The sequence below is a fragment of the Streptomyces gilvus genome, assembly GCF_022513565.1.
Classification (GTDB): Bacteria; Actinomycetota; Actinomycetes; order Streptomycetales; family Streptomycetaceae; genus Streptomyces; species Streptomyces gilvus.
The window spans coordinates 337,197-378,071 of sequence record NZ_JAKWBE010000004.1; the positions used below are offsets into that span (position 1 = coordinate 337,197).

The following is a 40,875-nucleotide window of genomic DNA, read 5'->3' on the forward strand; positions in this document are numbered from 1 at the left end:
AGGTAGCCGGTGTCGACGAGGGTGACCTCGTCTCCTTCGCTGAGGATCACCCAGTTGGTGTCGCTGCCGTGCACCAGGTGAATGCCGTCGGTGACCTGCCGTACGTCCGCCCGCATGACCGCCCCGCGTCCCGAGTCCCTGCCCGAAGGCCTCAGCAAAGCAGACCCCGCCCGACCGGAACCGTCGGGTCCGCGCCAAAGTACGGTACGAAGGGGACAGGCGGCCTCCGGCACCGTCCGCCGGAGGCCGCCCCCGCGTGCGCCGGAAGCGGCCGCCTCTCCGCCTCAGCGCACGCCGTGCGGACGGAACTGGATGCTGATCCGGGGTCCCGTGGCCCGGGTGGTCTTCGGTACGCAGTGCTCCCAGGTGCGCTGGCAGGAGCCGCCCATCACGATGAGGTCGCCGTGCCCGAGCGGCCGGCGCACCGACTCGCCCCCGTGCATCGGACGCAGCAGCAGGTCCCGGGGCGTGCCCACCGAGAGGATGGCGACCATCGTGTCCTCCCGCGCGCCGCGCCCGATCCGGTCGCCGTGCCAGGCCACGCTGTCCCGGCCGTCGCGGTAGTAGCACAGCCCGGCGGTGGTGAACGGCTCGCCCAGTTCGTCGCCGTAGTGCGCGTCGAGCGCGTCACGCGCCTCGTCCAGCACGGGGTGGGGCAGCGCGTCGTCCGCGCCGTAGAAGGCCAGCAGCCGCGGCACGTCCACCACGTGGTCGTACATCGTGCGGCGCTCCGCACGCCACGGCACCTCCCTGGCCAGCTGTTCGAACAGCTCATCGGCGCCGGCCAGCCACCCGGGCAGCACGTCGATCCAGGCGCCGAGGCCGAGCGGTGTCCGGCGGATCCCGTCGAGGGGGCCGAGACGGAGCTGGTCGGTCTGGTCGAAGAGGGAGCCCTGGAGGTGCGTGGTCATGGCACCAGCCTACTCCTCATTCGAATATCTGTTCCATTGGTTGCCGCGGCGGTTCTCGCCGGGTGGCCCGGCCGCTCGAGAGTCTGCCGCTGGAGCGTCTTTCGATACATCGGTGTATCGGATACATTCCTGTATCGAACGGAGGAGCGGCATGGTGACGGATCAGACGGCACCGCGCGTGACCAGGCGCCGGGTGCGGACGCGGGCCAACCTGCTGGACGCCGCGTTCGCCGTGTTCGCCGCCAAGGGCTTCGGGCGGGTCTCCATCGAGGAGGTCTGCGAGGCGGCCGGCTACAGCCGGGGAGCCTTCTACTCCAACTTCGACAGCCTGGACGAGCTGTTCTTCGCCCTCTACCGGCAGCGCGCCGACCTCATCGCCGAACAGGTCGCCGGCGCCCTGGCCCTGGACGGCCCCGACCTCGACGTGCCGGCGGCCGTGGACCGCGTCACCGAGGTGCTGCTGCTCGACCTGGACTGGCTGCTGGTGAAGACGGACTTCCTGGTGCACGCCGCCCGCGATCCCGACGTGGCCCAGAGCCTGCTGGAGCACCGGGCGCGACTGCGCGACGCGATCGCCGACCGGCTCCTGCGGGCCCGCGGACTGACCGAACTGCCCGCCGTGCTCGGCGACATCGACGGCGCCGCGCACGCCGTGGTCGCCGCCTACGACGGCGTCACCACCCAACTGCTGCTGGACAAGGACGTCGAGGGCGCCCGGATCTGGCTGAAGCAACTGCTCACCGCGCTGCTGACCGACGGCAGCGACCCCCAACGAGCCCACTGAGAAAGGGAACGGACGCCATGGACGCGGACGTCATCGTCGTCGGAGCGGGCCTCGCGGGCCTGGTCGCCGCGCACGAACTCACCAGCCGGGGCCGCAGGGTCGCCCTGGTGGACCAGGAGAACGCCGCCAACCTCGGCGGCCAGGCCTTCTGGTCCTTCGGCGGGCTCTTCCTCGTCGACACCCCGGAGCAGCGCCGCCTCGGCATCAAGGACTCCCTGGAACTGGCCTGGAACGACTGGCAGGGCAGCGCGCGGTTCGACCGCACGGACGACGAGGACTCCTGGGCGGTGCGCTGGGCACGCGCCTACGTCGAGTGGGCGGCGGGGGAGAAGCGGACCTGGCTGGAAGGGCACGGCATCAAGTTCCTGCCGACGGTCGGCTGGGCCGAGCGCGGCGACCTGCGCGCCGACGGACACGGCAACTCCGTGCCCCGCTTCCACGTCTCCTGGGGCACCGGCACCGGAGTCGTCGAACCCTTCGTCACCTACGCCAGGCAGGCCGCCCGCGACGGACTGCTGACCTTCCACCACCGCCACCGGGTCGACGAGCTGGTCATCGAGGACGGCACCGCGCGCGGGGTGCGCGGCACGGTCCTCGCCCCGGACGACGCCGCCCGCGGTGTCGCCTCCAACCGCGACCGCGTCGGAGACTTCGAGCTGACCGCCCGGGCCGTGGTGGTCACCACCGGCGGCATCGGCGCCAACCACGAGACCGTCCGCCGCTACTGGCCCGCGCGCCTGGGCACCCCGCCCGCCGAGATGGTCACCGGCGTGCCCGCCTACGTCGACGGCCGCATGCTCGACATCAGCGCCGAGGCCGGCGTGCGCCTGGTCAACCGCGACCGCATGTGGCACTACACCGAGGGTCTGCGCAACTGGGACCCGATCTGGCCCGGCCACGGCATCCGCATCCTGCCCGGCCCGTCCTCGATGTGGTTCGACGCCCTCGGCCGCCGTCTGCCCGACCCCTGTCTGCCGGGCTACGACACCCTCAACACGCTCAAGTACCTGCGCACCACCGAGGACATCGCGGGCCACGACCACTCCTGGTTCATCCTCACCCAGAAGATCATCGAGAAGGAGTTCGCCCTGTCGGGCTCCGAGCAGAACCCCGACATCACCGCCAAGGACAAGGCCGCGGTCCTGAAGAACCGTCTCGGCAAGGGCGCCCCCGGCCCGGTGGACGCCTTCCTGCGCAAGGGCGCCGACTTCGTGACCGCCCCCACCCTGGAGCAACTGGTGGCCAAGATGAACGAGTTGACGGACAAGCCGCTGCTCGACGCGGCCGAGCTGCGCCGCCAGATCGAGGCCCGGGACCTGCAGATCGCCAACCCCTACAGCAAGGACGCCCAGGTCCAGGGCATCCGCAACGCCCGCCGCTACATCGGCGACCGTCTCGGCCGCGTCGCCACCCCGCACCGCATCCTGGACCCCGCGGCGGGCCCCCTGATCGGCGTCAAACTGAACATCCTCACCCGCAAGACCCTCGGCGGCATCCAGACCGACCTCGACTCGCGCGCCCTCGGCCTGGACGGCACCCCCATCGAGGGCCTGTACGCGGCCGGTGAGGTCGCAGGCTTCGGCGGCGGCGGCGTCCACGGCTACAACGCCCTGGAGGGCACCTTCCTCGGCGGCTGCCTCTTCTCCGGGCGGGCCGCCGGGCGGGCGGCGGCCCAGCAGACCGCCTGAGTCAGGCGCCGAGGAGCCGCACCAGCACCGCGGCGTGGCTGTGCTCGGGGTCCTTCGACGCGGTCAGCAGGGTGACGGTCCCCTTGTGTGCCAACTGCCGTACGTGATCGAGGAGTTCGGCGGCCTCCGGAGCGTCCAGCTCCGCCTCGTAACGGTCGCTGAACTCCTCGTACGAGCCCTCGCCCGCGTGGTACCGGCGCCGCAGCTCGGTCGACGGCGTGAGGCCCTTGGGCCACTCGTCCACCTGCGCCGCGTCCTTGGACAGGCCGCGCGGCCACAGCCGGTCGACCAGGACACGGACGCCGTCGTCCGGCTCGGGCGGTTCGTAGACACGACGTACGCGAACGCTCACTTCGGGCCTCTCTGGCGGGGCGGGTGGTTTTGAGCGTAATGCCCGGCTCTCGGGTGACGCTGCGTGACTTGGCCAAAAGGAGGAGGTGTACCGGTGACCCGGCCCCCTAGCCTGGGGCGATTGATCACCGGCCACCCCCCAAGGAGCTCATGTGAGACTGTCCCGCCGACAGACCGCCGCCCGCACCGCCGTGCCCCTGACGGTCCCCGTCGCCCTCGCGGCCCTGCTCGCCGGCAGCGGAACCGCCGTCGCCGCCACCGGCGGAGCGCGCGGCGCAGGCGACCCCTACTTCCCGCTCGCCGGCAACGGCGGCTACCACGTCGAGCACTACGGCCTGACGCTCCGTTACAGCACCTCCACCCGCCACCTCGACGCCACCGCCGTCCTCACCGCCCGCGCCACCCAGGACCTGTCGCGCTTCGACCTCGACCTCAAGGGCCTGAAGGTCACCGGCGTCAGCGTCGGCCACACCAAGGCAGGTTTCCGCCGTGACGGACAGGAGCTCGTCGTCACCCCGCGCCGGGCCCTGCACAAGGGCGAGCAGTTCCGCGTCACCGTCACCTACCAGGGCACGCCCAAACCCGTCACCGACCCCGACGGCTCGGCCGACGGCTGGATCCCCACCGACGACGGCGCCTTCGTCGCCGGGGAGCCGCAGGGCGCCATGACCTGGTTCCCGGCGAACAACCACCCCAAGGACAAGTCGTCGTACGACATCACGATCACCGTCCCCCAGGGCCGTACCGCCGTCTCCAACGGCCGCCTGCTCTCCCGGCGCACCGCGCACGGACGGACCACCTTCCACTGGCGCCAGAGCGAGCCCATGGCCGCCTACCTCGCCACGGCGACCGTCGGCACGTTCAAGGTGGAGCAGTACACCACCCGGGACGGCATCCGCGTCTACAACGCCGTCGACCCGCGGGAGGCCTCCGCCGCCGCGCCCGTGCTGAAGAAGCTGCCGTCCGTACTGGAGTGGGAGAGCAAGGTCTTCGGGCCCTACCCGTTCCGCAACGCGGGGTCGATCGTCGACCACGCCGACGTCGGCTACGCGCTGGAGACCCAGTCGCGGCCCCTGTACGACTCGGCGCCCGACCTGAGCACCCTGGTCCACGAGAACGCCCACCAGTGGTTCGGTGACTCCGTCTCCCTCACCTCCTGGAAGGACATCTGGATCAACGAGGGCTTCGCGACCTACGCTGAGTGGCTCTACAGCGAGCAGCACGGCGGCGACAGCGCGCAGAAGACCTTCGACTCCCTCTACGCCCGCCCGGCGAGCGACGGCCTGTGGGCCTTCCCGCCCGGCAACCCCGGCAGCGGCAGGAACATCTTCGGCACCCCCGTCTACGCCCGCGGCGCCATGACCCTGCACGAACTGCGGGGGGCCGTCGGCGATCCGGTCTTCTTCCGCATCCTGCGCGCCTGGGCCGGCGAACACCGGGGCGGCCACGGCACGACCGCGCAGTTCGTGCGGCTGGCCGAACGGGAGTCCGGCAAGGACCTCCACTCCCTGTTCACCTCCTGGCTCTACACTCCGGGGAAGCCGAACAGCGCCTGAAAGCTGACGAGTTCCTCACATGTGTGCGTCACAGTCGATCCGTGATCATGAATAGACCCCGTGCCGCCCTGCTCGCCGCCTCCCTGCTCCTGACGGGATGCGGCGGCGGGGCAGTGGCGTCGCCGGGCCACCCCTCGGGTCCGGTGGCGGCCGGGCCGAGCGCGCCCGACATCAGCCCCCTGACCTCGCCCTCGCCCCAGATGTCCGTGGCGGCCGCCCCGCTGCGACTGCCCGGCCTGGGACCGAGGACGCTGGCCCGGATACCCGGCGACACCCGCCAGGCCGTCGTGGTGACCGGCAAGGGCGAGAACTCCCCGGACTCCACGGTGGTGTTGTACGAGCGGACGGCGACCGGCTGGCAGCCCGGCGCGAGCTGGCCCGCGCACAACGCCCTCAAGGGCTGGTCCGGCCACCACATGAGGGGTGATCTGCGCTCACCCGTCGGGGTGTTCGGTCTCACCGACGCCGGCGGGCTGCTGAAGGACCCCGGCAGCAGACTGCCGTACCACCGCTCCGGCGGGTTCGTCGCACCCGGTACGGGCTTCGAGGGCGAACCCCTCGCGGGGTCCTTCGACTACGTTGTCGCGATCAACTACAACCGCAGGCCCGGCACTTCGCCCCTGGACTGGACCCGCCCGCTCGGCTCCGACCGCGGCGGCGGCATATGGTTCCACGTCGACCACGGCGGCCCCACCCACGGCTGCGTCAGCATCTCCGCCGAGCACATGAAGGAACTGCTGCGCGCGCTCGACCCCGCCCTCCACCCCGTCGTCGTCATGGGCGACGCGGCGTCCCTGGCCCGCTGACCGCTTAGGATCCGCCGCGTGTGCGCACATGTACTGGTCGCCGAGGACGACGAGATGCAGGCCGAACTCATCCGCCGCTCGCTGCTGGCCGAGGGCCACACGGCCACCGTCGTCCACGACGGCGCGGCCGCCCTGGAGGCCGCCCGGAGACTCGCCCCCGACCTGGTCGTCCTCGACCTGATGCTGCCGGTCGTCGACGGCTTCGGGGTGTGCCGGGTGCTGCGCGGCGGGGACCAGGACATACCGGTCGTCATGCTGACCGCGCGTTCCGAGGAGGACGACGTGCTCCTCGGCCTCGAACTGGGCGCCGACGACTACATGACCAAGCCCTACAGCCCGCGCGAGCTGATGGCCCGCATCCGCACGGTGCTGCGGCGCAGCGGCCGGGCCGTCGGCGTACGGGAGGACCCCGTGGTGCGCGCGGCCGGGCTGTCGGTCGACCCGGAGCGGCACGAGGTGCGCTTGGACGGCGAGCCGGTGGAGTGCACGCCTGCCGAGTTCCAGATCCTGCTCGCCATGGCGGCCGAGCCCGAACGGGTCTTCACCCGGCGGCAGTTGCTGCAGTGCACCCGGGGCTTCGACCGAGCCTCCACCGAACGCGCCGTCGACGTCCACGTCATGAACCTGCGCAAGAAGATCGAGGCCGATCCGCGCCGCCCGGTGCGCCTGCTGACCGTGTTCGGCGTGGGCTACAAGCTCAGCGGCGGCCGTCCGTGAAGCGGCGCATACCGCTGCGCAAACGGCTCCTGGTCCGGCTGCTGTTCGCCTCGGCGCTCATCGCGGTGTGCTCGGTGGCCGCGACCACGTGGCTGGCGGTGGAGACCACCACCCGCGCGCTGCGCGAGGAACAGGGCCAGGACCTCGCCGACGACCTGCGCATCCTGGCCAGGCTCAGCGGATACGCGGCCACCCACCCCGACTGGAAGGGCGTTGAGCCCCTCGTCACCGACCTCGCCGAACGGACCGGGCGGCGCATCGCCCTGACCACCACCGACCGCACCCTCATCGCCGACTCGGCCCGCAAGGGCACCGCCCTGCCCCTCGGCGCGGCCGCCACCGTCGACCCCCTGCACACCGACACCTACACCCAGCCCGGCGCGCAGCTCAGCGGCGTCGACCCGCGCGCCGTGGGCCCCTACCGGATCACCGCGAACGAACGCTCCCGGCTGGACGCGATCGCCGAGAAACTGCGCACCTGCCACGCCCGGTACAGCGTCGACGTCAGGATCGAGCACACCCCCAGCGGCCGGCCGGTCCTGCTGGCGTCGGACGGCAGCGACGGCACCGACTCCCTCTCCGAGGAGTGCGGCTACGGCCTGAACGCCCCCGTCCCCACCGAGCGCACGGCGATCGACGCGCTGACCAGGGCCGCCCGCACCTGCTTGCAGCGGCACGACCAGAGACTCGAGGCACCGCTGTACCTCTACCTCAACCCCAGCGGAAGGAACCCCCAAAGCCGGTACATCGTCGCCAAGTACGCCAAGGAGGGCGACGAGCAGCCCCTGAAGACGGCACAGAGCTGCGCCGACTCCGCGCTGCGCGCCCAACTCGACCCGTACGTCGCCCCGGTGGCCGACCTGTATCTCGGCGGCGACGACACCACTCCGCCCCGCTTCGACATGTCCCCCGCCAACAAGGCGAAGATCATCGGGGTCGTCGGGCTGGTCCTCGCCGTGACGGTCGCGGTGACCGCGGTCGTCGCCACCCGGCTCGTACGGCCGCTGCGCGCGCTGACCGAGGCGGCCCAGCAGCCTCCGGAGCTGCACGTCCGGGTGCCGGTCACCACCCGGGACGAGACCGGCATCCTGGCGGAGGCCTTCAACGACCTGACCGAGCGCCGGGAACGCATCGAGGCCCAGCGCAAGGCGATGGTCAGCGACATCGCGCACGAACTGCGCAGTCCGCTCACCAACATCCGCGGCTGGCTGGAGGTCACCCGCGACGGCGTGGTCGACCCCGACCCGGCACTGCTCGGCTCCCTGCACGAGGAGGCGATGGTGCTGCAGCGCGTCATCGACGACCTGCAGGACCTCGCGGCCGCCGACGCGGGCACCCTGCGCCTGCATCCCGAGCCGGTCCGCGCCGACGACCTGCTCGACCAGGTCGCCGCCGCCCACCGCGTCGCCGCCGCCGGGGCCGGAGTCACCCTGCGCACCGAGACCGACGGCTCCCCCTGGCTCGACGCCGATCCCGTGCGGATGCGGCAGGCCCTGGGCAACCTCGTCTCCAACGCCCTGCGGCACACCCCGGCCGGCGGCACGGTCACCCTGGCGGCACACCGGAACGGCGACGAGGTCGTCTTCACCGTCAGCGACACCGGCACGGGCATCGCCCCGCAGGACCTGCCGCACGTCTTCGAGCGGTTCTGGCGCGCCGAGAAGTCCCGCAGCCGCCGCACCGGCGGCAGCGGCCTGGGTCTGCCGATCGTGCGCCACCTGGTCACCGCCCACCGCGGCACGATCACCGCGGCGAGCGAACCGGGCACCGGGGCCGTGTTTACGATCCGACTGCCGGGCAGCGGGGCGCCGCAGGAGTAGGGGGCCCGGTGCTGCGACGGGTCCTATGAATCCGCCGGGCGGGTAAACCCGTAGGCACGCTCGACCTTGGCCACGTGGAGGGCGAACGAGGCGTACCACTGCTCGCGTCCGTGCGCACGGGCCAGGGCGTGCTCCGCGTGCTCCCGCCAGGCGGCGATCGACTCCTCGTCCCGCCAGTACGACACCGTGATCCCCAGCCCGTTCGCACCGCGAGCGCCGTCGACGCCGAGGAATCCCGGCTGGTCGGCGGCCAGCTTCATCAGCCGCTCGTCCGTCTCCGCGTACCCGTTGTCCCCGGCGGTCCGCACGGCGGTGAACACCACGGCGTAGTAGGGCGGGGCGGGCAGCGACGCGGGCGCGACATGGGTCACGGCGTCCTCCCTTCGTGGTCCTCCGGTTCCGGGGAGCTCAGGAGTCTACGACGCCCACCTTCCCGGACCTTCTACGCGTGGCGCACCCAGCTGCGCGTCCACCGTCCTTGCGGATGCCGGGCGGTCCTACGCGCCACCCCGGCGGGCCGCCGCGCGGCGGCGGCGTTGCAGGGCCCGCCGCTCCATCTCCCCGGTTCCGCCCCACACGCCCAGGATCTCGCCGTGGTCCAGTGCCCATTCCAGGCACTCGTCCCGCACCGGGCAGCGAGCGCACACCGCCTTCGCCTGTTCGGTCTGCAACAACGCGGGGCCTGAGGTGCCGATCGGGAAGAAGAGGTCGGGATCCTCGTTGCGGCACGCGGCCTGGTCTCGCCAGTAGTCCATCAATAGTCACCTGCGATCGAAGTCGTACGTGCCCTCGCGAATGGCTTACTCGTTTTCGGGTGACCTGTCGATGCGTGAGCAAAACAAGGGGAATCGCGGAGAAACGGTGTTCATTGCTCGCGCATGCCCCACGGGGTGCCGTAGGCGGTGAGCAGATCGAGGAACGGGCGGGCCGGGAACGCCTCCGGACCGAGGACGCCGGAGCCCGACCAGGCGCCGCCGGCGAGGAGTTCGAGGGCGACGACCGGATTGACGGCGGTCTGCCACACCACCGCCTGGCTGCCGTACTCCTTCATGGACCACTGGTTGTCGACGACGTGGTAGAGGTACACCTCGCGCGGCGCGCCGTCCTTGGTGCCGCGGACCCAGGTGCCCGCGCAGGTCTTGCCGTGCATCAGCTCGCCGAGCGTGGCCGGGTCGGGCAGACACGCGGCGACGACGTCCCGGGGTGAGACCGCCACCGGCCCGGACGCGCTCGGCACGGTCACCGGGGCGGTGCTGTCCAGGCCGAGCAGGTGCAGCGTCCTGAGGGTGTCGATGAACTCGCGGCCCAGCCCGTACTTGAAGGTCACCCGGTGGGCGTCCACCCAGCGCGGCACGAGCAGCACCTCCTCGTGCTCCACGTTCACGCACTCGACCGGACCGATGCCCTCGGGAAAGTCGAACACCTCCGGCTCGCTGAACGGCTCGGTGGTGAACCAGCCGCGGTCGGCCTCGTAGACGACGGGCGGGTTGAGGCACTCCTCGATGGTGGTCCAGATGCTGAAGGAGGGCGCGAAGTCGTAGCCGTCCACGGTGAGGTTCGCGCCGTCCCGGATGCCGATCTCCTCGATCTCGTCGAAGAGTTCGTCGGCGGCGTACCGGGCGAAGACGTCCGACAGTCCCGGCTCCACGCCCATGCCGACCAGCGCCAGCGCGCCCGCCTTCTCCCACTCCTCGGCGCGTGCGAACTGCTCGTCGCCCAGCTTGACCCCGCAGCGCGCGTACGGCTGCTCGGGGTGCGGACGGGACAGGGACATCGCCATGTCGAGGTAGGTGGCGCCGGCGGCGCGGGCCGCCCGGAACAGGGGCATCACGAAGCGCGGGTCGGTGGCGTTGAGGAGGACGTCGCAGCGGTGCCGGCGCAGCAGGTCCACGACCGCCGGCTCGTCGCCCGCGTCCACGCGCTCGGCGGTGAAGCGGTCGTCGTCGACGGCCGCGACCGCCGCCTCGGCCCGGGCCGGGTCGTAGTCGGCGACGACCATCGCGTCGAAGAAGGAACGCCGGGCCGCGATCCGGGTGACGGCGGTGCCGACACCGCCGGCGCCCACGAGCAGTACACGCATGACAGAACTCCCTGTGCCGGGGTGGATGACGTGGGGCCCCGCCGGAGATGGAACGCCTCCGGCTCACGTAAGGTCAATGGCGTTGGCATAAGGAGGTCGCGGTGCCCAAACCGGTCGTGCCCGAGGAGCGGCGGCGCAGGCGCCGGCCCACCAAGAGCGGCACGGTGCTGTCCGAGGGGCTGATCGTCGAGACGGCGCTGCGGATGCTGCGCGAGCACGGCAGCGCGGGTCTGACCGCCCGCCGGCTCGGTCTGGCGCTGGACGCCGACCCGAGCACGCTGTACCGCTACTTCCGCGGCATGGACGACCTGACCCTCGCCATCGGCGACGCGTTGATCGGCCAGGCCCTCGACGGCTGGCGGCCGACGGGGGAGTGGCGGGCGGACCTGCGCGCGGTCGGACTGCGCATCCACGCCGCGTACCTCGCCCATCCGCAGGCCGCGCTGCTGACCACGAACCGGGTCACCGGCCGGGCGAACGAACTCGCCGCGGACGAGGCCGTCCTGGACGTGCTGCACACTGCCGGCTTCCCGCTCGCCGACACGGTGCGCGTCTACCACGCCTTCATCGACCAGACGCTGGCCTTCGCCGCCCTGGACGCGGCCTCTCTCACCCTGCCCAGCGCGGCCCTGCGCGCCGACGAGGACATGTGGCGCTCGACCTACGCCCGTCTGCCGCGCACCACGCACCCGCGTATCGCCGAGGCCGCACCCCTCCTCGCGACCCGCATGGTCGACAGCGCGTATCCGACGGCGCTGGAGATGCTGCTGGACAGCGCGGCCGCGCAGCTGGCCGCGCTCAGCCGCGCAGCGCCTGCTGAGCCGCCCGCGTGACCGCGTCGGCGACCGAGGCGAGGGCCGGGGAGTCCAGCTTCCACTGCTGCCAGTAGAGCGGGACGTCGAGGGCGAGATCCGGGTCGAGGTGGACCAGCCGCCCGGCCCGCAGCAGGGGTTCGGCCTGCACCTCCGGTACGAGTCCCCAGCCGAGGCCCGCCGCGACGGACTCGGCGAAACCCTCCGACGTGGGCACGAAGTGCCGTACCGGACTCGCACTGCCGCCGCCGCGCCGCAACCGGCGGACGAAGGCGTCCTGCAGGTCGTCGCTGCGGTCGAAGACGACGGTGGGGGCCGCGGCGAGCACGTCACGCAGCGGGCCGTCGAGATGGTCGCGGGCGAAGTCCGGGTTGGCCACGGGAACGTAGCGCATCCGGCCCAGCGCGCGCACCGAGCAGCCCGTCACGGGCTCCGACGAGGACGTCACCGCCGCCATCACCGCGCCCTCGCGCAGCAGCGAGGCCGTGCGGGTCTCGTCCTCGCGGCGCAGTTCGAAGCAGAGGCGGGGCTCGTGCCGTACCCCTGTGAGGGCGGGGAGGAGCCAGGTGGCGAGGGAGTCGGCGTTCACCGCGATCGACACCCGGGTCGGCTCCCCGGCCCCGCTCATGCCGAGCTCGGCGCGGGCGTCGCGCTCCAGCCGGGCCAGCTGGCGGGCGAAGCGCACCACGACCTCGCCGGACTCGGTCGGCCGCACGGGCTTGGTACGCATCAGCAGCACCCGGCCGGTGCGCTGCTCCAGTGCCTTCACCCGCTGGCTGACCGCCGACGGGGTCACGTGCAGCGCGGCGGCCGCCGCGTCGAAGGTGCCCTCGTCGACCACGGCGAGGAGGGTGCGGACCTGGTCGAGGGGGAGTTCGGTCAGCTCGGTCTTCACATCGGCTAATGATACGTAAGAATCTTTAGCTGTACGTCGTGTGATCGTCTCCGTAGCGTCGACGGCATGACCAACGCCCTGACCGCCGCGGCCGCCGGATTCGGCACCGGCCTCTCGCTCATCGTCGCCATCGGCGCCCAGAACGCCTTCGTCCTGCGCCAGGGCATCCGCCGTGACGCGGTGCTCGCCGTGGTCGGCATCTGCGCCCTGTCCGACGCCGTGCTCATCGCCCTCGGCGTCGGCGGGGTCGGCGCGGTGGTGGTGGCGTATCCGCGGGCGCTCACGGCGGTCGGCTGGATCGGCGGCGGCTTCCTGCTGTGCTACGGCGCCCTCGCCGCCCGCCGGGTGCTGCGGCCGGCCGGGGACTCGCTGCGCACCGAGGGCGAGGCGACCCACTCGCGTCGGCGGGCGGTGCTGACCTGTCTGGCGCTGACCTGGCTCAACCCGCACGTCTACCTGGACACGGTGTTCCTGCTCGGCTCGATCGCCGCACACCGGGGCGGACTGCGCTGGACCTTCGGCCTCGGAGCGGCCCTCGCCAGCCTGTGCTGGTTCGCCGCCCTCGGCTTCGGCGGCCGTCTGCTCGGCCGCTTCCTGGCCAGGCCGTCCGCCTGGCGGGTGCTGGACGGGCTGGTGGCCGCGACGATGATCACGCTCGGCGGGATGCTCGTGGCCCGGGCCTGATGACCGAGGGCTGAGATCGCGCGTCCCGGCGTCCCGGCGTTGCTGCGATAGTGAACCCCGGCCCCGAAAGATGTATCGAGCAACCAGGACACCCGTGGACACGAGCGAGCGCAGCACCGAACCGCAGCCACCGGCCCCCGCCACCGAAGAAGAGGCGGGGGCCCCTCCCCGGCGCGGCTGGCGCCGCTGGGCGATGGACACCCGCCCGCTGCGCGTCCCGGCCTACCGGCGCCTGTGGTCCTCGACGATCGTCACCGCGGTCGGCAGCCAGCTCACCGCGGTCGCGGTGCCCAAGCAGATCTACGACATCACCGGCTCCTCGGCCTGGGTCGGCGCCGCGAGCCTCGCCGGACTGCTGCCGCTGATCGTGTTCGCGCTGTGGGGCGGAGCGGTCGCCGACACCATGGACCGCCGCAAGCTGCTGCTGGTCACCAACACCGGCATCGCGGTGACCTCCCTGCTGTTCTGGCTGCAGGCCGTCGGCGGGCTGGACTCGGTAGGGGTGCTGATGGCGCTGCTCGCGACGCAGCAGGCGTTCTGGGGTCTGAACGCCCCGGCCCGCAACGCCTCCATCGCCCGGCTGGTGCCCGAGGAGCAACTGCCCGCGGCCAACGCGCTCGGCTCCACCGTCATGCAGACCGGCCAGGTCGTCGGGCCGCTGCTGGCCGGCGTCCTCATACCCGTCATCGGCCTGCCCGAGCTGTATCTGGTCGACGCCCTCGCCCTGTGCGTCACCGTCTGGGCGGTCTACCGGCTGCCCTCGCTGCCGCCCCTGGCCGGCGCCGCGGTGCGCCGGGCGGGCGTACGGCAGGTCGCGGAGGGCTTCCGCTACATCTCCCGGCACAAGGTGCTGCTGCTTTCCTTCCTCGCCGACATCGTCGCGATGGTCTTCGGCATGCCCCGCGCCCTGTTCCCGCAACTGGCCGCGCAGACCTACGACTCCTACGGCGAGGGGCTCGCGCTCGGCCTGCTCTTCGCGGCCATCCCCATCGGTGCCGTGCTCGGCGGACTGTTCTCCGGCACCTTCTCCCGGGCCCGCCGGCACGGCTGGATGGTCATCGGCGCGGTCGTCGTGTGGGGGCTGGCGATCACCGGGTCCGGGCTGAGCGGGAACCTGTGGATTGCGGCCGGCTTCCTCGCCGTGGCCGGCCTCGCCGACATGGTCTCCATGGTCTTCCGCGGGGCGATCCTGCTGTCCGCCGCCACCGACGAGATGCGCGGCCGGATGCAGGGCGTCTTCACCGTCGTCGTCGCGGGCGGCCCGCGCCTGGCCGACGTCCTGCACGGCACCGCGGGCTCCGCCTTCGGCCCGCGCGCCGCGGTCGCGGGCGGCGGACTGCTGGTCGTCGCCGTGATGCTGGCGCTCACCGCGGCGATACCGGCCCTGCGCCGCTACCGGATCTGAGGCCTACAGGCCGCCGCGCCGGTGCGCCGCGTACTGCTCCATCAGCCTGCCCCGGGTCATCTCCAGCCGGTGGGCGAGGATCTCGGCGACGCTGCGCACCAGCACGATGCCCAGCTGCGGATCCTCCTCGCACAGCCGCAGCACCCGCGCCGCGTCGAACTCGTAGGCGCGCACCGGGCTGAAGGCCTCGGCGCCGAAGTCCCACTCGTGCGGCGGGAACAGCCACGACCAGCCGAGCAGATCGCCCGCGCCCAGGCTGGCCACGGTCACCTTCTGCAGCGAGTTGACCCGCTGGTCGAGGGAGACCGCTCCCGAGCGGATCACCCAGAAGCGGTCGGCCCGGCCGCCCGCCTCGAAGATGCGGGTGTCCTCCGGGAAGGAGACCTCCTTCGCGAGCGCCATCAGACGCTGGCGCTGGGGCGGAGGGAGGGCGGTCAGCAGCTTGATCGCTTTGGTCATGGCACGGCTCCTCGCCGGCGTGGGTCCGAGGTGTTTCCCTATGCCCATTTCAGCCGCTCCCGGTCCGCTGAGCACCTCGGCGGACGGCAGTTCCCGTGCGGAAGTCGCGCGCATGAAAAAGCCCTGGCTGGACGGGGGAGGCCAGCCAGGGCCGTTCGCGGTGGTGTCGGAGGACGGTACGGTCGACCCCGCCACCACGTATGAATGAACGGTAAACCATCAAGGGGCACTACGCGTAGCGAAAAGCGGGTTGCGTGACCGGTTTCACTCCGCGGCCTCGTTTCCGGCCGCCACGACCCGGATCGTCCCGAGTTCGGGGTCGCTGGGGTCGGGCAGGTTCATGCCCGCCTCCAGACCCGTGCGCAGATACCGCAGGACCGGCTCGGTGAGCCGTTCGCCGGGCAGAACGGCCGGGATCCCGGGCGGATACGGCGTGATCATCTCCGCCGCGGTCCGGCCCGCCGCCCGGCCGACCGGCACGTCCTCGGCGGGACCGAAGAAGGCGTCCCGCGGCAACCGCGCCTGCTCCATGCGCAGTTCGGCGGGCGAGGGCACCTCCACCCGTGCCGCGCGCGGAAGTTCGGGCGCCGCCTGCGCGAGATCCTTGAGCCCGGTCAGCAGCTCGCCGGTCGTCTCCCGGTCGTCGGCGTGGGTGATCTGGGCGCCGATGCGGCGGTGGTCGTTGAGATGCATGTCCAGCCGCCGGTGCTCGCGCAGCCAGTCGGCGGCCTGGAAGCCGGTGATCCCGAGACCTGAGACATCGATGACGCACGGCAGCGGGTCGAAGTCGTCGGCCAGGCCCGCACCGCAGAAGTCGTCCCGGTCGTTGACGTGCAGGCCGTCGATCTCCTCGATCGCCGCCCGCACCTCGGCCGCCAGATCCAGCGCCCCGCCCATCAACTCCCGGCCGTGCAGGGCCATCTGCCGCCGCCAGCCGTCCATCCCGGCGTACAGCAGCACCGACGGGCTGGTGGTGCCCAGCAGGTCGGCACGCGTCTTCAGCAGCTGCGGCGGCACCAGGTCGCCGCGCAGATGGAACACCGATCCCTGTTCGAGGCCGCTGCCCATCTTGTGGATGCTGGTCACGCAGATGTCGGCGCCCGCGTCCATCGCCCACGACGGCAGACCGGGATGGAAGGGAAGATGGGCGCCCCACGCCTCGTCCACGATCAGCGGCCGTGAACGGCGGTGACAGACCTCGGCGATCGCCCGCAGGTCCGCGCAGGCGCCGTACGGTGTGGGACTGACGACCAGGGCGCCCTTGGCGTCGGGATGCTCCTCGAAGGCCTGCTCGAAGCGTTCCGCGGACGGGGCGTGCGCCAGATGCCGCTCGGCGTCCCAGCGGGGCTCCACCCACACCGGTTCGATGCCGGACAGGACCAGCCCGGACACCACCGACTTGTGGGCGTCCCGGCTGATCAGCAGCTTCTCGTGCGGTCCCGCGACGGCCAGCATCGCGGCCTTGACCGACAGCGAGCTGCCGCAGGTGGTGAAGAACGTGTGCTCGGCGTCCACAGCGTCCGCCATCAGCTCCTCGGCCCGCTCCAGCACCCGCCCCCGGGTGAGCCGGTCGTCAAGCCCGCCCGAGGCCAGGACGTCACCGAGGAACACCGCGTCGCCCAGCACCTCGCGTACGGCGGGGTCGGCGCCACGGGCCTGCTTGTGTCCGGGCGGGGAGAAGGACAGCTGGCCCTGGCGATGGAAGTCGGCCAGGGCTTCCAGGACGGGTGCTCGGCTGTGATCGGCTGACATGCGCGTCGGGTGCCCAGGGGGGTGGGCGTCAATCGAGGCGGAGGGATCAGCCCTGCTCGGAGTGGGCGCCGGGGGTGAGGACCTCGTCCAGCACCCTGAGCACCGTCTCATAGGCCAGGGTCCGTACGACGGCTTCGCTCGCGGGGTCCGGCTCGCCCGCCTGAAGGCCGTCGGCGCGCTCCCGCCAGGACCGTGCCCCCTCCTGTGCGCAGGCCCGGGCGCGCTGGAGACGGCGCAGCAGTTCGTCTGAGTCCACGACATCGCTCATGACGGCCGGGTACCCGCGATCTCCGGGAGAAGACCGGTGTGCGCGGGTCCGACACGAGAGGTTTGACCGGGCCTGCGGCGGTGAGCCGATAGGAGAGACCTGCGGTGCTCACACAGAGCGACGGGACGCTGCCGCTGTCGGCCGGGACCTCGCCGTGGCCGTGAAGCAGCCCGCGCCGGTGCGGCGCCGTGGGACGGCCAGGACCCAGCCGTCCGCCTCATCGATCACAGGCCAGTTCATTCTTCCGACAGGGAGTCATGGCGATGTGCGAGAAGCACACGACCGATACCGTCATCGAGCCGTCGGGCGCGCGGGGCACCGGCCCGACGCGCCTGTGGCGCCCGGCCGACGCCCGCAGGGCCGTGGAACAGGTGGTCGCCGAACGCTGCCGGGTCACCCATACGCACTGGGATCCCGACGCCCTGGGCGACGCGCTGCTCGTCGCCTCGGAACTCGCCACCAACGCCCTGCTGCACGGGGGCGGCGTCACCGATTTCCACGTCGACGTCGCCGGGCCCTGTCTGTGCGTCTCGGTGAGCGACCGCAGCGCCGAACTGCCGGTGACCAGGCCCCCCGTGGACGCCCGGGGACGACGCCGTTCCGGCGGCCTGGGCTGGCCCATCGTGTGCCGGCTGGCGCGCGACGTGCGGGTGTCCGAGCTGCCCGCCGGCGGCAAGTGCATCACCGCGATGGTGGCGCTTCCCTGAGGGCTTTCCCGAGGGCCCCGGACGAAGCGGAGCGAAGAGTTTCGGGAAGCGGAGTTTGTACCCACCACCCAGGGGCAGACGGAGTTTCGTGCTTCGGACCGGAGGCGCGCCAGCGGGAGCGGTATGGCTGGCCGGACCTCAGTCGGTCCGGGTGGGCGACTTCTCCCGCGGTATGTCCCTGAAACCCCCAGTTCGGGAGCGAATCCGCATGCTCATCGACACGTCGACCAGCCGTCCCAGCACGCAGACCACCCAGGCCCCGTCCCACATGCGGCGGCACGACGACGCCCCCGACACGGCCGACCTCTTCGCCCGGCTGGCGAATCTGGAGGACGGACCGGAACGCGACGCGATCCGCGACCAGCTCGTCAAGGCCTGGCTGCCCATGGCCCACCGCATCGCCGGCCGCTTCCGCGACCGCGGCGAGTCGGTGGAGGACCTGAGGCAGGTCGCGGCCCTCGGACTGGTCAAGGCCATCGACCGTTTCGCCCCCGAGCGGGGCGCCTTCGAGAGTTACGCCGTCCCCACCATCACCGGCGAGGTCAAGCGGCACTTCCGGGACCGGATGTGGGCGCTGCGCGTACCCCGCAGGGTGCAGGAACTGCGCAACAAGGTGCGGATCGCGCGCCGCGAGCTGACCCAGACCCCCGGCACCCCCGAGCCCTCGGTCGCCGACCTCGCCGCCCACACCGGGCTCACCGAGGAGGAGGTGAGCTGCGGCCTGGAGGCACTGGAGAGCTTCAGCACCCTGTCGCTGGACGCCGAGCTCTCCGGTGACGACGACGGCTACAGCCTCGCCGACACACTCGGTGCGACGGACTCCTCCTTCGACACCGTGATCGACCGCGAGTCCGCCAAGGAAGGCCTGCGCCGCCTGCCCGAACGCGAACGGGCCATTCTCTACATGCGCTTCTTCGAGGACATGACGCAGAGCCGGATCGCCGACCAGCTGGGCATCTCCCAGATGCACGTCTCCCGCCTCATCAGCCGCAGCTGCGCCCAGGTGCGCGCCGAGGCGATGGGACAGCGCGGCCGACGGGGCACCGACGGGCGGTCGACCGCGGTCTGAGCCGAGCCGAGCGAATACCGAGTCGAGGAGGAACACACACCATGCTGATCCCTCATCCGGCCTTTCTGCGCAAACTCGTCGAGGAGTACGAGTCGCTGCGGGCCGAGGAGGCCGAGACCGGCGCGGGCCGGGTGAGCCCTCGCGCGCAGGACGTGGCGTACACGCTGTGCGTGTCGACCGGCACCCGTGACGTCAGACACGCCCTGGAGACGGCCCACCGGCTGCTGGCGGCGGCGGACCCGGTGCACTCGCCGTCGAGGACCGCCGCACCCCTGGCCGACTGACCACCTCACGCACCAGTCCGCGGCAGCTGTGCCCGGAAGCGCCTCGAGCACGCTTCCGGGCACAGCTGTGTCCAGTGCGTCCAGGTGCCGGCGGCGGGTCCCGACCGGCGGGATCGCAGGGGGTGGGGCCGGTGTCGGGGGCCGAAGCCGGGGCATTCGCACGACGGGAGGTTCACATGAACGCGAGTGCTGTGTCACATACCACCCGCATGCGGGCCGAACGTGCGGCCCGCGGCTCGGTGACCGAAAGTGCCGCCCGTGCCGGCCTCACCGCCCGCGGGGTGATCTACCTGCTGGTCGGCGTCATCGCGCTGCAGATCGCCTTCGGCGACACACACCAGCAGGCCGACCGCGGTGGAGCCGTCGGCGAGCTGGCCCGGCAGCCCTTCGGAGCCGTCCTGCTCTGGGCGCTGGGCCTGGGCCTGGTCGGCATGGCGCTGTGGCGGCTGTCGGAGGCCGTCTTCGGCTCGGTCGGCAAGGACGGCCGCAGTGCGCGCAAGCGGCTGATCGCGGCCGCCCGCTGCGTCTTCTACGCGTTCGTCGCCTACTCGGTGCTCCGGTTCGCCGCCGGCCCGCACGACGGCAGCGGCGGCTCCAGCGACGAGCAGTCCCGTGACATCACCGCGCGGGTGCTCCAACTGCCCGCCGGGCAGTGGCTGGTGGGCATCGCGGGTGCCGGCGTCATCGTGGCGGGTGTCTGGGTCGGGGCCCGGGCCGTACGCCGGGACTACCACCGTCAGCTCAAGCTCGCGCAGATGGCCCGCTGGGCGCGCCGGCTGGTGGACGTGACCGGCGTGGGCGGCGGGGCGGCGCGCGGCCTGGTCTTCGCCGCGGCGGGCGTGTTCGCGGTGCGTGCCGCCGTCGACTACAAGCCCGACAAGGCCAAGGGACTGGACGACACCCTGCGCTCGTTCGCCGACACGCCGCTCGGCCCGTGGCTGCTGGTCTGTGTGGCGACCGGTCTGGTCCTGTTCGGTCTGTTCTCGTTCGCCCTGGCGCGCTGGCGCCGGGTCTGACGCGGGAGGGACGGGGAACACGATGGGGATGAACGAACCCGAGTTTCCACCCGAGCACCGGCCCGTCGACATGTATCTCGGCCTCCTGCGCAACCGGATGGACACGGAGGACTACCTTCAGCTGCTCGACGTGGTCCAGCCGATCCTGCGGGCGATCGAGGAGCAGCGCCTGCCCGAGCTCGACTTCGCGCTCGACGGTGAACGCACCGACGGTCTGTCCCAGGAGGTCCGCGACGAGGCCGCCCTGGTCATCGCCGCCGCGGTCACCGGGAGACTGGACAACGAGGTCGTCGAGATCAACCTGGACGAGACCGGCCCGGTCCGTGTGATCACCGACGCGGACACCGCTTCCGACCCCACTCGCCTCGGCGAGATCGCCGACTACATCCGCGAGCGGCACCGCCAGAACGAGGAGCTGCGCGGCATCGCCGAGGTCAGCGGCCTGCCCACGGACTTCTGACGGGCGAGTGGTGTGTGACATGGCACTGGAGGACCAGTGGTATGTGACATGGCACTGAGATTCTCAGCCCGTCACTGTCACCGCTTCGGCTCCGCCACCGGCACCCGCAGCGACCGGGCCAGGCCCACCACCGCCTCGTCCAGCCGCTGCAGATGCCGCAGCACCCGGTCGGTGATCCGCCCGTAGCGCGACCCGCCGGGCAGCTCCGACTCCAGCAGCGCGGCGATGCTCGCGCCCGTCTCGACCTCGACGGCCGCCCGCTCGTCCGCGACCCGCGCCTCGATCGCGTCGATGTTGCGCAGCAGGCGCCGCCCCGCCCGGCGCAGCCGGGGATCGGCGGCGATGGACGGATGCGTGGGCAGCAGCTCGGCCATCGCGGCCAGCGACCGCGCGTGATACGCGGAGGTCTCCAGCAGCGCGACCACGTAACGGGCGGTGTCGCGCCGGGTCCGCATCGGGGTCACCGGGTGGGTCAGCGGCTGCGTGGCCGCCCGCAGGTCAGCCAGCGCCTGGTCCAGGTCCCGCGCCTTGTCCAGCAGTTCGTGCGGCGGCCCGCCGCTGAGCTGCTCGACCGCGGCCTCGGTGACCTCGCCGAGCCGCTCCAGCACCGTCCGCAGCAGGTCGTCGGTACGGCGGTCGGTGTGCACCGGCAGCACGAACGCCGCCGCGATGATCCCGCAGGCTGCGCCCAGCGCCGTCTCCTCCACCCGCAGCACCAGCACCGACAGGCTGTAGGTGTGCAGCAGCGTGTAGAGCAGGCCCAGCGCCGCCGTCACGAAGAACGACATCAGCGTGTACGACAGCGGCGCCGTGTAGAACATCGCGAAGACGAACAGCAGCACGAGCGCGAACGCCGTCCAGGTGTGGTGGCCCACCAGCGCGGCGAGCAGCAGTCCCGCGATCACACCGAGCACGGTGCCCAGCAGCCGCCGATAGCCCTTGACCAGGATCTCGCCCGTGGACGCGGTGTTGATGAACACGATCCAGCAGGTCAGCACCGCCCAGTACCAGCGCTGACTGGAGAGGAACTCGCCGCCCACGATGGCCAGCGACGAGCCCACCGCGACCTGCACCGCGGCCCGCGTCGTCGGCCGCCGCAGCCCCGTCGCCGCGTCCTCGGCGCTCTCCTCGCCCCCGTCGATCGCGGCGTCCTCGGCGTCCAGCTCCTCCCGGGAGCGCGCGGCGGACGGGGTGTCGTCCGACTCGTCCTGCGGCCCGTCCAGCGCGATCCTCAGGCCCAGTACGGCGCGGGCGGCCTCGCCGATGCCGCGGAAGACGTCCTGGACGGCCGGCGATGCCTTGGGCAGGTTCTCCTCGTCCCGGTAGCCGAGCAGCCGGTTGCGCACCTGGACCAGTCCGGCGCCGGGGTGGGCCGAGACCGGCCGCAGCACCAGCGCCCGCAGCGCCTCAAGATCGCGGCGCAGGGTCTCGGTCGCCTCGTCCCGCACGGGCAGCCGGCCGCTCTCGGGCAGGGGCGCGCCCGGCAGGTGCAGGGTCAGGGTGTCCGCCCGCTCGGCGCTGCGCGCGGTGAGCAGCAGCAGCCCGAGGCGTTCGGCGGCGATCTCGGCGTCCGCGACGCGCCGCTGCACCAGCCGGGCCACGGCCTCGTCCGAGGTGCCGTCCTCCAGCCGGCCCTGGATCATCATGGCCGTGTCGTGCAGCCGGGCCGTGCCCTCGCGGGTGCCCTGCAGAGCCTTGTCGATGTCGTCGGGGCCGGCGTCCAGCAGCTCCAGCTGCGCGGACACCAGCTGGGCCAGCCGGGCGCGGAAGGCGTCCCGCAGCCGCTCCAGGATCCCGGCGGGCGTCTCGCGCACCAGGCCGAAGCGCATCACCGCACTGGCCGCGAAGGCGACCGCGACGACGCCGTACAGCTGGGGCAGCGCGGAGACGGTGGCGCCGACGAACAGGGACATGAAGTAGACCTGGAAGCCGATCAGGCCCAGCGCGGTGCCCCGGTCGCCGAACCGGCGGGCGTACACGGCGCAGAAGATGAGCGCGACGAAGAAGACGTCACCGGCGATCACCCGGGAGTGCAGCAACGCGCCCAGGGACACGGAGACCAGGGCCACCGGAAGCCCGAGGGCGAGGGTGACGGCCTGCGGGCCGGGCTGCTTCTCCCGGATGGCGAAGGTGGCCACCATCGCCGCGATGGCCCCGCCGACCAGATGGCGCACATCGGCGTGCAGCAGGGTGAGCACGGCCAGCGTCAGGGCGATCGCGCCCATCGTCCGCAGCCCGGCGGTCAGGCGCAGCAGCCCGGGGTCGGAGGCCGCCACGAGATCCCGCAGCCGTACCCTGACCGACCCTCGCGCTGCCCTCACGCCGCCGTACTCACTCCCCGCTTCACCTCATGTTCCGCGACCCAGCATGGCTTGACGGGCGCGAAGCGCCCGCACCCGCCTCACAGCTGCTTGCGCCCGGACCCCTCGACCTGCGCCCGCACCTGCTCCGCGCTCAGATAGGCGTCGGTGTACTCGAAGTCCTTGAGCTTGGCCGGCTTGCGCGCCTGGAAGCCGGTGCGGACGAAATCGTCACCGGCGACCGCGTTGAGCGTCCAGTTGGTCGCCACACGGACCTTGGCGACGTTGGTGCGCAGCGCCCACCAGTGGTAGCCGCGGGCGGCGAACTGGGCGGGCAGGCCGTGCAGTTCGATGCCGAGCGGCTTGGAGACGGCGTCGGTGCCGCCGAGGTCGACCACGAGTCCGAGGTCCTTGTGGCGGTACGGCGTCATGGGATGGTTGCGCAGGCTCGCGATGATGTTGTCGGCGACCTGCGGGCCCTGCCGCATGGCGTGCTGCGCGGTGGGCGGGCAGACCGCCTCCTCCTGCCCCTTCGCCAGGTCCGGCACCGCGGCGGAGTCGCCGAGCGCGAACACCCCGTCGTGACCGGGCAGGCTCATCTCGGGGGTGACCACGAGGCGCCCGCGGACCGTCTCCGCGCCGAGCGTGGCGATGAGCGGGCTGGCGGCGACCCCGGCGGTCCAGATCAGGGTGCGGGTGGGCACCACCCGTCCGTCGGTGAAGGTGACCTCCTCCGGCCCCGCCTTCTCGATGGACACGCCCAGCGAGACCTCGATGCCGCGCCGCTTGAGGATCTCCTGCGCGCTGCGGCCGAGCTTGTCGCCGAGCTCGGGCATCAACTTGGGGGCGATGTCGATGAGATGCCACTTGATCAGAGCCGGGTCGATGCGCGGGTAGCGCTTGACCGCGCCGTGGGTGAGCTTCTGCAGACAGGCGGCGGTCTCCGTGCCGGCGTAGCCGGCGCCGACGACCACGAACTGCAGCCGCGCGGCGCGCTCGGCCGGATCGTCGCTGGCGTCGGCCAGGTCGAGCTGGGAGATCACGTGGTCGCGGATGTAGGCGGCCTCGGCGAGTGTCTTCATCCCGAAGGCGTGCTCGGTCAGTCCCGGGATGTCGAAGGTGCGGGTGATGCTGCCGGGGGCCAGCACGATGTAGTCGTAGTGCTCGTTGACGATCTGGTCGGTGATGGTGCGGATGACGCAGACCTTGGCCTTCAGGTCCACGCCGATGGCTCCGCCGGGAATGATCCGGGTGCGGTACTTCTTGCTGCGGCGCAGCGACACGGCGATCGACTGGGGCGTCAGCACGCCGGAGGCGACCTGGGGCAGCAGGGGCAGATAGAGCTGGTAGGCGAAGGGGGTCACCAGGGTGACGTCCGCCTCGTCCGGCGCGAGTTTGCGTTCCAGCCTGCGTACGCACTCCACGCCGGCGAAGCCCGCGCCCACCACCAGGATCCTGGGTCGTGTCACGTCGTTCATCCCTTTCTGCGGCTCCAGGCGGTCTGCAACCGACGCCCTTCGCCTGCCCTGGATCTCCGCTCGCACCACATCGATCCCACCGCTTGCCCAACCGTTCCGCCAGCGGGGCACGGCGGGCAGACGAACGCGTCGAGCACAACCATGCCCGCCCGGCTGCGGAAACGCACCGCAAAGAAGGCAAGGAAACGGCTAGCCGCGCTGCTCCGCGAGGTGGCACAGCAGCAGGCAGACGTCGTCGTCGCGCTCGGAGTCGCTCAGCAGCGGGTCCAGGATGAGGTCGGCCGAGCCCTCCAGGTCGCGTTCCAGTTCGGCCGGCTCGAAGCCGCCGAGGGCGGTCGCGAGGCGGGCGATGCCCGGATCTATGCCCTGGGCACGGCGTTCGACCAGGCCGTCGGTGTAGAGGGCCAGCGTCGAGCCGGGCGGCAGGGGCACCGTGTGGTCCGGGATCTCCTGGCTGAGCGGGATGCCCAGCATCGCGCCGGGCTTGGCGTCCAGCGTGTGCACCCGGCCGTCGGCGGTGCGCAGGACCGGCGGCGGATGACCGGCGGCGGCCCAGGTGAGGGTGGGCTCGTCGGGGTGGAGACGGGCGATGACGGCGGTGGCGTACAGGTCGGGCTGCAGATGGTGCAGGAAGATGTGCAGCCGGGTCAGCAGGGTGCCCGGGCCCGCGCCGTCCACGGCGTAGGCGCGCAGCGCGGTGCGCAGCTGACTCATCATCACCGCCGCGTGCAGCCCGTGCCCGGTGACGTCGCCGACGACGGCGATCAGTCCGCCGTCGGGCTGCGGGAAGGCGTCGTACCAGTCACCGCCGATGTTCAGGCCGTGCGTGGCCGGCAGATAGCGGGCGGCCAGCCGCAGGCCGGGTGCGCTGGGCAGGTCCGTCAGCAGGGCCCGCTGCAGTGTCTCGGCGATGTCGCGGTTGTGCTCGAAGCGCCGGGCGTTGTCGATCGCGATGCTCGCGCGCCGCGCGAACTCGATGAGCATGACGGCGTCGTCCGGGTCCCAGCGGTCCCCGGGCGGGGAGAGGGTGATGACGCCCAGCGGTGCCCGGCGGGTGGGCAACGGCAGGCACAGCAGCGGGATTTCGGGATCGAGCGCGGACGGCGGACGGTCGTCGACCCCGGGCAGCTCGCCGGGCCGGCGGGCGGCGTACTGGGGACGGCCGGTGCGGGCGGCGAGCACGGCGGCGGCCGGGTGCGGTGCGGGCGGGTGCCGGTCGTCGTCGCCGTCGAACAGCCACACGTCGACGCTGCGGGCGTACTCCGGCACGAGCAGTTCGGGCAGCAGGCGCACGATCTCGTCGTGGTTGAGCGAGGAGGTCAGAACGGCGCTGGCGTCCGCGAGGAACGTCAGCCGGCGGCGGGCGCTCTCCGCCTCCTGGCGGGCGCCGCGCTCGGCGGCGAAGGCCTCGCGCTGGGCCCGACCCGCCGCGTCGAGCTCCGCGTGCAGGGCGAGCACGCCCTGGTTGGTCTGGTGCAGCTCGTCCCGCAGGAAGGCGACCAGTTCCTCCTGTTCGGCGAGCTTGTCCAGCACCAGGGCGGCGTCCTCGTCGGCGCCGAGCAGCGACTCGGCCAGTACCGAGGGGCTGTCGGCCGGCATGGAGGCGTCCGCCGCGGCCGGTGTCTCGGGGCACAGCAGGGAGGTGCGCCACGGGGTGTGCGCGGTGGACTCCGAGGTTTCCAGGGGGGTGACGACCGCGTGCAGGATGTTCTGCGCGGCCGGGGCCGGGGCCGCTGTGACCTCGAGGGTGAGCCGCCAGGAGCCGCCCTTGGTGAGGCACTGGCGCAGATGGGTGCTGAGGGCGGTGGCCAGCCGGGTCCGGTCCAGCGCCGTCACCCCGTGCGCGGCGGCGAGCCGCGCGGCGGCGATACGGGCGCGCGCCGCGTCGTCGACGGTGCTGATCTGCCATGTGCGCTTCATGGGCGCTCCGGCCGGGTCGGGGCCAGTACGGCCACGGCGGTGTCGTCGCGGACCGGGCGGGCGGCGCTGCCCGCGTCGCGGATCACTCCCGCCGCGACGACGGCCGGATCCGCCGTCAGCATGGCCGCTTCGGCCGGTGGCGTCCAGCGGCTCGGCAGGCCGTCGCTGTGCAGGATCAGTGTTGCGTCGGCCGCCCACGGCATCCGGTCCTCGCGCAGCGTCCCGGGCCGGTGCACGCCGATGATGCCGGGCCGGGACAGCAAGGAGCGCCAGGCGTCCCCGGTCCGCAGCCGGGCCCCGATGTTGCCGACGCCGGCGAAGCGGAGCAGCCCCGCCGCGGTGTCGACCTGGGCGACGGCGACGGCCGCCCCGCGGGTGCCGCGCAGCGCGCTGTCGAGCCGCCCGAGACAGTCGGCGGGGGACAGGTGCGCCGAGCGGTGCAGTTCCTCGACGGCCGCGGCGGAGGCCCGCGCCGCGTCCGGCCCGTGTCCCAGTCCGTCGGCCAGCATCAGGGTGGCCCGGTCACCGGCGCGCACCCAGGTCCAGGCGTCACCGGAGTACTCCCCCCTGGCGAAGGGCACGTTGATGCCGCCGGCCCGCACCGCGGCGGTGTTCTCGGCCGGGGTGGTCCCGGCGGCGCCGATCCGGGCGAGCGCCACCGTGCCCCGCCCGGGGACGCTGTGCAGGGCGAAGTCGTCCGCGACCCGCCGGCACGTGCCCAGGCCGGCGCCCAGGGAGTGCGCGGTGGAGAAACCGTCGCTCAGGGCCGCGGTGACGTCGGCGATGCCGGGGCCGTGGTCGATCGCCGTGATCTGCACGAGCCGCGCGGGGAGAGCGGCGTCGGCGGGCAGGGTGGGCGGTACGAGCTCGACCAGCAGCTGTCCTCCCCCGGCGTGCTTGACCAGGTTCGTGGCCAGCTCGGTCGCCACCAGCGACAGGGCCGCCGTGCGCTTGGCGTCCAGCCCGGCGAGGGCGGCGGCACGCTCGGCGGCGACCCGGGCGTCGCGCACCCGGGTCGAGTCGTGCACCGGGACGTCCCACACGCGCGGCATCACGGCTCCTCGCGCGGGGGCGGCGGCGTCGACGCCCAGGAGATCACCGTGACCGTGGTGCCCACGCCGGGGGTGCTCTCCAGGGAGAACTCGTGGACCAGCCGGCGGGCGCCGCCCAGCCCCAGGCCCAGCCCGTCGCCGGAGGTGTAGCCGTCGCTCAGCGCCTGCTCCAGGTCGGCGATGCCGGCGCCCTCGTCGGCGAAGGTCAGCCGCAGTCCGACGGCCCGGCCGCGGGTCACCCGGGCCGACTCCATGCGGCCGCCCCCGCCGTGCACCAGGGTGTTGCGGGCCAGCTCGCTGGCGGCGGTCACCAGTTTCGTCTGTTCCACCAGTCCGAAGCCGAGTCGCGCGGCGGACTGTCGTACGTGCTGCCGTACCCACGCCAGGTCCATGTCGGAGCGGATCGGCAGGCAGGCGTCCACGCCTGCGGACATCGGCATCACCGATGCTCCCGTGGCCCGCCGGGCCGGTGGGTGTCGGCGGCGAGCAGGTCCATGGCCGCCTCGGTGTTGAGCGCGGTCCGCAGTCCGGGCAGCGTGAGGCCGAGCTCCACCAGGGTGATCGCGACCGCGGGCCGCATGCCGGCGACCACGGTCCGGGCGGCCAGCAGCGAGGAGTTCGCCGCGATCTCCGCCAGCGTCCGGGCCAGGAAGGAGTCGACGATCTCGACCCCGGAGATGTCGATGACGACCCCGGTCACCCCGCTGCTCGCGATGGTCTCGCCGATCTCCTGCTGCAGTTGCTGCGCCGTGCTGTCGTGCAGGTCCCCCTGCAGGGTGACCAGCAGGACGTCGCCGAGGCGGAGCACCGGCACATGGGGCGGGGGGACACGGTAGAAGTCATCGGTCACCGCGGACCGTCCCGCCGTTCGTCGGGGCGATGATGCCGGAGCCCAGTTCGTGCAGGGCGTACGCCAGCGCGTCGGCGAGGCTGGCCCGGGTGAGCACCGTGCCCAGGTCCAGGCCGAGGTGGACGATGGTCTGCGCGATGGCCGGGCGGATGCCGGAGACGACGCACTCGGCGCCCATCAGCCGGGCGGCCGCGACGGTCTTCATCAGGTGCTGCGCCACCAGCGAGTCGACCGTGGGCACACCGGTGATGTCGAGGATCGCGAAGCGGGCGTGCTGCTCGACGATGGCCTGCAGCAGCGTCTCCATGACGACCTGGCTGCGGGCGCTGTCGAGGGTCCCGATCAGGGGTACGGCGACGATGCCGTCCCACAGCTTGATGACCGGGGTGGCCACCTCCAGCAGCTGCAGCTGCTGCCGCTCGATGAGCGCCTGGTTCTCGTTCAGCGCCGTGTCCAGGACGACCAGCCGCAGGGTGCCCATGAGCACCGTGAGAGCGGTCGCGCACTCGCGGACCTCGTCGGGCGACGCGTCGGGGAGATCGGCGATCAGCAGGTTCACCGCGGGCGGGCGCAGGGCGTCCACCTCGTTCGACACCTGTGCCGTGGAGAAACCGGCGCGGGAGCGGGCGGCGCCCATCCGGGCCAGCTGCTCGCGCACCACGGTGAACCCCGCGGCGTCGGTGTCGTTCGCCCGCTCCGCGTCCGCCACCTGGGCCAGCGCGTCGATCACGGTGCGGGCCGCGTCCACGGCCTCGTCCCGGGAGATGGTGAAGACGGCCCGGAACAGGGGCTCGTCGGCCCAGCGCTGGGCGATCTGCTCGCGGCGGCGGCGCAGGAACTCGCCGACCTCCCGTATCGGCGATCCGTGCTGTTCTGCCGTTTCGTGCTCCGGCACGTGCTCACTCCTCATCCGCGTCGTCCGCGTCGCGTCGGCCGTACCCGCCGCCGGCCGGGTACGGACCGCGACTCTTGCCGGGCGACAACTGTAGTCATGGTGCGAGGTCGCTCCGGGCCTCGCCCCCGCCGGGTGATCCCGTCGGGTGGTCCGCCGGCCGATACCGGCGCGACACGCGTGCGACCGGTGCGGCACCGTTCGATGTCCGGCGGCCCGGGGACGGCCGCTGGCCGGCGGCTGCTTGCCGAACCGGTCGAGACACGCCACCAGCGCGTCGTCGTCCGGCTCGGATTCGACGCCCGCGAAGGCCGCATCTCCGCGGCGCGCGTGAGCCGGTCGGTGCTCCGTCCCTGTGCGTACAGGTCCGTGTGGCGCTCGGCGGCGACCACCTCATGCCCCGAGGTCCGGGCCGGCTCCGCCCGTTCGGACACGTGTCGCAACACCGTCAGCCCGTGGTCCGCCATGCGGAACTCGTGCGCCGGACGTGAGCTGACAGGGGTCGGCAAGGCTGCGACAGTGTCAGGGTGACGACCCCGCATCCGCGCCCGCGACCCCAGGAGACCGCGCGGGTGACCGCACGGGCGGCCGAGCTGCTGGAGGTGCTGTGGGGCAGGGCCTCGACGGCACCGGTCTCCGCCTCGCAGCTGCGTGTCCTGTTCATCCTCGAACACAATGAGGGCATCAACCTGCGCACGCTCGCGGCCGCGCTGGGCTCCACGCCCCCCTCGACGAGCCGCCTGTGCGACCGGCTGCAGGCCGTCGGGTTCGTGGAACGCAGGACCCCGCTCACCAACCGGCGGGAGCTGCGGCTTCATCTGAGCCGGCACGGCAGGGCCTTTCTGACGGACCTGCGACTGCGCCGGGAGACGACCCTGCGGTCCGTGCTCGACCGGATGCCGGCCGACCGGCGGGCCGCGCTGCTCGACAGCCTGGAGGCCTTCTGCACGGCCGCGGCGGCGGCGATCCACGAGGACGACACGTCCGCGGCGCGTACCGCCTGACACCGGCCCATTCTTGATCCCTTCCGCGTCGGCGCGCTCACTCCGTTGTCCGGACCACACAGTTGTCCAACGGCAACCGTCACCGCTCCCGTGCCTGCTCGACGCGGGCCAGCGCCTCCTCGACGCTCTCCGAGACGGGCACTGTGATGCTCACTCCGGTCAGGTCGAGAATCCGTCGCACGGCGGGCGCGGGGGAGATGATGTGCACACTCCCGGGCAGCTCCCGGGCCTCCTGGTAGACGCGCAGAATGATGTTCATCCCGGAGGAGTCCATGAACGGCACATCCGTGAGATCCAGCAGGAAGTGCCTGCGGCCGTGATGCAGCTGGTTGGCCAGATGGTGCTGGAACTCCGTCGTCGTGTCGACGTCCAGGTAACCCTTCACCGTGACCAGCGCCACGTCCTCACCGGGCAGGCTGACCTCGACGGACAGGGGGTTGTGGGCAATGGACACGTCTACCTCCGACAACAACGAGTGCTACGGCCAGGCCGGTTACCCGCGTGATCGGTTCCCACGCACGCGAGCGGACAGCCGCATCCGCAGTTACCCCTGATCCGGTCCGGCATGCGTCCGGACTTTCGGGCCGCCGAAGTGTGGCCCGCGGAAGGCCGGCAGACGTATCCGGCGCCGCCGCTGACGTGACGGGCCTCGCTCCCGCTGTGCGGAATGCGGACGGAGCGGCAGGGCAACTGCCGGGAGACACACGGCCGTGATCCCGGCCTCCCGTCCGGAAGGGACTGGCGGGACTGGAACTCGTCCCCGTGCCGGACGGACTCCGGCTCACCGTCCACGACCACGGCGACGTGGTGCCCGAGATCATGTACGGGCCGGGCGCACTCCCGGCGGAGCGCCGGGGCAGCGGCTACGGCTGGCCGCTCGTCGTGCGCCTGGCCCGCCAGATCACCGTCGCACGGCGTCCCGGGGGCGGAAAGACGATCAGCGTGCTGATCCCGCTGCGGGCCGTGGAGCACAGCGCTCCGGAAGCCGGGCAGCCGGCCTGAACAACCGCCTCCCGGCCCCGCTCACCAGGGCTCACCAGAGCCTCACCAGGGCAGGAAGACATGGATGTCCTTGCCGCCGTCGGTCGTGGTGACGCTGACCTGGTCGCACAGGGTGTGGATCAGATGCCAGCCGACCCCGCCGCCACCGCCGTCGGGACGGAACGGACGGGGGGCGGGCGGGGTGCTGCTCGTGTCGTGCATGACCACGTGGACCCCGTCGAAGGTCTGCCGCAGCCGGAGTTCGAAGGGCCCCGGCGCGTACTGGATCGCGTTCGCGGCGAGTTCCGTGACCACCAGCAGGATGTCGTCCCAGTGCTCGGGAGCCGCCGGCGGCGTCACCTGGCTGAGATCCTCCAGGAACCGCTCCGCGTCCAGACGCGCGTCCGTCACGTTGTGGACCTCGCCGGGGAAACGCGTGGCCCGCTCCGGGAGGTGACCCGAAGGAAGTCCTCTTTCCCAACGCCGCTCGGCTGCCATCTCGCCTTCCCGCCCGATGCCGCGGGGCTGTCGTCCTCGCTCGGATGTCCTACCCGTCCCAGGTTCCCGAGGAGAGCTCATCGGAACACGTTGTCCGCCTCGTCCCAGCTGGACAGCTCGTCGGGCATGCTCTGCCGGGCCGGACGCGCGCGTGCCTGGTACATCGCGTCGATCTCGAAAGCGTAGTGCTTGACGATCGCGTCCCGCCGCAGCTTCATGGACGGGGTCAGCATTCCGTTCGTCACGTCGAACGGCTCGGGCAGCACCCGGAAGACCCGGATCGACTCCGGACGCGAGACGGAGCTGTTGGCCGCGGCCACCGCGCGTCCGATCTCCTCCCGCAGCGCGTTCTCCTCCCGGGCCTCGCGGCTGGGCGTGGTGCTCTGCAGCGACAGGGAGCGGCGCCAGTACGCCAGGAACAGCGGGTCCAGCGTGATCAGCGCGCCCACACAGGGACGGTTGTCGCCGACGACGACCGCCTGATGGATCAGCGGATGCATCCGCAGCCGCTGCTCCAGGGCGGCCGGGGCGACGCTCTTGCCGCTGCTGGTGACGATGATGTCCTTCTTGCGGCCGGTGATCGTCAGATATCCCTCGGAGTCCAGGTGCCCGATGTCCCCGGTGGCCAGCCAGCCGCCGCGCAGCGCGGCCCGGGTCGCGGCCTCGTCGTTGATGTAGCCCTGGAACACCGACGGCCCGCGCACCAGGATCTCCCCGTCCTCGGCCACGGCGATGTCCGTACCCGGCAGCGCCTTTCCGACGGTCCCGGACATCTCCCGGCCCAGCGGCTGCGCGGTGAGTCCGCCGGCGGCCTCCGTCAGGCCGTACCCGTCGTTGACGTAGATGCCGATGCCCTCGTAGAACAGCGACAGTTCGCGGCTGAGGGGTGATCCGCCCGAGGTCGCGCGGATCACCCTGCCGCCCAGCGCGGCGCGCAGCTTGCGGTACACCGTCCGCTCGAAGAGGGCGTGTTGCAGCCGCAGGTCGAAGCCGGGGCCGGAACCGCCGCCCAGCCGCTGCCGTTCCAGCGCGGCCGCGAAGTCCCGTGCCGTGTCCGCGGCCCGCTCGAACAGGGCGCCGCGGCCCGCTTCCTGGGAGGCGTGCAGGAAGTTCTTGTAGATCCTCTCGAACAGGGAGGGCACGGCGCAGAGGTAGGTGGGGCGGAAGGAGCGCAGGCCCGCCGACAGCGCCTCCTCGCTCAGGTCGGGCTCGTGCCCCATCACCAGGCCGCCGCGTACGCACAGCGTCTGCACCAGCAGCCCGTAGACATGGGAGAAGGGCAGGAAGGCCAGCACCGAGCCCTGCCGCTCGCCGGGCGGCACCACCGTGTGGCCCCAGCCGGCGAGCAGGGTGTCGCAGGCACTGGCCAGATTGCGGTGGCTCAGCGCGCAGCCCAGGGGATGACCGGTGGTGCCGGAGGTGTAGGTGACGGCCGCGGTCGAGTCGGGCAGCACGATACGGCGCAGCGAGTCGACGGTCGCCAGCGGGATGAGCGCCCCCCGCTTCACGAGATGGGCCAGTGCCCCCGCGTCCAGCTGCCACACGTGCCGCAGCCGCGGCAGCGCCCCGCACACCGAGCCGACCGTCATCACGGCCTGCTCGTCCTCCACCACCACCGCCACGCAGCCGGCGTCCCGCAGCATCCACTCCACCTGGTCGCGGGAGGACGTCGGGTAGATCGGGACGACCTCGGCGCCCACCGCCCACAGGGCGTAGCTGAGGACCGTCCACTCGTAGCGGGTACGCGCCATGATCGCCACGCGGTGGCCGGGAGAGATCCCGGACGCGACCAGGCCCTTGGCCAGGTCCACCACCTCGTCGCGCAGTTCCACGGCGGTCACCTCCTCCCAGGCGCGGGAGGCGGGGTCCGTGCGGCGGGCCAGCACCGTGAGCGTGGGGTCGGCGGCCGCCGTGTCGAAGATGCTGTCGGCCAGCCCGCCGGTCAGGGGCGCGACGGAGGGGGGAGCGAGGGCGACGTTGCGCATGCGCTGCTCCTGGGGTGTACGGAGGGTGACCCTGCCGACGATCTCTGTTGTCGACGGTGCTCGAATCTAGCTCAGGTGGGTGCGGATGGTGACCGGAACGTACGAAGTTGCGGAGCCGTGATGATCTCGCCGTGTCGGGGGGACTCGGGTGGCATGAGTTACGTCAATCCCGATCCGGAACCAGAACGCACCACCGGTCTCGAACCCGGCGGTGGAGTGCCGCCCGGCGAGACCCCGCCCGCGGAGAGCAGCATGCCGGAGGCGGGGCCGCTGGAGAGGCACAATCCGCCCAAAGGCTGGGCGAAGGCGCCCCTGGCGCTGATCCTCGTCGTGGTCGTGCTGATCGCCGCGGGCTTCCTCGCGTTCGCCCTGACCATGATCTTCTGAGGACGGCCGCTCACGCCTGGGTCTGACGGGCGCAGGCGGTGACGACCTCGCGCAGGCTGTCGGTCTCCGCCAGCAGTCGGCGCTGCACGCCCGCGCCGGTGTCCCCTTCCAGCAGCCTCGCGCAGCTCGTGCGGGCGCGTTCCAGGTCGCCGGTCGCCTCCAGGGCCTCCCCGACGTGTTCCAGCAGGTCGGCCACCACGGACTCGGCGGGCATCCGGCGCATGGTCGCCGGGTGCAGCAGCTCCTCCTCCAGCCCGGAGCGTGCGGCTCGCCAGGCGGCCAGCCGCAGCAGGCTGACGCTGTGGTCGACCGGCTCGCGGCCGGCCCGCCACTCCCGCGCCGCGGTCTCCACCAGCCCCCGGGCGAGCAGGGCGACCAGGACGGCCGTGTCGGCGTGCAGACAGACGTCGGCGACCCGGAGTTCCACCGTCGGGTACTGCTGGGAGAGCCTGACGTCGAAGTAGACCATCCCCTCGTCGAGGATCACCCCGCTCGCCACCATGTCCGCCACCCGCCGGTGATAGCGCTCGGCCGACCCGAACACCTCGGTCGGGCCGGCCGACGGCCAGCGCTGCCACACCCGGCTGCGATAGCTGGCGTATCGCGTGTCCTGCCCCTGCCAGAAAGGGGAGTTGGAACTCAGCGCCGCCAGGACCGACAGCCAGGGACGGATGCGGTCGATGACCGCGACGCCCTCCTCGTCGGAGTCCACGGCCACATGGACGTGGCAGCCGCACACCAGCGGCTCCTGCGCGGCGAGACCGTACTGCTTGGCCATCCACTGGTAGCGGCTGCCCATTCCGACCGACGGGCTGACCGGCAGCGGGGAGGTGGCGAGCGCGGCGACCGTGCACCCGATCTCCCCGGCGTGCCGGCCGGCCTCCTTGCGGCACCGCACGATCTCCGCGCTCAGATCCGCCATCTCGGCCTGGGGATGCGTGGCGAACTCCAGCATCTGGCCGTACAGCTCCTTCTCGAACACCCCCTCGTCGGCGCCGTCGTGCTCCGCACGGGCGAGCACCGCGGCGGACGACGCCTTCGGCTCACCTGTCTCCGGGTCCACCAGGAGGAGTTCCTCCTCCACACCGACGGTCCGCACCTTCAGGCCGCCTCTCCATGACATCGCCACCGTTACGACGCCATCGAGTACCCCGCTGATCGTCATTGCAACGGGGTGAACCAGACCGTGGCGAGCGGCGGCAGGGTGATGGTGATCCTCCCGTCCTCGGGCTTGAGGTCCTCGGCGTTGACGACGTCGCCGCCGCCGTAGCGGGCGGCGTCGGTGTTGAGCCGCTCGCGCCAGACCGGGACCTCGTCGCCGACGTGCAGTCGGTAGTCGTGGCGCACGACGGGGGAGAAGTTGGAGACGGCCAGCAGCGGGCTGCCGTCGGCGGCGAAGCGCAGGAAGGCGAAGACGTTGTCCTCGGCCGCGTCGCCCAACACCCAGCGGAAACCGCCCGGATCGCTGTCGCGCTGCCACAGCGCCGGGGTGTCGAGGTAGACGCTGTTCAGGTCGCGGACCAGGTCGCGCACCCCGCGGTGATCGGGCTCGGCGCCGTAGCCGGGATCCAGCAGCCACCAGTCCGGGCCGTGCGTCTCGGACCATTCCGCGCCCTGCGCGAACTCCTGCCCCATGAACAGCAGTTGCTTGCCCGGGTGGGACCACATGAAGCCCAGGTACGCGCGGTGGGTGGCCCGCCGCTGCCACCAGTCGCCCGGCATCTTCGACACCAGCGCCTGCTTGCCGTGGACGACCTCGTCGTGGGAGATCGGCAGCACGTAGTTCTCGCTGTAGGCGTACACCATCGAGAACGTCATCTCGTTGTGGTGGTACTTGCGGTGCACCGGCTCGTGCACGATGTAGCCGAGCGAGTCGTGCATCCAGCCCATGTTCCACTTCAGCCCGAACCCGAGTCCGCCGCTGTCGGTGGGGCGGGTCACGCCGTCCCAGGCGGTCGACTCCTCGGCGATGGTCACCACACCGGGCGCCCGCCGGTACACGGTCGCGTTCATCTCCTGCAGGAACGCCACCGCGTCCAGGTCCTCCCGGCCGCCGAACACATTGGGCGACCACTGTCCGGAGTCCCGTGAGTAGTCCAGGTACAGCATGGAGGCGACGGCGTCGACACGCAGCCCGTCGATGTGGAACTCCTCGCACCAGTAGACGGCGTTGGCGACGAGGAAGTTGCGCACCTCGGTGCGCCCGAAGTCGAACTCGTAGGTGCCCCAGTCGGGGTGCTCGGCACGCCGCCCGTCCCCGGGCTCGTACAGCGGATCGCCGTCGAAGCGGGCCAACGCCCAGTCGTCCTTGGGGAAGTGCGCCGGCACCCAGTCCATGATCACCCCGATGCCGGCCTGATGCAGGGCGTCGATCAGGTGCCGGAAGTCGTCGGGGCTGCCGAGGCGGGCCGTCGGCGCGTAGAAACCGGTGACCTGGTAACCCCAGGACGGCCCGTAGGGGTGCTCGGCGACCGGCATCAGCTCGACGTGGGTGAAGCCGAGGTCCTTCACGTACGCGGGCAGCTGCTCGGCCAGCTCACGGTAGGTCAATCCCGCGCGCCAGGAGGGCAGATGGACCTCGTAGACGGAGAACGGCGCCTGGTGCACCGGTGTCCGGCCGCGCCGGGCCATCCACTCCGCGTCGCCCCACTCGTGGTGCGCGGCCGTCACCACGGACGCCGTGTCGGGCGGCGCCTCCGTGCGGCGGGCCATCGGGTCGGCCTTGAGGAAGCGGCTGCCGTGGCGCGAGGTGATCTCGAACTTGTAGCGGGCGCCCTCGCCGATGCCGGGCACGAACAGCTCCCACACCCCGGAGGCGCCCAGCGAGCGCATCGGCAGCGCCGTCCCGTCCCAGCAGGTGAACTCCCCGGCGACGCGCACCCCTTGGGCGTTGGGCGCCCACACCGTGAACCGGGTGCCGGTCACGCCCTCGTGGGTCATCGGCTCGGCACCCAGCGCCTTCCACAGCTGCTCGTGCCGGCCCTCGCGGATGAGATGCAGGTCCAGCTCGCCGAGCGCGGGCAGGAAGCGGTACGGGTCCGCCGTCTCGTGCTCCTCCTCGTCGTAGCGCACCGCCAGCGTGTAGGCGGGGATCTCGTCGAGCGGCAGCACACCGGAGAAGAGGCCGTCGCCCTCGGAGACCAGCGTCGCGCGCCTGCCTCCCGTCACGACGGTGACCGAGCGGGCGTACGGGCGCAGCGCCCGCACCGCGATGCCGCCGGGCACCGGATGGGCGCCCAGCAGCGCGTGCGGGTCGTGGTGCCGGCCGGACAGCAGGCGTTCACGGTCGCCGGCATCCAGGGGCGGCGCGGCCTGGGGGCGCGCCGGGCCGGAGGGCTCGGGGAGCGAGGTGTCGCGCAGGGCCACGGCTTCAGCCTCCTCTTACGGCGAGACGCTCGATCGCCGCCATGGGAACGGGAAGCCAGTCCGGACGGTGTCTGGCCTCGTAGAGCACTTCGTACACGGCCCGATCGGTCTCGTAGGCGCGCAGCAGGCCGTGCTTCTTGCGCGGGTCCCAGCCGGCCCGGTCGGCGTAGCCGGCGCAGAACGCCTCCCGGCAGCGGCGCGCCCACTCCGGGCGCCAGGGGCGGCGCTGCCGGGCCGCGTAGTCGAAGGACCGCAACATGCCCGCGATGTCCCGCACCGGGGACTGCGCGGCACGCCGTTCGGCGAGGGGACGGGACGGCTCCCCCTCGAAGTCGATGACGAACCAGTCCCGGCCGGCCCGCAGGACCTGGCCCAGATGGAGATCGCCGTGGATGCGCTGGGCGGGCGGCCCGGGGTCGCAGAGGACGAGCGCGCCGAAGGCGGCGCGCAGCCCGGGCACGTACGGGCGCAGGGCGGGCACGGCGTGGGCGGCCGCGTCGAGGCGCTCGGTCATCGTGGAGGCCGTGCGCACGCTTTCGTCGTGCGCGCCGGTGGGGAAGGCCGCGGCCAGCGCGAGATGCACCTCGGCCGTGGCCTGCCCCAACTGGCGGGCCTGCGCGGTGAAGTCGTCGCCCGTGGCGAGCGCGCGCAGTGCCAGTGCCCAGCCGTCGTGCGCGTCCCGCAGGAACGGCTGCAGCACCCCGAGGGTGGCCTCCTGCGGATGCGTCGTACGGAACCAGGCCACCGGCGCCGGCACCCGCCGGCACTCCTGTTCGGCCAGCGCCTCCGGCACCTCCAGGTCCGGGTTGATCCCGGGCTGCACACGCCGGAAGAGCTTCAGGATGAACGCGTCCCCGTACACCAGGGAGGTGTTGGACTGCTCGGCGTCCATCAGCCGCGGCACGAGCCCGCTGGGGACCGTCAGCGACGGGGCGGTCTCGAAGCGCAGCGGGCCGGCCGTCCCGGGCTGCCGCAGCCGCTCCAGGAGCAGCTGGGCCGAGCGGGGGTCCTGGAGCGCGTCGAAGACCGTCAGACCGGCCAGCGGTCCCTCCTCGGCGCGTCCGATCAGCGCCCGGCCGAGGCGGGGCGAGGGGTGACGGCGTACGCCGAGCAGCAGTTGGTAGCAGTCACCGGCCGGAGGAGTGCCACCGGGCGTGGGCACTCCGCCGTGACCGGCGTGCACCAGCAGATGCAGACAGCCCGGGAACAGCTCCGTCATGGACACCAGGGCCAGGTCCGTGACGGGCCGGTCCTTGCCCGCGAACCAGCGCTGCCGGGGCAGCCATTCGCGCAGCAGTCCGGCGAGCGAGGCCATGGGGCCCGCCTCGACGGTACGGACTGGTCGGGGAGTTGCGGTCTTCTGCATGGTGACGCGTCCTTTCCTCGGCACACGCTCGAAGCTCACGCCGATGGGCGTCGGCCGATGCGGGATGCGACTCGGGTGAGCCGGAACCAGTAGAAGCCGTGGCCCCCGAGGGTCAGCAGGTACGGCAGCTCGCCGATGGCGGGGAAGCGGACCCCGCCGAACAGCTCGACCGGGTGGCGTCCGGCGAACTCGCGCAGATCGAGCTCGGTGGGCTGGGCGAACCGCGCGAAGTTGTTCACACAGAGCACCAGGTCGTCCTCGTACTCGCGCAGGAAGGCCAGCACCGCCGGGTTGGAGGACTGCAGCTCCGTGTAGGACCCGAGTCCGAAGGCGGGGTTCTGCTTACGGATCTCGATCATGCGGCGGGTCCAGTGCAGCAGCGAGGACGGGGAGGCCATCGAGGCCTCGACGTTGGTGACCTGGTAGCCGTAGACCGGGTCCATGATCGTGGGCAGGGTGAGCCGTCCGGGGTCGCAGGTGGAGAAGCCGGCGTTGCGGTCCGGTGTCCACTGCATGGGGGTGCGGACGGCGTCGCGGTCGCCGAGCCAGATGTTGTCGCCCATGCCGATCTCGTCGCCGTAGTAGAGGATCGGCGAGCCCGGCAGGGCGAGCAGCAGGGCGGTGAACAGCTCGATGGAGTGGCGGTCGTTGTCGAGGAGGGGGGCCAGGCGCCGGCGGATGCCGATGTTGGCGCGCATGCGGGGGTCCTTGGCGTATTCGGCCCACATGTAGTCGCGTTCCTCGTCGGTGACCATCTCCAGGGTCAGCTCGTCGTGGTTGCGCAGGAAGATGCCCCACTGGCAGTTGGAGGGGATGGCCGGGGTCTTGGCGAGGATCTCGGAGACGGGATAGCGGGATTCGCGTCGTACGGCCATGAAGATGCGCGGCATGACCGGGAAGTGGAAGGCCATGTGGCACTCGTCGCCGCCGGAGTCGTAGTCGCCGAAGTAGTCGACGACGTCCTCGGGCCACTGGTTGGCCTCGGCCAGGAGCACGGTGTCCGGGTAGTGGAGGTCGATCTCACGGCGGACGCGCCTGAGGAACTCGTGGGTGGCCGGGAGGTTTTCGCAGTTGGTGTCCTCGGCCGCGTAGAGATAGGGGACGGCGTCGAGGCGGAAGCCGTCGATGCCGAGGTCCAGCCAGAAGCGGAGGGCGGCCAGGATCTCCTCCTGGACGGCCGGGTTCTCGTAGTTGAGGTCCGGCTGGTGGGAGAAGAAGCGGTGGAAGAAGTACTGTCCCCGCACGGGGTCGAAGGTCCAGTTGGAGGCCTCGGTGTCGACGAAGATGATCCGGGCGTCCGGGTACTGCTTGTCGTCGTCGGCCCACATGTAGTAGTCGCCGTAGGGGCCGTCGGGGTCCTTGCGGGACTCCTGGAACCACGGGTGCTGGTCGCTGGTGTGGTTCATGACGAAGTCGATGATCACCCGCATGCCGCGCTGGTGGGCGGCGTCGACGAACTCCACGAAGTCGGCGAGGTCACCGAACTCCGGCAGTACGGCGGTGTAGTCCGAGACGTCGTAACCGCCGTCCCGCAGCGGGGACTTGAAGAACGGCGGCAGCCACAGGCAGTCGACACCCAGCCACTGCAGGTAGTCCAGCTTGGCGGTGAGGCCCTTGAGGTCGCCGACGCCGTCGCCGTTGCTGTCCTGGAAGGAACGGACGAGGACCTCGTAGAAGACCGCGCGCTTGAACCACTCCGGGTCCCGGTCCTTGGCGGGAGTGTCCTCGAAGGTGTCCGGGACGGGCTGGTTGACAGTCATGACGCTGTGACCCTCCGATCGATGGCTACGTGGACGAACGCTGGATGTGGAGCACGTGGGCCGGGCACCGTCCGGGTTCCAGGCGCACATAGTTGTTCCTGCCCCAGCGATAGCTCTCACCCGTCAGTTCGTCGTGCGCGGACATGGATGCGTGCCACTCCAGGCCGAGTTGCGGCATGTCCAACGAGACCGTGGCCTCCTGGGTGTGGTGCGGATCGAGGTTGACGACGACGAGGACGCTGTCCCGGTCCGTGGTCTTGCTGTACGCGATGACCATGTCGTTGTCGGTGTGGTGGAAACGGAGGTTGCGCAGCCGGCGGAGGGCCGGGTGACGCCTCCTGACGGCGTTGAGGCGGGTGATGAGGGGGGTGATGGTGCGGCCCTCGCGTTCGGCGGCCTCCCAGTCGCGGGGGCGCAGCTGGTACTTCTCGGAGTCGAGGTATTCCTCGCTGCCCTCGCGCAGGGGGACGTTCTCGCACAGTTCGTAGCCGGAGTACACGCCCCAGGTCGGC

At 72.0% G+C, this 40,875-nt stretch carries 41 protein-coding genes and 1 pseudogene (1 of these 42 cut by a window edge); 17 read left to right on the plus strand and 25 right to left on the minus strand.

Translation table 11 applies throughout. The annotated features are described in order from the left end of the window. Together MKW14_RS09940 and MKW14_RS09945 are read right to left on the minus strand one after the other, a co-directional pair. A protein-coding gene (locus MKW14_RS09940; RefSeq protein ID WP_240861203.1) for an MBL fold metallo-hydrolase crosses the window boundary here: on the minus strand, window positions 1-116 show its start. The gene continues 631 nt to the left of window position 1, outside the view; the window shows 116 of its 747 coding nt (coding positions 1-116); its start codon is at window positions 114-116; the stop codon falls past the left edge of the window. A 168-nt stretch (window positions 117-284) separates the two neighbouring features. Continuing rightward, entirely contained in the window at window positions 285-911 is a 627-nt protein-coding gene (locus MKW14_RS09945) for an alpha-ketoglutarate-dependent dioxygenase AlkB (RefSeq protein ID WP_240861205.1), read from the minus strand. A gap of 151 nt (window positions 912-1,062) precedes the next feature. Here MKW14_RS09945 and MKW14_RS09950 point away from each other — a divergent pair, with 151 nt between their 5' ends. Further along, window positions 1,063-1,695, plus strand: coding sequence for a TetR/AcrR family transcriptional regulator (locus MKW14_RS09950; protein ID WP_240861207.1), 633 nt, complete (start codon window positions 1,063-1,065; stop codon window positions 1,693-1,695). A gap of 17 nt (window positions 1,696-1,712) precedes the next feature. Continuing rightward, window positions 1,713-3,383, plus strand: coding sequence for an FAD-binding dehydrogenase (locus tag MKW14_RS09955; RefSeq protein WP_240861209.1), 1,671 nt, complete (start codon window positions 1,713-1,715; stop codon window positions 3,381-3,383). Window position 3,384: 1 nt separating this feature from the next. Here MKW14_RS09955 and MKW14_RS09960 read toward each other — a convergent pair whose 3' ends face one another. Then, a complete protein-coding gene (locus MKW14_RS09960) occupies window positions 3,385-3,735 on the minus strand; it encodes a DUF488 domain-containing protein (RefSeq protein ID WP_240861211.1) in 351 nt (116 codons plus the stop codon). A 151-nt stretch (window positions 3,736-3,886) separates the two neighbouring features. Between MKW14_RS09960 and MKW14_RS09965 the strand changes: the two genes are divergently transcribed. Genes MKW14_RS09965 through MKW14_RS09980 form a run of 4 tightly spaced genes read left to right on the plus strand, consistent with a single transcriptional unit; the run spans window position 3,887 to window position 8,633 of the window. After that, entirely contained in the window at window positions 3,887-5,290 is a 1,404-nt protein-coding gene (locus MKW14_RS09965) for a M1 family metallopeptidase (RefSeq protein ID WP_240861213.1), read from the plus strand. Between the two features lie 47 nt (window positions 5,291-5,337). Further along, complete coding sequence (locus MKW14_RS09970) at window positions 5,338-6,096, plus strand: L,D-transpeptidase family protein (RefSeq protein ID WP_240861215.1); 759 nt, start codon at window positions 5,338-5,340, stop codon at window positions 6,094-6,096. Between the two features lie 18 nt (window positions 6,097-6,114). Further along, a complete protein-coding gene (locus MKW14_RS09975) occupies window positions 6,115-6,813 on the plus strand; it encodes a response regulator transcription factor (protein WP_240861217.1) in 699 nt (232 codons plus the stop codon). Next, entirely contained in the window at window positions 6,810-8,633 is a 1,824-nt protein-coding gene (locus MKW14_RS09980; RefSeq protein WP_240861219.1) for a sensor histidine kinase, read from the plus strand. The genes MKW14_RS09975 and MKW14_RS09980 overlap by 4 nt, the downstream gene beginning before the upstream one ends. A gap of 23 nt (window positions 8,634-8,656) precedes the next feature. On the opposite strand, the gene MKW14_RS09985 is transcribed toward MKW14_RS09980, so the two are convergent. The 3 genes from MKW14_RS09985 to MKW14_RS09995 all read right to left on the minus strand — a co-directional run bounded on the left by MKW14_RS09985 (window position 8,657) and on the right by MKW14_RS09995 (window position 10,713). Continuing rightward, window positions 8,657-9,004, minus strand: coding sequence for an antibiotic biosynthesis monooxygenase family protein (locus MKW14_RS09985; RefSeq protein ID WP_240861221.1), 348 nt, complete (start codon window positions 9,002-9,004; stop codon window positions 8,657-8,659). Window positions 9,005-9,130: 126 nt separating this feature from the next. Then, entirely contained in the window at window positions 9,131-9,388 is a 258-nt protein-coding gene (locus MKW14_RS09990; protein WP_240861223.1) for a WhiB family transcriptional regulator, read from the minus strand. 110 nt (window positions 9,389-9,498) lie between these two features. Continuing rightward, window positions 9,499-10,713 carry a saccharopine dehydrogenase family protein gene (locus MKW14_RS09995; RefSeq protein WP_240861225.1) on the minus strand — a complete coding sequence of 405 codons (1,215 nt, stop codon included), beginning with the start codon at window positions 10,711-10,713 and terminating at the stop codon, window positions 9,499-9,501. A 101-nt stretch (window positions 10,714-10,814) separates the two neighbouring features. Between MKW14_RS09995 and MKW14_RS10000 the strand changes: the two genes are divergently transcribed. After that, window positions 10,815-11,546: a TetR/AcrR family transcriptional regulator gene (locus MKW14_RS10000; protein ID WP_240861227.1), complete on the plus strand. Its 732-nt coding sequence runs from the start codon at window positions 10,815-10,817 to the stop codon at window positions 11,544-11,546. Here the strand turns inward: MKW14_RS10000 and MKW14_RS10005 are convergent. Next, entirely contained in the window at window positions 11,512-12,420 is a 909-nt protein-coding gene (locus MKW14_RS10005) for a LysR family transcriptional regulator ArgP (RefSeq protein WP_240861229.1), read from the minus strand. The genes MKW14_RS10000 and MKW14_RS10005 overlap by 35 nt on opposite strands. Window positions 12,421-12,486: 66 nt before the next feature. Here MKW14_RS10005 and MKW14_RS10010 point away from each other — a divergent pair, with 66 nt between their 5' ends. Both MKW14_RS10010 and MKW14_RS10015 read left to right on the plus strand, forming a co-directional pair. Further along, window positions 12,487-13,104: a LysE/ArgO family amino acid transporter gene (locus tag MKW14_RS10010; protein WP_240861231.1), complete on the plus strand. Its 618-nt coding sequence runs from the start codon at window positions 12,487-12,489 to the stop codon at window positions 13,102-13,104. Between the two features lie 70 nt (window positions 13,105-13,174). Next, window positions 13,175-14,509: an MFS transporter gene (locus MKW14_RS10015; protein ID WP_240861233.1), complete on the plus strand. Its 1,335-nt coding sequence runs from the start codon at window positions 13,175-13,177 to the stop codon at window positions 14,507-14,509. Window positions 14,510-14,512: 3 nt separating this feature from the next. Here MKW14_RS10015 and MKW14_RS10020 read toward each other — a convergent pair whose 3' ends face one another. From MKW14_RS10020 to MKW14_RS10030, 3 genes are all read right to left on the minus strand, one after another. Beyond that, entirely contained in the window at window positions 14,513-14,968 is a 456-nt protein-coding gene (locus MKW14_RS10020; RefSeq protein ID WP_240861234.1) for a cyclic nucleotide-binding domain-containing protein, read from the minus strand. A gap of 264 nt (window positions 14,969-15,232) precedes the next feature. Continuing rightward, window positions 15,233-16,720, minus strand: a complete 1,488-nt coding sequence (locus tag MKW14_RS10025) for an aminotransferase class I/II-fold pyridoxal phosphate-dependent enzyme (protein WP_240861236.1) — start codon at window positions 16,718-16,720, stop codon at window positions 15,233-15,235. Between the two features lie 46 nt (window positions 16,721-16,766). After that, on the minus strand, window positions 16,767-16,988 hold the full coding sequence (locus tag MKW14_RS10030; protein ID WP_240861238.1) for a hypothetical protein: 222 nt from the start codon (window positions 16,986-16,988) through the stop codon (window positions 16,767-16,769). Window positions 16,989-17,251: 263 nt separating this feature from the next. Between MKW14_RS10030 and MKW14_RS10035 the strand changes: the two genes are divergently transcribed. From MKW14_RS10035 to MKW14_RS10055, 5 genes are all read left to right on the plus strand, one after another. Continuing rightward, window positions 17,252-17,695, plus strand: a complete 444-nt coding sequence (locus MKW14_RS10035) for an ATP-binding protein (protein WP_240861240.1) — start codon at window positions 17,252-17,254, stop codon at window positions 17,693-17,695. Window positions 17,696-17,903: 208 nt separating this feature from the next. Next, window positions 17,904-18,764 (plus strand): SigB/SigF/SigG family RNA polymerase sigma factor, encoded by an 861-nt coding sequence (locus tag MKW14_RS10040; RefSeq protein ID WP_240861242.1) that lies wholly within the window; start codon window positions 17,904-17,906, stop codon window positions 18,762-18,764. 41 nt (window positions 18,765-18,805) lie between these two features. Next, window positions 18,806-19,048 (plus strand): DUF5133 domain-containing protein, encoded by a 243-nt coding sequence (locus tag MKW14_RS10045; RefSeq protein ID WP_240861243.1) that lies wholly within the window; start codon window positions 18,806-18,808, stop codon window positions 19,046-19,048. A 176-nt stretch (window positions 19,049-19,224) separates the two neighbouring features. Further along, window positions 19,225-20,064 (plus strand): DUF1206 domain-containing protein, encoded by an 840-nt coding sequence (locus MKW14_RS10050; protein ID WP_240861245.1) that lies wholly within the window; start codon window positions 19,225-19,227, stop codon window positions 20,062-20,064. Window positions 20,065-20,092: 28 nt separating this feature from the next. Next, on the plus strand, window positions 20,093-20,524 hold the full coding sequence (locus MKW14_RS10055; RefSeq protein WP_240861247.1) for a hypothetical protein: 432 nt from the start codon (window positions 20,093-20,095) through the stop codon (window positions 20,522-20,524). 77 nt (window positions 20,525-20,601) lie between these two features. On the opposite strand, the gene MKW14_RS10060 is transcribed toward MKW14_RS10055, so the two are convergent. The 7 genes from MKW14_RS10060 to MKW14_RS10090 all read right to left on the minus strand — a co-directional run bounded on the left by MKW14_RS10060 (window position 20,602) and on the right by MKW14_RS10090 (window position 29,019). Then, complete coding sequence (locus MKW14_RS10060) at window positions 20,602-22,845, minus strand: FUSC family protein (RefSeq protein ID WP_240861248.1); 2,244 nt, start codon at window positions 22,843-22,845, stop codon at window positions 20,602-20,604. An 80-nt stretch (window positions 22,846-22,925) separates the two neighbouring features. Next, window positions 22,926-24,302, minus strand: a complete 1,377-nt coding sequence (locus MKW14_RS10065; protein ID WP_240861250.1) for an NAD(P)/FAD-dependent oxidoreductase — start codon at window positions 24,300-24,302, stop codon at window positions 22,926-22,928. A 189-nt stretch (window positions 24,303-24,491) separates the two neighbouring features. Next, window positions 24,492-26,222 (minus strand): PP2C family protein-serine/threonine phosphatase, encoded by a 1,731-nt coding sequence (locus tag MKW14_RS10070; protein ID WP_240861253.1) that lies wholly within the window; start codon window positions 26,220-26,222, stop codon window positions 24,492-24,494. Further along, window positions 26,219-27,274 carry an ATP-binding SpoIIE family protein phosphatase gene (locus MKW14_RS10075; RefSeq protein WP_240861254.1) on the minus strand — a complete coding sequence of 352 codons (1,056 nt, stop codon included), beginning with the start codon at window positions 27,272-27,274 and terminating at the stop codon, window positions 26,219-26,221. The genes MKW14_RS10070 and MKW14_RS10075 overlap by 4 nt, the downstream gene beginning before the upstream one ends. Continuing rightward, the gene (locus tag MKW14_RS10080; RefSeq protein WP_240861256.1) at window positions 27,274-27,714 is read right to left on the minus strand and encodes an anti-sigma regulatory factor; all 441 of its coding nucleotides are present in this window, start codon (window positions 27,712-27,714) and stop codon (window positions 27,274-27,276) included. Before MKW14_RS10080 ends, MKW14_RS10075 begins: the two co-directional genes overlap by 1 nt. Further along, window positions 27,714-28,124: an STAS domain-containing protein gene (locus tag MKW14_RS10085; RefSeq protein WP_240861259.1), complete on the minus strand. Its 411-nt coding sequence runs from the start codon at window positions 28,122-28,124 to the stop codon at window positions 27,714-27,716. Before MKW14_RS10085 ends, MKW14_RS10080 begins: the two co-directional genes overlap by 1 nt. Continuing rightward, entirely contained in the window at window positions 28,114-29,019 is a 906-nt protein-coding gene (locus tag MKW14_RS10090; RefSeq protein WP_240861261.1) for an STAS domain-containing protein, read from the minus strand. Before MKW14_RS10090 ends, MKW14_RS10085 begins: the two co-directional genes overlap by 11 nt. Window positions 29,020-29,588: 569 nt before the next feature. On the opposite strand from MKW14_RS10090, the gene MKW14_RS10095 reads away from it, so the two are divergent. Next, the gene (locus MKW14_RS10095) at window positions 29,589-30,020 is read left to right on the plus strand and encodes a MarR family transcriptional regulator (RefSeq protein ID WP_240861264.1); all 432 of its coding nucleotides are present in this window, start codon (window positions 29,589-29,591) and stop codon (window positions 30,018-30,020) included. 79 nt (window positions 30,021-30,099) lie between these two features. Here the strand turns inward: MKW14_RS10095 and MKW14_RS10100 are convergent, their stop codons facing one another. Further along, window positions 30,100-30,474, minus strand: a complete 375-nt coding sequence (locus MKW14_RS10100) for an STAS domain-containing protein (RefSeq protein WP_240861266.1) — start codon at window positions 30,472-30,474, stop codon at window positions 30,100-30,102. Window positions 30,475-30,782: 308 nt separating this feature from the next. Here MKW14_RS10100 and MKW14_RS10105 point away from each other — a divergent pair, with 308 nt between their 5' ends. Continuing rightward, entirely contained in the window at window positions 30,783-31,022 is a 240-nt protein-coding gene (locus tag MKW14_RS10105; RefSeq protein ID WP_240861268.1) for a hypothetical protein, read from the plus strand. Between the two features lie 42 nt (window positions 31,023-31,064). Here MKW14_RS10105 and MKW14_RS10110 read toward each other — a convergent pair whose 3' ends face one another. Then, on the minus strand, window positions 31,065-31,499 hold the full coding sequence (locus tag MKW14_RS10110; RefSeq protein ID WP_240861270.1) for an ATP-binding protein: 435 nt from the start codon (window positions 31,497-31,499) through the stop codon (window positions 31,065-31,067). Window positions 31,500-31,576: 77 nt separating this feature from the next. Beyond that, window positions 31,577-33,484, minus strand: coding sequence for an AMP-dependent synthetase/ligase (locus MKW14_RS10115; protein ID WP_240861273.1), 1,908 nt, complete (start codon window positions 33,482-33,484; stop codon window positions 31,577-31,579). A gap of 153 nt (window positions 33,485-33,637) precedes the next feature. On the opposite strand from MKW14_RS10115, the gene MKW14_RS10120 reads away from it, so the two are divergent. Continuing rightward, window positions 33,638-33,871 carry a DUF6480 family protein gene (locus tag MKW14_RS10120; RefSeq protein ID WP_240861274.1) on the plus strand — a complete coding sequence of 78 codons (234 nt, stop codon included), beginning with the start codon at window positions 33,638-33,640 and terminating at the stop codon, window positions 33,869-33,871. Between the two features lie 10 nt (window positions 33,872-33,881). Here the strand turns inward: MKW14_RS10120 and MKW14_RS10125 are convergent, their stop codons facing one another. The 5 genes and pseudogenes from MKW14_RS10125 to MKW14_RS10145 all read right to left on the minus strand — a co-directional run. Next, a complete protein-coding gene (locus MKW14_RS10125; RefSeq protein ID WP_240861306.1) occupies window positions 33,882-34,970 on the minus strand; it encodes a glutamate--cysteine ligase 2 in 1,089 nt (362 codons plus the stop codon). Between the two features lie 62 nt (window positions 34,971-35,032). Further along, a complete protein-coding gene (glgB, locus tag MKW14_RS10130) occupies window positions 35,033-37,237 on the minus strand; it encodes a 1,4-alpha-glucan branching enzyme (protein WP_240861277.1) in 2,205 nt (734 codons plus the stop codon). A gap of 4 nt (window positions 37,238-37,241) precedes the next feature. After that, window positions 37,242-38,603 (minus strand): maltokinase N-terminal cap-like domain-containing protein, encoded by a 1,362-nt coding sequence (locus MKW14_RS10135; protein WP_240861280.1) that lies wholly within the window; start codon window positions 38,601-38,603, stop codon window positions 37,242-37,244. A gap of 35 nt (window positions 38,604-38,638) precedes the next feature. After that, window positions 38,639-40,363 carry a maltose alpha-D-glucosyltransferase gene (gene treS, locus MKW14_RS10140; protein ID WP_240861282.1) on the minus strand — a complete coding sequence of 575 codons (1,725 nt, stop codon included), beginning with the start codon at window positions 40,361-40,363 and terminating at the stop codon, window positions 38,639-38,641. Between the two features lie 25 nt (window positions 40,364-40,388). Beyond that, window positions 40,389-40,875: pseudogene (locus tag MKW14_RS10145) on the minus strand (DUF3459 domain-containing protein); the annotation flags it as partial.

What these genes read in the sequence shown, in the direction of transcription:
- MKW14_RS09945 (WP_240861205.1), bottom strand. Translation starts at nt 911, where the DNA reads ATGACCACGCACCTCCAGGGCTCCCTCTTCGACCAGACCGACCAGCTC.
- MKW14_RS09950 (WP_240861207.1), top strand. Translation starts at nt 1,063, where the DNA reads ATGGTGACGGATCAGACGGCACCGCGCGTGACCAGGCGCCGGGTGCGG.
- MKW14_RS09955 (WP_240861209.1), top strand. Translation starts at nt 1,713, where the DNA reads ATGGACGCGGACGTCATCGTCGTCGGAGCGGGCCTCGCGGGCCTGGTC.
- MKW14_RS09970 (WP_240861215.1), top strand. Translation starts at nt 5,338, where the DNA reads ATGAATAGACCCCGTGCCGCCCTGCTCGCCGCCTCCCTGCTCCTGACG.
- MKW14_RS09990 (WP_240861223.1), bottom strand. Translation starts at nt 9,388, where the DNA reads ATGGACTACTGGCGAGACCAGGCCGCGTGCCGCAACGAGGATCCCGAC.
- MKW14_RS09995 (WP_240861225.1), bottom strand. Translation starts at nt 10,713, where the DNA reads ATGCGTGTACTGCTCGTGGGCGCCGGCGGTGTCGGCACCGCCGTCACC.
- MKW14_RS10010 (WP_240861231.1), top strand. Translation starts at nt 12,487, where the DNA reads ATGACCAACGCCCTGACCGCCGCGGCCGCCGGATTCGGCACCGGCCTC.
- MKW14_RS10015 (WP_240861233.1), top strand. Translation starts at nt 13,175, where the DNA reads ATGTATCGAGCAACCAGGACACCCGTGGACACGAGCGAGCGCAGCACC.
- MKW14_RS10020 (WP_240861234.1), bottom strand. Translation starts at nt 14,968, where the DNA reads ATGACCAAAGCGATCAAGCTGCTGACCGCCCTCCCTCCGCCCCAGCGC.
- MKW14_RS10025 (WP_240861236.1), bottom strand. Translation starts at nt 16,720, where the DNA reads ATGTCAGCCGATCACAGCCGAGCACCCGTCCTGGAAGCCCTGGCCGAC.
- MKW14_RS10030 (WP_240861238.1), bottom strand. Translation starts at nt 16,988, where the DNA reads ATGAGCGATGTCGTGGACTCAGACGAACTGCTGCGCCGTCTCCAGCGC.
- MKW14_RS10035 (WP_240861240.1), top strand. Translation starts at nt 17,252, where the DNA reads ATGTGCGAGAAGCACACGACCGATACCGTCATCGAGCCGTCGGGCGCG.
- MKW14_RS10040 (WP_240861242.1), top strand. Translation starts at nt 17,904, where the DNA reads ATGCTCATCGACACGTCGACCAGCCGTCCCAGCACGCAGACCACCCAG.
- MKW14_RS10045 (WP_240861243.1), top strand. Translation starts at nt 18,806, where the DNA reads ATGCTGATCCCTCATCCGGCCTTTCTGCGCAAACTCGTCGAGGAGTAC.
- MKW14_RS10050 (WP_240861245.1), top strand. Translation starts at nt 19,225, where the DNA reads ATGAACGCGAGTGCTGTGTCACATACCACCCGCATGCGGGCCGAACGT.
- MKW14_RS10055 (WP_240861247.1), top strand. Translation starts at nt 20,093, where the DNA reads ATGAACGAACCCGAGTTTCCACCCGAGCACCGGCCCGTCGACATGTAT.
- MKW14_RS10065 (WP_240861250.1), bottom strand. Translation starts at nt 24,302, where the DNA reads ATGAACGACGTGACACGACCCAGGATCCTGGTGGTGGGCGCGGGCTTC.
- MKW14_RS10070 (WP_240861253.1), bottom strand. Translation starts at nt 26,222, where the DNA reads ATGAAGCGCACATGGCAGATCAGCACCGTCGACGACGCGGCGCGCGCC.
- MKW14_RS10075 (WP_240861254.1), bottom strand. Translation starts at nt 27,274, where the DNA reads ATGCCGCGCGTGTGGGACGTCCCGGTGCACGACTCGACCCGGGTGCGC.
- MKW14_RS10080 (WP_240861256.1), bottom strand. Translation starts at nt 27,714, where the DNA reads ATGCCGATGTCCGCAGGCGTGGACGCCTGCCTGCCGATCCGCTCCGAC.
- MKW14_RS10110 (WP_240861270.1), bottom strand. Translation starts at nt 31,499, where the DNA reads ATGGCAGCCGAGCGGCGTTGGGAAAGAGGACTTCCTTCGGGTCACCTC.
- MKW14_RS10115 (WP_240861273.1), bottom strand. Translation starts at nt 33,484, where the DNA reads ATGCGCAACGTCGCCCTCGCTCCCCCCTCCGTCGCGCCCCTGACCGGC.
- MKW14_RS10120 (WP_240861274.1), top strand. Translation starts at nt 33,638, where the DNA reads ATGAGTTACGTCAATCCCGATCCGGAACCAGAACGCACCACCGGTCTC.
- MKW14_RS10135 (WP_240861280.1), bottom strand. Translation starts at nt 38,603, where the DNA reads ATGCAGAAGACCGCAACTCCCCGACCAGTCCGTACCGTCGAGGCGGGC.
- treS (WP_240861282.1), bottom strand. Translation starts at nt 40,363, where the DNA reads ATGACTGTCAACCAGCCCGTCCCGGACACCTTCGAGGACACTCCCGCC.